Below are 57,671 nucleotides of genomic sequence, written 5' to 3' on the forward strand. Positions count from 1 at the left end.
CGATATCTTTGCGCTCCTCGATGTCCCGGATCTGGTCACGCGGCTCGGTGAGAATCGATTGTCGGGCTTGCCGCTGCGCTCGATGGTGCGCGCCGCCGGTACGTTCGCCGGCTTGGGGGCACTGGGTCTACCGCCATCACCTCCGTCGATCGAGATGCGTCGTAAGCGCGGCACGCGGCACAGCAAGGCACGGGATTCGGCTACCGTCTCCCATCACTATGACGTCGGGAATCGCTTCTACGAACTGTTTCTCGGGCCGAGCATGGTCTATTCGTGCGGGTACTGGCCGGAGGGGGTCGAATCCCTCGAAGCCGCTCAGTTCGCGAAGCTGGACCTGATTTGCCGCAAGCTCGATCTGAAGCCGGGAATGCGACTGCTCGACGTCGGCTGCGGTTGGGGATCGATGGCATTGCATGCTGCCCAGAACTACGGCGTCGACGTTGTCGGGGTGTCACTGAGTAACGAGCAGGTCGAGTACGCCAAGGGACGGGTTGCCGACGCGGGTCTGACCGATCGTATCGAGATTCGAGTGCAGGACTACCGCGACGTCGACGACGGACCGTACGACGCGATTTCGAGCATCGGCATGTCCGAGCATGTGGGCCTTGCCAATTTGCCGGTGTACACGGCAAAACTCCACGATCTGCTCGTGCCCGAGGGGCGTCTTCTCAATCACGCCATCGCGGCGGTGAAGTCGTTGTCGAACAAGGTCGATGACGGATCCAGTTTCATCGACCGGTACATCTTCCCGGACGGCGAGATACTTCCGCTGAGTAAAACCATTGATGCGCTGGAACTTTCAGGGTTCGAGACGCGTGACAGCGAAGCATTGCGCGAGCATTACGCCTTGACGCTGCGCGCATGGGTCGAGAACCTGCGCGAGAACTGGGACGCGGCAGTTCTTCAAGTCGGTGCTCCCCGGGTCCGAACCTGGTTGCTGTACCTCGCGGCCAGTGCGCTGGGTTTCGAGGAGCCGCACCGGCTTACGATTCATCAGGTTCTGGCCGTCAAAACAGGGGATCGGGGGGCCAGCGGCATGGCCCGCTCACGTGAGAGTTGGTACCGACCGATTGAAGTCCCGCAGATCGAAACCGGTCCGCGTATCGACTGAGGCCTATACGTTGGATGTCCATGAGCACCCGGAAGGTTGTCCTCGCGGCAGTGAAGATTTCTGCCGTTGCGGTATCGGCGCTTCTGCCGACGTCGCTGCTGTTCACACCGATGTCGAACGCCGAACCTGCGAACGATTTCTACGACGCGAGTCCGGGTGACGTCGGTGATCCGGGTTCGGTGATTCGGACGGAACCACTTCCGCTTGCCGGTGCAGTCGGCGGAGTGCCTGGTGTGGGGACTCGGATCCTGTATTCGAGTACCGACACCCACGGTTCCAAGGTTGCTGTGTCGGGCTCGTACCTGGAGCCGGCTGCCCCGTGGTCAGGAGTGGGCCCGCGCCCGACGGTTGTGATCGGTCCGGGCACGCAGGGCCAAGGTGATCAGTGCGCGCCGTCGAGGATGTTTCCCACTGCCGGTCAGCTCCGCCTGGCGGAACCCGGGAATCCGTCGAACTACGGTGCCGGTGTGGACAGTGTCGGTGTCAACTACGAGTCCGCTTTTGCATTTGCATTTCTTGCTCAGGGCGTTCGCGTGTTCGTCACCGACTACATCGGACTCGGAACACCCGGCGTCCATACCTACGTCAATCGCGCCGAGGAAGCGCATGCGATGTTGGACGGTGCACGCGCGGCCCGAGCCCTGGCGAAGGCAGGAGTGGACGATCCGATAGCGCTGTGGGGCCATTCACAGGGCGGCGGTGCCACTGCCGCTGCAACCGAACTCGCACCCGAATACGCGCCTGAGTTGAATCTGGTCGGGAGTTACGCGAGCGCGCCCCCGGCGGACCTGGCAAGCGTTCTACGTCATATCGACGGTACCGGTCTGATGGCTGCGATCGGCTACACGATCAACGGCGTTCTCGACCGATATCCCGCCGCCCGAGAGCCAATCGAGTCTCGACTCAACGACTACGGCCGAGCCGTGCTCGCCGACGTCGCCGGGCAATGCCTCATCGATTCCCGAACCAAGTACGGGAAGCAGTCGACGGCGTCGTGGACCACAGACGGCCGACCCCTTGCCGATGTTGTGGAATCGGTACCGGAGATCCAGCAGGTGATCGAGGAACAACGCATCGGGCGGCGAACCCCGGCGTCGCCGATCCTGGTCAACGGGGCGCTCAACGACGACTTCATCCCGTACGAGCAAACCCGGCGCCTGGTTCAGGACTGGTGCGCGCGCGGAGCCGAGGCGACGTTGTTCACCGACACCCTGCCTGCAGTGAATCCGGGGAGCGGTAACAACCACCTCGCGCCGGCGGTAGCGGATTTCGGTGTCGGATTGCAGTACGTGCTGGACAGATTCAACGGTAAGCCCTTGGTCGACACGTGCAACGCCTGAGACACCTGCATCTCGATTACCCTGCGGCGTAACCACCGTCTCACTGCGAACGGTGGTTGACTGACCCCGTGAACGATCGATCGCACGACCTTCCGATCAAACCCGTTCCTCGCAGCGCGCTAGGTGCTGGGCCCGCACTGAGAGTGTCGACGGGACTGCTGCTCGGTGTCGCGGCAGGTGTCGTGATGGCATGGGTCGGCTACCCGCGGTTCGCGTTCCTGATCGGCTGGGATGTCGCGGCGACGGTGTTCACGGTGTGGACGTGGATTCTGGTCTGGCCCTTCGATGCGACGCTCACCGCGAGCCACGCAACGCGGGAAGAACCGGCGCGCAACGTCGCACACCTGCTGATTCTCGGCGCTGCCGTCGCGAGCCTGGTCGGTATCGCGTTCCTGCTCTTGGCGGCACCCGACGGACATCACTACCAAGTCGTGGCGGCATCGGTTGCTGTCGGCAGCGTCGTGATCTCGTGGCTGGCGGTCCACACGCTCTTCGCCCTCGGATATGCGCGGCTGTACTACTCCGGCCCTGACGGCGGAATCGACTTCAATCAGGAAGAACCGCCGAGATACAGCGATTTCGCCTACGTGGCGTACACGGTCGGGATGAGCTTCGCGATTTCCGACACCAACTTGAAGTCGTCGGACATGCGCGCGATGGCGCTCGGCCACGCACTGCTGTCGTACCTCTTCGGTTCGGTGATCGTGGCGTCCGTCGTCAACTTGATTGCAGGCCTGTGAGCAATCAAGCCGTGTGAGCGATCAAGCCGCTGCGCGTCCGATGCTCGAGAGGAAGCCGGCGGCTCCGAAGAACAGGCCGGCGAACACTCGATTGGTGGTTCGTTGTTGTTTGGGGGAGCGCATCAAGGTAAGTACCCGTACGGCCAGCCCGGTGTATCCGGTCATCACGATCACGTCGACTGCGCACATCGTGGCGGCGATGATCAGATACTGCGGCAGCAGCGGTGCCGCAGGGTCCAGGAACTGTGGGAGCACTGCGAGCATGAAAACGACGGCCTTCGGGTTGCTCGCGTTCACGAGAAATGCGCGAAGCATCATCATCGGGCCGGAACTGCTCGCGGTTGCTTCGTCGGTCTCCACTTCGGTGGGCGCTGACCGCCACTGCCTGACTCCCAGATAGACGAGGTATGCGACACCGAACCACTTGATCAAGGAAAAGGCCACGGTCGAACTGGCGAGAATTGCACCGACCCCGGCCGCGACAATGCCGATCTGCAGCAACAATCCCAATTGCAACCCGAAGATGTTCCAGTAACCTCGCCGCAGGCCGTAGGCAAGCCCCGACGACATCGACGCAATGGCGCCGGCCCCCGGTGACAGGCTGATCACCCAACTTGCTCCGAAGAAGGCCAACCAGACGTGCCAACTCATGTCGAATGTCCTTTGATCGGGGAATACTCCCGACAACGAGCACGCGCGGGATCAGAAAAGTGTAGACGGACTGTCCTGCTCACTGCTCGCTGCAGTGCAATGATCGGGAGATGACGCCGTACCCCGTACTCGACCTGACACCCGACGAATTACTGACCACGACGCGCACGGTTCGAAAGCGTCTGGATCTGACCCGTCCCGTGCCGTTGGATCTGGTGAAGGAGTGCCTCCAGATCGCCTTGCAAGCACCCTCCGGTTCGAATCGTCAGGGGTGGCAATGGATGGTGGTGACCGATCCGGCACTGCGAGCGGCTGTCGGGCAGATCTACAAGGAAGTCACCGACGAGTACCTCGCTTCTCATGGTTCGGCGGCAAAACTCTTCGCCGACGATCCCGATCGTGCGCCGATCCAACAGCGCGTAGGAACCAGCGTCGCGTGGCTCGGTGAGCACATGGGCGAGGTACCGGTTCTTCTCATTCCATGTATCAAGGCAGGAAAGACACTGCCGGAGGGAAATCAGGCAGGGTTGTGGGGGTCGCTCCTTCCCGCCGCGTGGAGTTACGCCCTGGCCGCGCGGGCACGTGGACTCGGTACGGCGTGGACGACATTGCACCTGCAGCGTGAAGCGGAAGTTGCCGAGCTGCTGGGCATTCCGGCCGGATTCCATCAAGCGGCATTGATTCCCACGGCGTACTTCACCGGAGAGACGTTCAAACCAGCCGCCCGCGAACCGGTCGACAATGTGCTGCACGTGGACCGATGGTGAGCCTGATCTACTCGGCGATCTGTTCGATCGACGGGTATGTGGCTGATGAGCAGGGGAACTTCGACTGGGCGGTTCCCGACGCGCAGGTCCATTCGTTCGTCAACGAGCTCGAGCGGGGAGTCGGCACGTACCTACTCGGGCGCAAGATGTACGAGACCATGATTCCCTGGGAAGCAATGGCACACGGGGGCCTTCACGGCTCTTCGGTGTCGGGAGGTTCTTCGGTTCCGGAAGAGTTTGCCGGAATCGAGGCGGCGACTGTCGAGTTCGCCGAAATCTGGGGCGGTATCGACAAAGTCGTGTACTCCACGACGCTGACCGAGGTGTCGACGGCGCGCACAACAATTGTCCGAGACTTCGACGCCGACGCCGTTCGTGCGCTCCAGAGTGAAGCGGTGCAAGATATCTCGATCGGCGGTCCGACCGTTGCAGCATGTGCTTTCGCGGCGGGACTGGTCGACGAATGCAGGCTCTTCCTCTGCCCGGTGAGCGTCGGGGGCGGACTGCGCGCTCTCCCTGAAGGAAGGCTCGACCTGCAGTTGCTCGAGGAGCGGACATTCGACGGTGGCGTGATCTATCTGCGGTACGCCGTGCGCTAGGCAATCACCATCACCGTCGTGACGACACAGAGTAGAGCGATATAGGCGCAGGCATGAACGCGGTCCGGGATGACGCCGACAAATCGTCGGCTCAGCGCAATCGCCGGTAGAGAGCCGACGAGCAACGCACAGACCGCCAGAAGGTCGACGGCGCCGACTCTGCCCGCCGACAGATCCGAGGCCGTGATGCCCCCTGATGCGGCCGCGTACACCGCAGTCGCGACGACAGCGACAGGCAGGCTCAACGGGTTTGCGCTAGCGGCGGCGTCGGCCATCGGAACTCCGCCGCGTCGCATCATCGGAACCGTCATGACGCTGCCGCCTACGCCGAGGAAACTTGCGACAGCGCCGATTCCGATTCCGGCTGTGCGGAGACCGTGCGGGCCAAGATGGTCCCGAGGTACGTGAGGTGTCAGAAATCCTTGTCGCAGAAGACTGTCCAGGATCGTCACGACGAGGTAGAGCACGAACAGAATCCGGACGACGGCGTCGTCGACGTGGCCCGCCGCGACCGCTCCCAGGCCTGCTCCGACTGCGACGGGGCCGATCAGAGGCCGGATGTACTCCGTCCGAAGCCGTCCTGAGTTCCTGAATGCGACTGTGGCACTGAGTGAATTGACGACCATCACGGCCGCCGAGGATGCGACGGCAACATGCATCGGATCGACGACGTCCGGCCGAAGCGTGGATGCAGCGTAAACGACTGGGACGGTGACAAATCCGCCACCGAACCCGAAGAGAACGGTGGTGACTCCGGTCAAGGCGCCGAAAGTGAGCAGGATGAGGGCGTAGTGAAGCACTTGATGAACGGTAGCGATTTCGCCGCTGGCGCACATTCGAAGGTTCGCCACGTTCCATTGTGAATCAGACACGGACTCGGTAGGTTCCTCCGGTGCGCAACATCTCGATCAACGACGTCGATCACTCACCTCGCAGCGTTCTCGCAATCGGAACCGACTACCCGCCCGGTCACGTGCTGGCCGCCCACGAACATCGACGCGCCCAGTTCCTTTTCGCTGTGAACGGCGCGATGAACGTCGAAACCGAAGACGGTGAGTGGACGGTTCTGCCGTCCAATGCGGTCATGATTCCCGCCGGTGTCGCTCATGCGGTGACGATGGACGGCGTCAGCACGCGAAGCCTCTACATCGAACCGTCCGCGGCGCCGTGGTTCCCGGTCAGGTGTCGAGTCGTCGCGGTGTCGTCACTTCTGCGTGAACTGCTGGTCGCTGCAGTCGACATGGACGTCGAGTTGAACGTGGAGGACGACTTCCCCGCCCACGGGCGCGGCGCCGCGGTATTTCAGCTGATCCTGCACGAACTTCGTGATCTTGCGCCCCTGCCTGTGGAACTCCCGCTGCCGCGGCACCCGGGATTGCGGGCGTTGTGCACGAGGTATCTCACAGGCCCGTCGATCCACGACTCACCCACGCGGTGGGCCGAGCAACTCCATATCAGTGAACGAACACTGCACCGCTTGCTGATCTCGGAAACGGGGATCAGCGCGTCGTCGTGGATGCAGCGCGCCTGCATTCTTCATGCGCTTCCGAAACTCTCTGCCGGTGCCAGTGTGACAGCCGTTGCGTCTGAACTCGGATACTCGACGCCGGCCGCCTTCACCGCGATGTGCACCCGAGTCTCGGGTGCACCGCCCAGTAGCTATCGGGCGCGCGTCACGACACAGACACCGGAATGATGTCGGCGACGACGTCGTGGATGAGACCGTCACGGACTTCGAAGGTTTCACGAATCTCCACGGTCATCAGGCGCGTGCCACCGATTCCCGCGTCCAGCAGGTAGGTGGTCGAGACGATGTCCCCGGCTTCCGACATCTCGAGGTCGCGAACACCCTGGATGACGCGGTATTGGATGCCGTTTTCGAGGTCTGCGGACATCTGTGGTCCCGAGAAGCCGGTCTTGATTCCGGCTTCGACGCGCGTCGCATCCGGGGCGAAGTGGACATCGGAGACGTCATGGGAGACCAGGGCGTCGATGTAGGCACGTGCCTGCGCCTCGCGGGGTGAATCGGCCGGGTTGGGGGCTGCGGTCGCAGCGCCTCCGGCGACCAGGATCAGGGCAGCGGTGGCAGCGGCAGTTCCGGCGATATTTCGCAGTGTTCGCATGAGGCATCCTAACGACGGAGAGGGCAGGAAATTCGGAAAACGGCCTTCATCGAGTAGCCGTACAGCTGCGGGGAGGATCGACGAGCGAGCAGAAAGCCGGAGCCATGACGGGCACGTAGTCGGCGCCGACGCCGTTGTCGTGAATGATTCGGCGGTAGGTGTCGACGCCGTCGGTCGGGATTCGAACCGCAGTGGGATCGCCGAGAACATCGACCGTGTAGAGCCCGAATCGAGGTCGGTAAGAACCCCATTCGTAGTTGTCGGTAATCGACCAGTAGTTGTAGCCGATCACGTCGGCGCCGTCTTCTCGGGCGCGTTCCATCCAATAGATGTGATCGCGTAGATGATTCGAGCGTGTGTATCCGTCGGCGCGCGGCGCTCCGTTGTCAGTGGGCATGCCGTTCTCGACGATGTAGAGGGGGAGTTCTGGATACTTGCCGGAGTACCGCATCAATGCGTCGTACAGGCCTTCGGGTTGTGGCGTGACGTTGTAGAACTCGTCGAGTGCGGCGTACGCGGCAGTCGGATTGTTCAGGGCCACACCGTAGTAGTAGTCGATCCCGAGAAAGTCGAGCTTGTCGCGCACCCGATCCGTGAATACCGAATCGATCGCCTCGGACACGCCGGGAATGAAGGAGAAATTACTGCTCACGCGAGCACCGGGATCGAGAACATGGATGCGATCGTAGATCGCCCGGTGGACTCGGACCAATGAGTCGAACATCGACGGCGCCTGGGTGAGTGCGATTCCGCCGTAGGTCAATTCACGCTGAACGTACACAGTCGGCTCGTTGATCGTGATCCACAGCGCCCCGATTCCCGAGTACCGCTCGACTACCTTCTCTGCGTTGACCAGCCAATCGGCTTCCGTCTTCGGATTTGTCCAGCCGCCTTGATCGACAACCCATCCCGGATACACCCAGTGGTCGAGCGTGATCATCGGAGTCATGCCCCGCGCGCGGATGTGAGCCACCACGTCGTCGTAGTACGCGAATTCGGTCTCGTTCCAGCTCCCGGCGGCGGGCTGAACTCGCGCCCACTCGACGCCGAATCGGAAAACCTTCGATCCCAGATCGGCCGCCCGGTCGATGTCCTCGGCGTAGCGATGGCGAAAGTCGACCGAGTCACCGATCTTGTCGTGGGTTCGTCCGGAATCGGAGTATCGAGACCAGTTGCTGTCCGGTGACGAACCTTCCGATTGGAATCCGGAGGTGGCAACACCCCAGAGGAAGTCATCCGGTGCCTCCGCCGAGGCGCGAGCGGGAAGGGCCAGCGCCCCGAACAGACACGTCAGTGCCATCAGCGCAGGCGCAATAGACCGTGACAGGGCTCCCATGCCAGGGAGACTAAGTCATACAAGTGTCCAGTCGCAGGCGTTTCGTCCGATCCGCCTGCCACTGGACCGCGTCACTCAGTCACCCTGCCGCTCAGAAAACCATGGTCATCGATCCGGGGTTCCACGTCCCGGAGCGCTGAACGGTCGCTTCGTCGACCTGGGCAGGCACGGCACTCGGATCGATCGGTGTGTACTTCTCGATCGACCCCCAGTCGCGAGCCCAGTCGTTGTCGAGATACGACGGAATGGTCTGAGCGCTCAGAAGCAGGTCGATCCACCCCAACGGTCCGCCGCCGTAGTGGTCCTGCCATGCGCTGGTCACGAGTGCGCCGGAATGGTCGGGAAGGATCCGGTACTCGGGGACCTCGGCAATTCCGACCCGATGGTCGAAGGGGCGTTGGCACGGGAATGCCAGTCCGACAGCCCAATCCAGCATGACGGGCGCCTGCGAACCGACGACGTCGTTGAGCTTCTGGGTCTTCGGAACCCGTGGCGGCGTAACGGCCACCCATTGGTCGGCCTTGCTGTCGTAGTCGCTGACCACAAGTCGAATGCTGTTGGCTTCGACGGGAATCTGGTCCAGCGGCACTCTCAGGTTCCGCCATGACGGTGCCGGCCCGATGTCGAGGGGTGCGATCTTTCCGAGTGTTTCCACAGCGTCTGTTTCGGCATCGTCGACCCCGCGCGCTGTGCCGTACTCGACCTCGACGTTCTGGCCGTAGGTGACGATCCCGTCCTTGTCGACGGATCGAACACGACCCGCCGTGGCAATCGAGATGATGTCTCCGCGTGTGGCGTTCTCACCCACGTCGGGGAGTTGGTACCAGTCACTGGTCAGAGTGCCCGGGGAAGGCTGACCGTAACTGCCCATGACGGGTGTCGTCGCCGGGTCGAGGCCGAACGGCAACGCGACCGAACTGCCGTTGACGCCGGTCTGTCCGGCGCCACCGCCGGTTCCGGCCGAGTTGCCGGCGGTGTCCTCCGCGGTGTCGACGGTGTTCGCGCCACCGGTGGCGGTGGCCTCCTTGTCGGCTCGAAGGTCGGAGGCCACGCCATTGGGATCGAATCCCGTCGCCCCACCGGCGGAGAGAGCTGTGGCCACGTTGCCGGAGAGAGGGGTCAGCATCGACGCGTTCGGATCGGTCTCGATCAGGACGTCGTTGGCGAGTCCGCAATGTTGGCCGAGAACGGCGTCGACGTTCGCGCGGCCCACCGAATATGCCGGGTACTGGGTGATCGCGCCCTTGGCCATGGACAGCACCTCGAAGAGGACCACCGCGCCCGCGGCGATGGTCAGCGGCGAGATGGCAAGCAGTCGAGCGTGCCTCGCGGACAGTTCCTTTCCGGCGGTGTACGGCTCACGGAAGAAGTACCACGCAGCGACGCCGAGCATCAGCACGGTCAGCCCGAGGAGGACGGTGCTCGCGCCGAGTCCGCTGATCGACACCGGCTTGTCCCACCACGGAACGCTGTAGCTGGACACGTAGTAATAGCTGTTGCTGCCGGTGAATGCGACCGCCAGGAGGAACAGGACGGCTGCCGCGAAGAGGGCCCGATTGCGCGGCGAGCGCAGGAGTCTCGTTCCCACGGCGACGGCCGTCATCATCGCCAGAACTGCAGTGAGCCCGGCAAAGATCCCGAAGTGGTGCGTCCACTTGGTCGGCGAGAACATCAGCAGTGGCAGCGCGCCGATCGTCAGCCCCACGACGCGGCGTGACGGACCGGCGGCCAAACCGGGGATCCGGCCCCCCTTGCGCAGCATCATCGCGGTGCAGACGCCAAGGCACAGAACCATGACGAACACACCGAACCTGCGGGTCAGGGAACCGTCGACGGAGATGTTGAAGAGGTACTGATAGCGGAGATACTCGTCGAACCAGGGTTGATTCGGTGAGATCGAGTGGACACGCTGCATCTCGATGACGGCGGCCAGACTCTGATCACCGAACGCGGGGATGAGGATCGACAGTCCGGCAGCCAGCAGTGGCCCGACAGCCGCGACGTAACCGGTGGTGCGGGCACGTTCGATGATGATGCGCATGATCGGGCGTATTCCGGCGATGAGAGCGGCGAAGCAGATGAGTCCGGAAGGGCCGGCAGTCAAGGTGAATCCGGCGATCAATATCGCGATTGCGACCGGTAGAAGTCGTCTCGTCGCGACCGCGCGTTCGATCGAGCACCACGTCAGCAGGACACCGAGAGCAACGATCGGTTCGGGGCGCAGTCCGTTGTTGAACGGAAGCCAGAATGCGAGGAAGACGAGCGCGCCGGTCCAGAGGGCGAGTCGATTTCCGCGAATGGCGGCGCCCAGCCGAGGCGCAACCTCTCGGCTGATGACAAGCCAGGTGATGATGCCCGCCAACAGAGCAGGCAGACGGACCCACGGGCTTGCGGTGCTGACGTGGGCCAGGAGTCCGAGGATGTTGTAGTACGGCGTTCCGAACGGGGTTTCGGGAACCGCGAACCACCGGAAGTAGTTGGACATATAGCCCGATTGCTCCGAGGCCCTGGCCATCGTGAACTGGTAGCCGTCATCGGTGGTGGTAGCGCCGATGAAGTGCCAGAGCACCAGAGTTCCGACGACGACACCGTCGAGGACAGTGAACTTCCACCATCGAGCGGGCAGAAATTTGCGTGTTCCGCGGCCGTCGCGGTTGTCGAGGCGGTGCAGCGCGAAGAGGGACACGACCGCCGTGAGTGCCCCGAGAATCATGGCGAGGGTCTTGATCACCGACGGGCTCGACGTGAAGCGAGAGTCCGCCTCGATCGAGACGTTCAAACCGGCTGCCGCCGAATCGAGGTCGCTGAAGACACCGACCACCTGTGGCCGGCTGTCGCCCTCGATGACGCGCGGTTCGGAACCGGTGGCGCTGAAGGTGGTTCGAGTCGGCTCGGCGACGAGTGTGAGCGCGCAGCCAGTCTGCAGATCAGCGACGGGTGCCGAGAGCAACACTTGATCGCGCAGGACCGCCTCGACCCGAGCGGGGGCGTCGGCGGACTCGGGGGAGACCGTCGCGACGAATCCGTATCGCCGGGCGTCTGCGGCACCGGGGGGAGCAGTCGAGACGAGTGTTCCGCCGCCGGCGGTCAACTCGTTGATCGACGCGCACGGAATGGATGCCTCCATACGAAGCGGCGTGTACGAGACCAATGGTGCTTCGACGCTTGTCGTCGATCCGGCCTGCGGCCAGTTGACGGTGGCGGTGTCCTGCTCGATCGGCAGGAACGGCACTGATCCGCACAAAATGATGCCGAGGATCGATGCGACAATCGCAACGATCCGTGCTCGGTTCGGTCCGCTGGATCGCTGAGGGGTCGGCAAGGCCGGAGGTGCGGTCGTGGCCACGTCACTGTCTGTCACGACTTTGGACCCTAGCTGTGCGTGACGTGTTTGTTATAAAAGCGCGAGTAATGGGATGGTCGTGTTCCCGGTGCCGTTCCACTGCGCGGGGGTTGTCGGCGATCGAGGCGGGGGTGCGGTGCACGAGGTTCACGAGTCCATTCCGCTGAGCCCACTACTGCGGCGATCGACGGCTGCATTGTGCGTCGTCCTCGGAATTGTCATGGTGATTGTCTGTGGGTTCGCGGCGATCGTGGAACGTGACCCGGCGGGCTACGTCGGCGCCGTGTTGTCCGCGATCCTTTCCTTCGGGTTGGCCGCGTACATGTGGAAGGTGTGCGTGATCATCACCACAGACGCCGAACGAGTGACAATCGCACTGTCTCCGGGATTGCGTCAGGTTTTTCGGTGGGACGAGGTTGTGTCGGCAACTGCGGTCCATATCGGGATGGGCTCCGGAATCGGCTATCGGATGACCGGCCCAGGTATGCGGGTAATTCTCGCCTCACCCGGCGACGGGGTCCGCTTTCGTCTCCACGACGGCCGCGAAATCTCGGTGGCGACCGACCGAAGGGACGAGCTGATCGAACTTGCCCGGCGGCGAGCGCCGGACCTGCAGTGAGCGTCGCTGGTGGACCGGTGAAAAATGGGGTGCGCCTATCCTGGATAATTGACGTCAGTTCTGTGTTTCGGACCCGTTGATCGGGCCCGAAATGCCGGACCGGTTTGCTGCCGCTTGCACAGGCACCCCGTTTGCGTACGAGAGGAACTCTCATGCTTGCCCGCACCGACCTGCGTGGTCGTACCCCATCCACGGCCGAACTTCGCGCCGCGCTTCCCCGAGGTGGAGTGGATGTGGACGCGGTGCTGCATCAGGTTCGCCCGATGGTCGAAGCCGTTCGTGATCGTGGGGCCGAAGCCGCGCTCGAGTTCGGCGAGAAGTTCGACGGCGTTCGTCCGTCCTCGGTCCGGGTTCCAGCGGCGGAGCTCGAGCGCGCACTTCGTGAACTCGACCCGGCCGTCAAGGAAGCCCTCGAGGTTGCGATCGAGCGCACCCGCAAGGTGCACGCCGATCAGCGTCGCAAGGACACCGTCACCGAGGTGGTCCCGGGTGGCACGGTCACCGAGCGTTGGGTTCCCGTCGAGCGCGTCGGGCTGTACGTCCCCGGTGGCAACGCCGTGTACCCGTCGAGTGTTGTCATGAACGTCGTGCCGGCTCAGACGGCCGGCGTCGGATCGCTCGTAGTCGCCTCGCCTCCGCAAGCCGAGTTCGGCGGATTGCCGCACCCCACGATCCTTGCCGCCGCAGCCATGCTCGGTGTCGACGAGGTGTGGGCCGTCGGCGGCGGACAGGGCGTTGCCTTGCTGACGTACGGCGGAACCGACACCGACGGAACCGAACTTGTACCGGTCGACCTCATCACCGGCCCCGGCAACATCTACGTCACTGCGGCCAAGCGTCTGTGCCGCGGACTGGTTGGCATCGATGCGGAGGCCGGTCCCACCGAGATCGCGATCCTCGCCGACCACACCGCTGACCCGGTTCACGTTGCTGCCGACCTCATCAGTCAGGCCGAGCACGACGTGATGGCCGCCAGCGTCCTCGTCACGACCAGCGTCGAATTGGCCGACGCCGTCGATGCGGCTCTGGCCGCGCAGCTCGAGATCACCAAGCACCGCGAGCGCGTCACCACGGCGCTGACCGGCAGCCAGTCGGGCACCGTGCTGGTCTCCGATGTTTCCGCTGGTCTGCGCGTCGTCAACGCTTATGCGGCCGAGCACCTCGAGATTCAGACCGAGGACGCAACCGGTGTCGCAGCTCAGGTCACCAGCGCTGGTGCCGTGTTCGTCGGCCCATGGGCGCCGGTCAGCCTCGGCGACTACTGCGCCGGCTCCAACCATGTTCTGCCGACGGCCGGGTGTGCACGTCACTCCTCCGGTCTGAGCGTGCAGACCTTCCTGCGTGGGATCCACGTGATCGACTACTCCGAGTCGGCTCTGAAAGACGTTGCCGGACACGTCATCACGCTCGCCAATGCGGAGGACCTGCCCGCTCACGGCGAGGCTGTGCGTCTGCGATTCGAGGCTTTGCGATGAGTAGCGCTGCGATGAGCAGTGTTCCCGGAGGATCGATTTCGGTCGACGCCCTTCCGATTCGCGAGAACCTGCGTGGAAAGTCGGCGTACGGCGCCCCGCAGTTGACGGTTCCGGTTCAGCTCAACACGAACGAGAACCCGCATCCGCCGACGCAGGCGCTCATCGACGATGTTGCCGAATCCGTGCGCGAAGCCGCGAAGGAACTGCACCGCTATCCAGACCGTGACGCTGTGGCGTTGCGGACGGATCTGGCTGCGTACCTGTCGAAGCAGACCGGGGTGCCGGTCACCGTCGACAATCTCTGGGCGGCAAACGGATCGAACGAAATTCTGCAGCAGTTGTTGCAGGCGTTCGCAGGTCCGGGGCGCAGCGCGATGGGTTTTGTGCCCTCGTACTCGATGCACCCGATCATCGCCGACGGTACCGATACCGAGTGGGTCGAGGTCTTCCGTCGGGACGATTTCGCACTCGACGTGGATGCTGCCGTCATAGTGATCGAGGAGCGTCGACCGGACGTCGTGTTCGTGACCAGCCCCAACAACCCGACCGGACACAGCGTCGGTATTGCGGAACTGCGACGCATTCTCGACGTGGCGCCGGGCATCGTGATCGTCGACGAGGCGTACGCGGAGTTCTCCGCTGCCCCCAGCGCGATGACGCTGATCGACGAGTTCCCGGCCAAGCTGGTTGTCACCCGCACCATGAGCAAGGCGTTCGCGTTTGCCGGTGGCCGACTCGGCTACCTCGCCGCAGCTCCCGCATTCATCGACGCACTGTTGTTGGTGCGCTTGCCGTATCACCTCTCGGTGGTCACGCAAGCTGCGGCACGTGCCGCACTGCGTCACGCCGACGAGACCCTCGGCAGTGTCCATGCCTTGTCTGCCGAGCGTGATCGGGTGTCGAAGGCACTGGCGGACACCGGTTTCCGAGTGATTCCCAGTGACGCGAACTTCATCTTGTTCGGTCAGTTCACCGACAGTGCACAGGCGTGGAAGGAATACCTCGACCGCGGGGTTCTCATCCGCGACATCGGCATCCCCGGATACCTGCGGGCCACAGTGGGACTCGAAGCCGAGAACGACGCGTTCATCAAGGCCAGTGACGAAATCGCAGGCACCCAGCTGGTCGACACGAATTCAGGAGAGACGGCATGAGCGATCGCATCGCGCGGATCGAACGAACAACTCGGGAATCAAGCATCGTCGTCGAACTGAATCTGGACGGGACCGGCATCGTCGACGTCTCCACCGGCGTTCCGTTCTTCGACCACATGCTCAACGCCTTGGGTACCCACGCCAGCTTCGATCTCGGTGTCAAGGCGAAGGGTGACGTCGAGATCGACGCTCACCACACCGTCGAGGACACCGCGATCGTTTTCGGCCAGGCACTCGGCCAGGCACTCGGCGACAAGAAGGGCATCCGCCGTTTCGGCGACGCTTTCATACCGATGGACGAAACGCTGGCGCACGCGTCGGTCGACGTCTCCGGTCGCCCGTACTGCGTGCACACCGGTGAGCCCGACTACATGGTGCATTCCGTTATCGGCGGGTACCCGGGCGTTCCGTATCACGCGGTGATCAACCGCCACGTGTTCGAGTCGATCGCATTGAATGCACGTATCGCACTGCACGTTCGGGTTCTGTACGGCCGCGATCAGCACCACATCACCGAGGCCGAGTACAAGGCCGTTGCGCGTGCTTTGCGTGACGCGGTCGAGCTGGATCCGCGCGTGAGCGGCGTGCCGTCGACGAAGGGAACACTGTGAGCGTCCTCTTCACCTATCTGCTGTTCATCGGTGCGGGAATTGCCGTCGGCGGCGCTTACTCGATGTTCAAGGTCAACAAGCTGGCGTCGGGAATCCTTCTGGCGTTGGCGGTTCTGGCGGCGGTAGCGGGCGCACTGCGTCTGTGACGCGAAAGGTTACTGCGTCTGTGACGCGAAAAGTTACTGCGTCTGTGACGGGGAAAGAGGCGGGGCCGGGGTTGCTTCGTACTCCGGGCATGGTCGGTGTCCTGATCATGGCGGCAGCAGCTTTCGGCGGCTGGTCGTTGCTGTTGCCGGTGGTGCCGTTGCTGGTTGCGCAATCCGGCGGATCGGATGCGCTTGCCGGGTCGGTGACCGGTGTCTTCATGGCGGCCACGGTCGTGACGCAACTGCTCGTGCCTCGGCTGTTGCGGACGCAGGGCTACCGGCGCGTGTTGGCGGTCGGATGTCTGCTCCTCGGTCCACCGTCGTTGGTGCTGTTGAGCTCGGCCGACGCCGGCCCTGTCCTGGCGGTTTCCGCGGTGCGAGGTATCGGTTTCGGCATGCTGACGGTGGCCGGCAGCGCACTGGTGGCGGAGTTGGCGCCCAAGCGAATTCTGGGCCGTGCCACCGGCGCTCAGGGAATTGCGATCGCTGCGTCACAAATGGCGGGGCTTCCGCTGGGGCTTGCGATCATGGAACGGTGGTCGGCGACACCGGTGTTCGTCCTCGGTGCGCTGATCCCGGCGCTCGCGCTGGTGGCCATTGCCGGGTTGCCGAAGATTTTCGCCCAGCCGACCGGGGAATCCGCCCGGTTGAGTGTGTTCGCCGTCCTGGTTCCGGTGCTCGCTCTGGCGTGCGTGTCCGCGTCGTTCGGCGGATTGTCGTCGTTGCTGCCGATCGCCATTTCGGAGCGCGCGGCTGTTGCAGGTGTGGTGTTGGCGACTGCCAGTGGGTCGATGTTGGTCGGTCGATTCTCGGCGGGGCTGATCGCCGATCGTGTCGGCAGTGGCCGAACTCTCGCGCCGGCGCTGGCGTCGTCGACCATCGGATTGGTGCTCTTCGCTGTCAACGTCGACGGCGGTTCGACACCGGTCTTGTTCTGCGCGGCGGTCCTTTTCGGGCTCGGGTTCGGTGCAGTGCAGAACGAGTCCTTGGTCATGGCTTTCCAGGCTGCCGGCCCGAGGCAACTCGGATCCGCGAGCGCGATCTGGAACATCGGCTATGACGCCGGCACCGGGATCGGTGCACTGGCTCTGGGATTCGTGGCCACGACTGCCGGCTATGCGTGGGTGTTCGCGGTCTCCGCGGTCGTTGTCGCTCTACTCCCGGCACTGGCCGCAGGCGGCAAAGTGATCGGCAGCAGGGTTGCCCGATAGAGTTGGGGCATGAGCGCTTCCACGATTGCTGTACTCGATTACGGCTCCGGCAACCTGCATTCCGCTACTCGCGCACTGGCGCGCACCGGGGCGCAGGTGGAGGTGACCAACGATATGAAGGTTGCACTGGCGGCAGACGGTCTCGTGGTACCCGGTGTCGGCGCGTTCGCGGCCTGCATGGAAGGTCTGCGCGCAGTCCAGGGTGACCGCATCATCGGCAGACGCTTGGCCGGTGGCCGGCCGGTGCTGGGCATCTGCGTCGGCATGCAGATTCTGTTCGATCGGGGAGTCGAATTCGGTGTCGAGGCGGAGGGCTGCGGCGAATGGCCTGGCACCGTCGAGAGGCTGCAAGCTGAAGTTCTGCCGCACATGGGCTGGAACACCGTGGCGGCTCCGGAGTCCAGCACCCTGTTCAAGGGCATCGACGCCGACACCCGCTTCTACTTCGTCCACTCCTACGGTGTGCAGAGCTGGGAACTCGCGCCGTCCGAGCACATCGCACCTCCGAAGCTGACGTGGGCAGATCACGGCGGAAAGTTCCTCGCTGCCGTGGAGAACGGAGCGTTGTCCGCGACGCAGTTCCACCCCGAAAAATCCGGCGACGCAGGCGCCGAGTTGCTGAGCAACTGGGTGCAGAGTTTGTGACCGGGAGCTCCGGCCCGAACCGCGGCGACGACTTTTCCCTCGCTCGTCTGGCGTTGTTCTCGCTCGGCGCCGCTGTTGCTGCGTTGGCGGTCGCCACCGTCGTCATCGTCGTGCTCGAACCCTCGCCGGGTGTCGGTCTCGCGATCGGTCTCGTGGGGGTCGTCGCTGCGATCGCGGCAATGGGCGTCGTATCCAAGCGGATGACCCGAAAAGCGTTCGGTGACCCGGAAGACGGTTCGAGGTCCTGACCTACTAGGGTTACCGCACGTGAGCCTGGTCCTTTTGCCTGCTGTAGATGTCGTCAACGGTGAAGCTGTTCGCCTCGTGCAAGGAGAGGCGGGAAGTGAGACCGGTTACGGGTCGCCCCGCGATGCTGCTCTTGCGTGGCAGAACGACGGCGCCGAATGGGTGCATCTGGTCGACCTCGACGCCGCTTTCGGGCGTGGGTCCAACAGCGAACTGCTGGCCGGCGTCATCGGTGACCTGACGGTCAAGGTGGAACTCTCCGGAGGAATCCGCGACGACGCTTCCCTGGAAGCCGCACTGGCCACCGGCTGTGCTCGCGTGAATCTCGGTACCGCCGCTATCGAAGATCCCGAGTGGTGTGCGCGTGCATTGGCCAAGTACGGCGACAAGATCGCCGTCGGCCTCGACGTTCGTCTCGTCGACGGTCAGTACCGCACCCGTGGTCGCGGCTGGGTCACCGACGGCGGCGATCTGTGGGAGACCCTCGCGCGTCTGGATCGCGACGGCTGCACCCGTTACGTCGTCACCGACGTCTCCAAGGACGGCACCCTCACCGGTCCCAACCTCGAACTTCTCAGTCAGGTCTGCGCAGTCACGGACGCGCACGTCGTGGCCTCTGGTGGTGTGTCGACCATCGAGGATCTGCTCGCCATTTCCAGCCTGGTGGATCAGGGTGTCGAAGGCGCGATCGTGGGCAAGGCGCTCTATGCCGGACGCTTCACACTCCCCGAAGCACTGGCAGCAGTTTCCGGATAGATTTTCCAGATGACTCCGACGCGTGACCTCGACGAACTTCTCGCGATTGCGAGTCGGCTTCTCGACGGCGTCCACGATCAGTTCGTCTCCGGTGTCGGTGCCCCGAGCGCGGTCCGCAAGGGTTGGGGCGATTTTGCCACCGAGGTCGATCTCGCGCTCGAGAAGCGGTTGACCGCGGAGTTGTTCGAGCAGACCGGCATCGAGGTGCACGGCGAGGAATTCGGTGGCCCCGACGTCGGTTCGGGACTTGTCTGGGTTCTCGACCCCGTCGACGGAACTTTCAACTATTCGGCCGGATTGCCTACTGCCGGAACGTTGTTGGCGCTTCTCGACGACGGTGTCCCGGTGCTCGGATTGACCTGGCTTCCCTTGATCGGTCACACATACGCGACTCGTGCCGGCGGTCCGTTGCTGGTCAACGGAATCGCCGTACCTCCGCTGGAGCCAACCGATCTGGCGTCGTCGATCGTCGGCTTGGGTGCGCTCAACGTCAACAGTCGCGGCCGGATCCCCGGCAGTTTCCGGCTCGACCTCCTCGCCGAGATCAGCAAGGTGTCCTCGCGGATCCGGATACACGGCTCCACCGGAGTCGACCTGGCGTTCACCGCTGCGGGCATCCTGGGCGGTGCGATCGTCTACGGCCGCAATGCGTGGGACAACGCAGCCGGTGTCGCGCTCGTTCGCGGAGCGGGCGGGGTGGTCACCGATCTGGCCGGCAACCCGTGGACCGTAGAATCGGAGTCGGTGCTCGCCGCCGCCCCGGGCATCCACGGTGAGATTCTCGATATCCTCAACGCGCTCGGTGATCCGCGCGCTTCGTCCTCAGGAGGACCACAGTCATGACCCTCGCAGTTCGCGTGATTCCGTGCCTCGACGTCGACGCCGGACGAGTGGTCAAGGGTGTCAATTTCGAGAATCTTCGCGACGCCGGAGATCCCGTGGAACTCGCGGCGGCGTACGACGCTCAGGGCGCTGACGAACTGACCTTCCTCGACGTCACCGCGTCCACGTCGGATCGTGGCACGATGCTCGACGTCGTAAGTCGTACTGCCGAGCAGGTTTTCATTCCTCTGACTGTCGGCGGTGGAGTGCGCACGGTGGCGGACGTCGATCGTCTGCTGCGTGCCGGTGCCGACAAGGTCAGCGTCAACACCGCGGCAATCGCGCGCCCGGAGCTACTCAAGGAACTGAGTGAGCGTTTCGGCTCGCAGTGCATCGTCCTCTCGGTCGACGCCCGCACCGTTCCCCAGGGGCAGCCGGACACACCGTCAGGGTGGGAGGTCACCACTCACGGAGGCAAGCGCGGGACGGGTATCGACGCGGTCGAGTGGGCCGAGCGTGGCGCGGAGTTGGGAGTGGGGGAGATCCTGCTCAACTCGATGGATGCCGACGGCACCAAGGCCGGCTTCGACCTTCTGATGATCCGTGCTGTCCGGGCGGCGGTCCACGTACCGGTGATCGCCAGTGGCGGTGCCGGCCTGGTCGAACACTTCGCTCCTGCTGTGGAAGCGGGCGCGGATGCAGTTCTGGCAGCGAGTGTCTTCCACTTCGGCGATTTGAGCATCCCGCAGGTCAAGGATGCGATGCGCGCCGAGGGAATCGTCGTTCGCTAGGCGTTCTCGGCGCGGATTCCGTCGAACATGAGGCGACTGATGGCCTGGTTCAGTGCTGCGCAGTCGACGGACGAATCGGCTCGCAATCCGTGAATTGCACTTGCCAGCATCATGCCGTTGACGGCCTGCGCAGTGTTGTCGACGTCGAGGTCGGCGCGTAGATAGCCGCATTCGACTCCGTGATGCAGATACGCCGCGGTCAACGATGCCGACTGGTCGAGTAGATCGAGCATCCTGCCTGTGAGATCGGCGTCGACGCCGGTCGTTTCGAAGAGGAGAACCCGCGGAATACGCGGGTCGTCGAAGAAGATGCGGGGGAGTGCTTCGGCGATGCGACCGACCTGCGCGCGGTACTCGTCCAACGTGTTTGCTGCGTCAGGGGCATTCTCGACGGCGAGTGCGCTGATTATTTTTGCGATCAGATCGTCGATGACGTGGTCGATGATGTCGCGCTTGTTCTCGAAGTATCGGTAGAACGTGCCGTGACCGATTCCGAGAGTTGTTGCGATATCGGCAATTCCGGTCGCGTGGTAGCCGTGTTTCGCGAAGCACTCGAATGATGCGTCGATGATCTCGCGGCGCAGTTCCGCCTTTTTTCGTTCTGCTCTGGTCATGGCCTTCGTCACGTCAGGAATGATACCGTTCTCAATAACGGAATGACATGTCAGTTTCTGATGTGCAGTTCACGGGTGCGTGGTTCACAGATGCGCGGGTTCATGGTGTGCAGTTCACGAGAGGGATTCTCCGATGGCAGTGCAGTACGACGCAGTAGTGGTGGGGGCGGGCTTCGGTGGAATGGGTGCGGCCATTCAACTCAAGCGGATGGGCCTGGACAACCTGGCGATCCTCGAGCGTGAGGACGATCTGGGTGGAACCTGGCACGTCAATCGCTATCCCGGTTTGGCCGTCGACATCGCGTCGGTCACGTACTCGTACTCGTTCGAACCCAATCCGAACTGGTCCAGGCTCTTCGCACCTGGTGCCGAACTGAAGAAGTACGCCGATCATGTCGCGGACAAGTACGACCTGCGTAGGCACATGACGTTCGGTGCTGTGGTCAACGGAGCCCGCTGGGACGAGGATTCCTCGCACTGGGTCGTATCCGTCGAGGGATCTCTGGATATCACCGCAAAATACCTCCTGACCGCGACGGGCTTCCTCTCGCAGCCACATCGCCCGGACATCTCCGGCATCGACGAATTTGCGGGCAAGATCATCCACACCACCGCCTGGGACGATTCCTACGATTTGTCGGGCACCAAGACCGCAATCATCGGAACCGGTGCCACTGCCGTGCAGTTGATCCCCGAGGTGGCGCGGCAGGCCGCAGAGTTGACCGTCTACCAACGCACACCGATCTGGGTAGTTCCCAAGATCGACGTCCCCATTCCGAGCGCGGTGCAGAGGCTGTTCTCGCGCATTCCGCTCACCCAGCGAATCGCTCGCGCTGTCAGTTCGTCGATACTCGAAATGATCATGGTCAGTGCGGTCCTGCACTACAAGCAGGTCAAACTGTTGAACAAAGGCGCTGCAGCCGCATCGCGAGCGTTTCTGCGGTCGCAGGTCCGCGATGCCGGCCTTCGCAAGCAACTCACACCGGACTACGACTTCGGGTGCAAGCGACCCACGTTCTCCAACAGCTATTTCCGTACGTTCACCAAGGAGAACGTGCACCTTGAAACTACGCCGATCGACCATATCGCCGCCGACGGCATCGTCACCGCTGACGGACGCAAGACCGAGATCGACACCTTGGTGCTGGCAACCGGCTTCAACCTCTGGGACGTGAACTTTCCGGCTATCGAGGTTATCGGCCGTGAGGGCCGCAACCTCGGCAAGTGGTGGCGCGACAACCGTTTCCAGGCTTACGAGGGAGTTGCGGTTCCTTACTTTCCCAATTTCCTCACGCTCGCCAGTCCGTACTCGTACAGCGGTTTGTCCTACTTCACGACGATCGAATCGCAGATGCAGCACATGGATCGACTGTTCGGCGAGGTGAAACGGCGCGGCGCGGACACCTTCGAGGTCACCGAAACCGCCAACGCCAAGTTCCTGGACCGGATGACGGAGAACCTCGCGGACTCCGTCTTTTACGGCGGTAGTTGCCAGACTGCGCGGAGCTACTACTTCAATCAGCACGGCGAGGCTGCGATCCTGCGGCCCACCTCTACGCGCAACGCGTTTGTCGAAGCGAAACGCTTTCCGCTCGAAGACTATTCGATCATCTAGGCGCGCTTGTCCCGTGTTCGGCTAACGTGTCGAACCGACTCCGATCGGAACCGATATCACGGGATAACGGTTCTGCCGCTTCAGTCGGGACGTGACCGAACTGTGCATCAGTTTGCTCACCGCGGAGGCAGCACCTTTTCGCGGTGATCCGATCACGATGGTGAAGGCGTCGTACTTGTCGGCAGTCGCGAGAATGACACCGGCCGGGTCGCCGTAGGTGCAGTCGTACGTCCACGTATCGGTGTGTGAGGCGAGCGCCGAGGTCGTCTGCTCGCGTTGCGACACCATCTCGTCGTGCAGACGCGTGTCGAATTGTGGTGAGTCGATTTCGACAGGCAAGTCCTCGGAAGTGATGCAGTGAACGACGTGGAGGGCCGAATCTTCCTTGGCGGCAAGCATCAATCCGTAGCTGACGACATTCTTGCTGGTCAGGCCTGTGCCGATGCCGAGAACTATGTGGCGGGTAGGGACGCGATCGGTACTCGGGTTCGCGAGGTGGCAGGTGTACTCCGGGTGTGGACCGTCATGATGCTGATGGTTCATGTCGGATCCTCTTCCGCAGCGACGGCGACGTAACTCCCATTCTAGGGCGGCCACGCAGGGGAATTCCACGGAAGTCACAGGTGGAAGGTATAAACGTCATATGAGTCTTGATCCCGCAATCGCAGCGAAGCTGAAGCGTAACGACGCCGGACTGTTCAGCGCGGTTGCGCAGGAGAAGTCGACCGGTGATGTGCTGATGGTCGCGTGGATGGATGACGAAGCGCTCGCGCGAACACTGGAAACCCGTAAGGGGACGTACTATTCGCGCTCGCGGCAGCAGTACTGGGTCAAGGGTGAGACGTCGGGGCACACCCAGTACGTCCACGAAGTGCGACTCGACTGCGACGGCGATTCGGTCTTGCTGATCGTCGACCAGGAGGGCGCGGCGTGCCACACCGGCACTCACACGTGTTTCGACACCGACGTCCTACTCGCCGCTCAGCAGTGACGCGACATGGCCGCTGACAAGACTCCACAACCGCTCGATTACACCTTCACCGCTCCTATCGAGAAAGACGGGGCGTTCGCGACGTTTCTCACCGTGCCCGGTTCGGCGGAACTTCTGGGAACCAGACGCGCAGTCAAGGTGGTCGGGATCCTCGACGGCGAGCATCCCTTCGAGGCGACGCTGATGCCCTCCGGCGACGGACCTCATTGGCTTCCGCTCCGCGTGGCGTTCTGCAAGGCGATTGGCAAGAGCCTCGCTGGAGAAGAAGTATCGGTACGTCTACAGCAGCGATTGACCTGAAGTTTCCCGAACCGAGGAGAATTGTGGTCGACAGAGCCGTTGATTCGTTGCAGATGGTAGCGCGAGAGCTGAGTCCGTTCGGCGGTGACGAGGGGAAAACACGCACGCTGCGCATGTCGCGGACTCTCGCGGCACCCATAGGCACGGTCTGGGCGGCGATAACCGAGTTCGACCGCATTCCCCAATGGTTCATGCCGGTCGCGGGAGAAGCCATGATCGGAGGCCACTATCAGCTCGAGGGCAACGCCGGCGGCGAGATTTTGGCGTGCGATGCTCCTCGAACTCTTCGCATCACCTGGGAATATGCCGGCGATGTGAGCTATGTGACTGTGAATCTCGCCCAAAAAGGCAGTGGTGCAACGCTGTTCGACTTCGAACACGCTGCGGACGTGGAGCCTGATCGGTGGGCCGAGTACGGTCCAGGTGCCGTCGGCATCGGGTGGGACATGGGACTGCTCGGGCTGGCTCGACACGTGGAACTGGGGATCGCGACCCCACTCGAGACACCCGAGTGGTCGGCGAGCGACGAGGCCAAGGCGTTCATCGCGGGAAGCAGTGAACTGTGGGCCGAAGCTGCGATCGTATCGGGCGACGACCCGGATGCGGCTGCAGCCGCCGCTGCTCGCACGACGGCTGCATACACCGAGTAGATCGTCGCTGCGGGGACTAACATCGGAATAGTCTGGTTGTTGCGGGACTTCCGCGCCACGAGCGGAGACGACGATGGTGTATCGGCTCATCGAAGTAGTGACGGTGTTCGTTCACTTCGGATTTGTTCTCTATGTGGTGCTGGGTGGATTTGTCGCGTGGAAGTGGCGTCGTACCATCGCAATCCATCTTGCTGCGGTTGTCTGGGGAGCCGGTTCGATAGCGGTCGGATACGACTGCCCGCTGACCAATCTCGAGAACTGGGCCCGCCGGATGGCCGGAATCGCGGAGTTGCCGTCCACCGGATTCATCTCGCACTACATCACCGGCGTGTTCTATCCGGTGAGTATCGAAGGCCTGGTACAGGCGGTCGCGGCGACGGTGGTTGTCGGATCCTGGGTCGGATACGTGCTGCTCGCACGGCATTCGAAGGCTGAGGTCAAAGCGTCGTCAGTGTCGTGATTCTTCAGGGTCGTGATTCTTCAGGGTCGTGATTCTTCAGTGTCATGATTCCTTGGTGACGATCCCTGGCGTTTCTGGATGGAAACGGCAGGGAGGCGCTGTCAGGAATTACGCGCGAGTCAGTGCCACCACCGGAATTGTGCGGATCCCAGCTGTCTTCTCCGCATATTCGGCAAATCCCGGGTATCGACTGGCCTGCTCGTCGTAGATGCGGTCACGTTTCTCGCCGGTTACTTCGCTGACGGAGACCGGGTATGTTTCGGTGCCGACCTCGACCTCTGCCTGGTCGGTGGCAACGAGGTTGTAGTACCAGTCGGGGTTGGTCGGGGCGCCGGCCTTGGATGCAAAAACGTAGATGGTCTTAGGATCCCGCTCGTCTGCCAGATACATCATGGGACTGACGAAATCGCGCCCGGATTTACGTCCTGTGTGATGGACCAACACCATGGGCGCACCTTCGAAGGGGCCACCTACCTTGCCCTCGTTTTCCCGAAACTCCGAAATGATGCCTGCGTTCCAATCGTCGGTACTCATCGTTGTCTCCCGGTCTGCGAGTGGCGAAAGGCTCTGCTGCCAAGCTTTGCACAACTGGTGAATCGACGAGAGATCATCTTCGGCGTCCAGCATGATCTACTATCTACGTATGAACGCAGATAGTGGTGTTTGTCGCCGCAAGCTTCCCGATGATCAAGTCGACCTCGTAGTCGAGGTGTTCCGCATGCTCGCCGACGCAACTCGTGTGCAGGTGTTGTGGGCATTGGTCGACCGCGAGTGCTCGGTGAACGAGCTGGCAGAACGTGTCGGCAAGCCGGCGCCTTCTGTGTCACAGCACCTGGCGAAACTGCGTATGGCGAGGTTGGTGCGAACGCGCCGTGATGGTACGACGGTGTTCTATCGCCTGGAGAACGACCATGTGCGCCAACTGGTTACGGATGCGGTCTTCAATGCCGAGCATGCCGGACCCGGATTGCCGGGGCATCACCGTAGTGAAGGTGAGCTTCGGGAGATTCACCCGGAGCGCTCGGCGAAGGTCGATCGTACCGATCAAGAAGAAGGTGCGTCATGACACACGAGCCCAAGACGACCCACGGACACGGTCACAGTCATGGACGTGGTCACGGTCATGGCCACGGCCCGAAGGGATTTCGATCGGCAGTTCGCGAAGTGTTCTCCCCGCACAGTCACGACGCTGCCGACAGTGTCGACGACGCGTTGGAATCGAGCGTAATTGGCATCCGGGCGGTCAAGATCAGTCTTGTCGCGCTCGGGGTCACCGCAGTTGCTCAGGTTGCGATCGTGGCGATCTCGGGTTCGGTGGCGCTGCTGGCGGACACCATTCACAACTTCTCCGACGCGCTCACGGCAGTCCCACTCTGGATTGCCTTTGCGCTCGGCCGACGTGCGGCGACCAGGCGTTACACCTACGGGTTCGGCCGTGCGGAGGACCTGGCCGGATTGTTCGTGCTTGCGATGATCGCATTGTCGGCGGTGATTGCCGGTGTGGAGGCAGTTCGGCGTTTGATCAATCCGGTGGAGATCGAGCACCTCGGTTGGGTAGCGGCTGCAGGTTTGATCGGTTTCATCGGCAACGAACTCGTGGCGTTGTATCGGATCAGAGTGGGGCGGCAGATCGGTTCCGCAGCTCTGGTGGCCGATGGATTGCATGCTCGTACAGACGGATTCACTTCGCTCGCAGTCCTTCTGGGGGCGGGGGGAGTTGCGCTGGGTTTCCCGTTGGCAGACCCGATCATCGGCCTTGTCATCACCGTGGCCATCGTGGCAGTGCTGAGGACCGCAGCGCGAGACGTCTTCCGGCGGTTGATGGACGGCGTCGAACCGGAGTTGGTGGACGATGCCGAACATGCGCTGCAACACGAGCCTGGAGTTCTCGGCGTACGTGATCTGAAGATGCGATGGATCGGGCACCGGTTGCACGCCGATGCGGAACTCGACATCGATCCACGGGCAACTCTTGCCGAAGCTCACGCAATCGCGCACAGCGCCGAGCATTCGCTCACTCATGCGGTGCCCAAGCTCGCCACTGCCCTGGTGCATGCGTATCCGGCGCATGATGCGCCGAATTCGGAGGCGGCGGTCGGAGCGCAGGCCTGATCTGCAGAAACAGACCTCGCGGAATCCTTCAAATGTTCAGTTCGGAACTTGTTTTGCCATTTGACGAGATGGGAAGGTTATGCAACCCTATCTTTGATCAATCGGCGGACTGTGTCGAGTGGTAGCCGGTTCGGTCATCTCGCGCCGCAAGCCCACAGCAATCGATGCAGGCCGTCGGTACTTTTTTCGGCAGATGAGAGAACGACGCTGTGCATGCTGATCGACGTTTCGAGCCCTTTCCGCTGACCAACGCACAACGCGGAATCTGGTTTGCCCAGCTACTGCGTACCGATGTGCCGATCACGATCGCGCAGTATGTCGTGGTCGACGGATCTCTCGACGCTGCGGTTCTCGAAAGGGCCTGCGTCGCAGCAGCGCATGAGTTCGGCTCCGGAATGCTGAAACTCCTCGAGGTGGACGGCGAACCTTTTCAGCAGATCGATTCCGACCTCAGCCAGAGCGTCGAGGTCGTCGATCTGAGCTGCGAACTCGAGCCGGAGACGGCCGCACTCGAGTGGATGCGGAACGAGTACACCCGCCCTTTCGACCTACTCACTGATCGGTTGGTGAAATCTGCGGTCCTGAGCGTCGGCGCGAACCGTCATTACTGGTACTGCCGGATCCACCATCTGGTACTCGACGGCTACGGCGCCATGAACTTCATGACACGCATCGCCGAGTTGTACTCGGCGGAGGTTGCCGGTCTCGAAGTCCCGGAATCCTCGGCCCACGATCTTGGTGCCGTGTACGCGGCCGAGGCCGAATATCGCCGTTCGCCGCGATTCACCAGGGATCGGGACTACTGGGCAGCCAAGACGGCTGAGCTTCCCGCAGCCTCGAGCCTGGCCGGCAGGCGGATGGACGCCACAGCGGGTGCTGTCGTTGTCGGACGACCACTCGACGCTGCGAATGCGATGGTCAGCGCGGACGGATTCTCTTCTGTGGTGGCGGTAGCGGCCTTTGCGCTCTATTTCGCCCGTGTGACCGGCACCGAAGACGTGGTCCTGAGTTTGCCGGTGACTGCGCGAACGAACAAAGTTCTGCGTGGTTCGGGTGGAATGATCTCCAATGTCGTTCCGGTACGAGTCTCGGTGACTGCGAGGACCACCGTCGCCGAATTGAGGGCGGCAGTCCAACTGGAATTGACCGGTGCGCTCAGACATCAGCGATACCGCACCGAAGACATGCGACGCGATCGAGGCCTCGGCGCCGAGCGTGGATTCTTCGGTCCCGCGATCAACATCATGAACTTTCACCCCGAAGTGGTCCTGGGTTCGGTAACCGGTCGATTCCACGTGCTGTCGACGGGGCCGGTGGAAGACCTGTCGGTCAACATCTATCCGAGTGCGTCGGGCGATGCGCCGAGAATCGATTTCGAGGCCAATCCCGATCTGTACGACGCGGATACCCTCAGCGACCACGTTCGTCGGTACGTCGACCTGTTGATTCGCTACGGTGACGCGCTGCCGGACACCCGGGTTCTCGATCTCGAGATCCTGAGCGACGAGGAACGGATGGCACTCGTTCCGGCGCGCGGACCTGCCGCGCTGAAGCCGATGACATTGCCCTCGATTCTCTCGACCGGCGTCACGGCGTCGCCGGAGGGGATCGCACTGCAATGTGGAGCTCGGCAGCTCACCTACCGCGAACTCGATCGACGATCCAACGTTCTTGCTCGAATGCTCATCCGGCTCGGAGTAGGACCCGGTGCCGGTGTGGCGATCGCGCTGCCCCGATCGATCGATGCCGTCGTCGCGTGGTGGTCGGTTGCCAAGACCGGCGCCGCCTGTGTTCCGGTGGACCCCGCGTACCCGATCGAACGAATCGCTCACATGGTTCGGGACAGCAATGCTGTTGTGGGACTGACCGATTCGACTGTCCGACAGTTCTTGCCCGGCGATCCGGACTGGATCTCGATCGACGGATTCAGTTATGTCGGTGACGAGTCCGTTGTCGGCGACGCCGACCGCACGGCGCCGTTGCGAAGCGATCACACCGCGTATCTGATCTACACGTCCGGGTCCACCGGTACGCCGAAAGGTGTTGCCGTCACGCATAACGCGTTGGTCGATTTCACCGCCTGGGGTCGTCCTGAACTCGGCGTCGGAGTGCATTCGCGGGTACTGAGATTCTCGTCGGCAAGTTTCGACGCTTCAGTCTTCGAAATGGTCCAGGCGTTCAGTGCCGGTGCGACGATGGTCATCGCTCCGTCCGATGTCTTCGGCGGCGACGAGCTCACCGAACTACTGCGCAGCGAGCGCGTCACCCACATCATCAGTGCGCCGGCAATTCTGAGCACTGTGGACGCCACCGTTCTCCCGGATCTCGAAGCCGTCGTTGTCGGTGGCGACGTGTGTCCGCCGGATCTGGTTCGGCGCTTCGGCCCGATCTGCCGGTTCTACAACAGCTACGGCCCCACCGAATCGACGATCGTCATCACCACGACGTCTCCGCTGTCACTCGACGACGCCATCACGATCGGTTCACCCGTTCAAGGCGCATATCTGATGGTTCTGGACCGCTGGTTGCGGCCAGTGCCGGTCGGTGTGGCCGGTGAACTGTATCTCGGTGGCCCCGGGTTGGCTCAGGGCTACCACGCACGTTCGGCCCTGACCGCTGCGAGTTTTGTCGCTGACCCTCTGGGCGGCGGAACTCGGTTGTACCGCACCGGTGACATAGTGCGTTGGACTCCGGAGGTCTCGCTCGAGTATGTCGGCCGCTCCGATTTCCAGGTGCAGGTCAATGGACTTCGGATCGAACTCGGTGAGATCGACGCTGTTCTCGCACAGCATGAATCCATCGATGTCGTCGTGACGCTGGCTCGCGGCACCGTGTACTCGTACGTGAAGATCAAGGCCGGCTACAGTCTCGACGAAGAGGCTCTGACCGCACACGCATCTCGATTCCTGCCCGCCCACATGGTTCCGGCGCAGTTGGTGCCGCTTGTCGACGTGCCATTGACCCCGGCCGGAAAGATCGATCGCCAAGCGTTACCCGAACCGGAACTTCGGTCGGCCGACCAGAATTACCGGGCACCGAGCGGGCCGGTCGAGCGCATCATCGCCGACGCCGCTGCGTCAGTTCTCGGCATCGAGCGAGTCGGCGTCGACGATTCGTTCTTCGCACTGGGCGGAGACAGCATCGTTGCCATCTCACTCGTCTCGCGAGCGAAATCAGCCGGCGTCGTCTTCACCCCGCGCGATGTGTTCGAACGTAAGACCGTGGCTCGATTGGCCGAAATTGCGCGTCCGGTAGATGAATCCGTTGTGCTCGACGAATTGCCGGGTGGGGGAGTGGGGTTTGTCCCCCTGACCCCGATCGCTACCGAGATCCTGGGCACGGCCGGCAGCATCGATGCCTTCTATCAAGCCGTGTCAGTCAGTGTTCCTGCTGGAGTGAATCTTTCGCGTCTCGTCGCGACTCTGCAGGTGGTTGTCGATCGGCACGACGCGCTCCGTGCGCGCTTGCTGCCCGACCACTCCGGGCTCGACATTGCCCCGACCTGTGCCGTCGATACATGGGTTCGCCGAACGGTCACCGACGCGGCACCCGGAAACCCGGAGTTCGAGGACGCTCTCACCGAGGCGACCGCAGACGCCGCCTCGAGGCTCGATCCGTACCGCGGCGTCACAGTTCAGATGGTCTGGCTCGATTCGGTGCTCGGTTCGGGCCGCTTGGTCATCGTCATCCACCATCTTGTCGTAGACGGTGTCTCCTGGCGGATTCTGCTTCCCGACTTCGCCGCTGCGTGGCAACAGATCATTGACGGTGGCACACCGGTATTGATGCCCGTCGGTACGTCACTGCGGCGTTGGTCGCACGGACTCGCCGACGTGTCACCGTCGGCGGAACTCGAGTACTGGCGAGAGGTCGTCGACTCCGCCGCTGCACTCTGTGGTTCGCGTCCACTCGATGCGGAACGGGACCGAGGGTCGTCACTCCGTAGGGTGCGGATCGACATCGACCACGGCATGACGGATCACTTGTTGCGCTCCGTGCCGTCGCACTATCGGAGCGGTGTCAACGACGGATTGCTCAGCGCACTTGCCCTGGCAATACGCACCTGGAGCGGATCGCAGCGCGTGCTCGTCGCGCTCGAAGGTCACGGACGTGACGAAGACGTGCTGCCCGGCGCTGACCTGTCCCGGACCGTCGGTTGGTTCACAGCGGTGTACCCGGTCCGAATGGATCTCACCGGACTCGGAGCGGACGTACCTACGGTCGTGAAATCCGTCAAGGAACAGCTGCGAGCTACACCCGGGTCCGGCATCGGGTACGGGCTGCTACGCCGTGCCGGGATGCTGACCGGTCCGGAGCCACAGATCGGTTTCAACTACCTGGGCAAACTGTCCACCGCGGAGTTCAGCGACGAACTGCGTTCCGCCGGCTGGATTCCCGATGCCGGAATCGATCTCAACAACGGCAGTGGAAGCGATCTCGCTGTCAGCCGTGCGATCGACATCAACGCCGCGGTCGTGGACGGACCGCACGGCGAATACCTTTCGGCGACATTCGCCTTCCCCGAAGGTATCTTCGAACCCGGAGTAGTCGAGGAGCTTGCACAGTCGTGGCGCGATGCCCTGGAGACGATTGTCGCCTCCGTCGGTGATCATGCCGGTCTCACACCGTCCGACGTGCCTCTGGTCTCGACGTCACAGGACGAAATAGAACTGTGGGAGAAGCGGTTCGGCCACCTGGAGGACATCTGGTCGCTCTCGCCGCTGCAAGCCGGATTCCAGTTTCACGCCGGCCTCACTGCCGATACAGTCGACGTCTACACCGGCCAGATCGTTCTGTCGCTGGCTGGAATCGTCGACAGCGAGCGACTACACCGGTCGCTCTCGAGATTGTTCGAGCGTCACGCCGCGCTTCGGACCGCCTTCGTCTACGACTCGAACGGCGTTGCAGCACAGCTCGTTCTCGATTCCGTGACAACTCCGTGGCGGGAGGTGCTCGGGGGTGACCCGCACGCCATCGCGGAACGAGAGCGTACGACGCCCTTCGATCTCACAACCCCTCCGCTGCTTCGTGCAGTTCTGGTGCGCGAGGGTTCGGACTCCGCGCACCTGATCGTCACCAATCACCACATTCTCTTCGACGGTTGGTCCATGCCGTTGTTGGTGCGCGATCTACTTTCGCTCTACGCCGCCGACACATCGCTCTCGGCTCCTGCTCGGTCGTACCGCACGTATCTGGACTGGCTGGCCGAACAAGACAACGGCGAGGCATTGGAACGGTGGACCGGCGCGCTGGCGGGGGCGGACGAACCGATGCTGATCGCACCGCACCGCGCCGAATCCTCCGTGCACGCAGTTCCCGTGGACGTCGACGTCCCGCTGGAAGCCTCGTCGACCGAGGCCGTCGTCGCGTTGGCCAAGCGCACCGGGGTCACGGTCAACACCGTCGTCCAGACAGCATGGGGCCTGCTGCTGGGTGGAATGCTCGGGCGTGACGACGTCGTGTTCGGCGCCACCGTCTCCGGTCGACCCGCGTCGCTGACCGGGGTCGAAGACATTCTCGGCCTGTTCATCAACACCGTCCCCGTTCGCGTCCGCGTGGACCCGGACGGTTCGGTTTCCGAACTGCTCGAACAAGTTCAGTCCGAGCAGGTCCGGTTGCTCGACAGCCATCACGTCGGTCTTGCCGAGGTGCAGTCGGCGGTGGGCGCCGGCGCGGTGTTCGACACGTTGACGGTGTTCGAGTCGTATCCCGTGGATCGTTCGGCGCTCGAATCCGCGACGGACATCGCCGGGATGCGCATCACGGGTATCGAGGTCGCAGACGCGACTCATTACCCGCTGGCGCTGGTCACCGTCCTCGAACCGAGCCTCCGTCTCACCATCGAGTACGCACCCGACGCAATGGACCACGACGCCACGGTGCGTCTGGGCGGACGTCTCGCATCGATACTTGCTGCGATGACCGAGGAGAGTGTCCGCATCCGGGACATCGACTCTCTCGACGATGCCGAACGTCGGCTCGTGCTCGACGAGTGGAACAACACTTCCCACCCTGTGGTCGATGCGACGCTGCTCGATCTGATCTTCGCCGACGCTGACGTCGCCGACATGTCCGGTGCTGCAATGACCTTCGGAGACGCGACGGTCAGCTACCGTGAATTCCGTGCCCAGGTCAACTCTCTTGCTCGCCACCTCGTCGACTGTGGGGTCGGGCCCGAGTCTCTCGTTGCGATCGCGCTGCAACGAAGTGCGCATTACGTGGTCGCGGTCCACGCCGTCATCGCCGCAGGTGGAGCGTATCTTCCGATCGATCCGAAACACCCGGGTGAGCGGATCCGGCATGTGCTCGACATAGGAGCACCATCGGTAGTGCTGTCGATGACGGCCGATGCCGCATCTCTGCCTGCGGAGATCGAGCCGGTGCTTCTCGACGAGATCGATCTTTCGGGGTACTCCACCGACCGGATCGAGGACGTCGAGCGTTCCGGTCACGTATCTCCGGATCACGTTGCCTACGTGATGTTCACGTCCGGGTCCACCGGGAAACCCAAAGGTGTTGCAGTCTCGCATCGTGCGATAGTCAATCGCCTGCTGTGGATGCAACATCAATACCCGCTCTCGCCTCGGGATGTCGTGCTGCACAAGACGCCGGCCACCTTCGACGTTTCGGTGTGGGAGTTGTTCTGGCCGTTCGTCACCGGTTCGAGGCTGGTCGTAGCCGAACCCGACGGACACCGCGATGCGCGTTACCTGTCGGAGTTGATCGCTCGCGAAGGTGTCACCACCTTGCACTTCGTCCCGTCGATGCTCGACGTCTTTCTCGTCGACGGAGATCTCTCGCAACTCGAGTCCGTTCGAAGGGTGTTCGCAAGCGGTGAGGCACTTCCGCGTGCGACGGTGAGTCGCTTCCACGAACGAATCGGTGCAGATCTGCACAATCTCTACGGTCCCACCGAAGCTGCCGTGGACGTGACGTTCCACGAGACGGATTCCGCGGCAACGGGCCCGGTGCCGATCGGTGCTCCGGTCTGGAACACTCGAACCTACGTGCTGGATCAGCGCCTGACGCCCAGCCCGATAGGAGTTCCGGGAGAGCTGTATCTCGCGGGAGTGCAGCTCGCCCGTGGCTACGTGGATCGTCCTGATCTGACTGCAGATCGCTTTGTGGCCAACCCTTTCGGCACTGGGCGCTTGTACCGCACCGGTGACCTCGTCATGTGGAATGCCCGTGGTGAGATCGAGTATCTCGGGCGTACCGATTTTCAGGTGAAGCTTCGCGGACAGCGCTTGGAACTCGGCGAGATCGACGCCGTCCTGCTGGAACTCACGGGCATTCTCTCCGCCGTCACCGTCGTACACGAGGATCGCCTGGTCGCTTACGTCACTGCTGAATCGGCAACCGACACTGCGCTTCTCGCCGCTCATGCGCGGGCGAAGTTGCCCACCTACATGGTCCCCTCCGTCTTCGTGATCTTGTCGTCGATGCCGCTCGGTCCGAACGGTAAACTTGACAGGCGAGCTCTGCCGGAACCGGATGTGGCTGCAGGAGAATACGTCGCTCCGTCCTCCGAATCCGAAAAAGCCATTGCGGCAATCTTTTCCGAGCTCCTCGGAGTGGACCGTATCGGCGTCACCGCCGACTACTTTGTCCTCGGTGGCAACTCGCTCACGGCTACGCGGGCCGTGGCGCGGATAAATTCGGCGCTGGGATCCTCGCTGGGTGTTCGAGAACTGTTCGATGCTCCGACGGTCGGGGCGCTGGCTGAACTTGTCGCAGACGGTGATCGGCCCACGGGCACAGGGCTCGCTCCACGGCAACGACCGGAACAAATTCCGCTCTCACCGGCCCAGCAGAGAATGTGGTTCCTCAACCGTTTCGATCCGGAATCCGGGGCATACAACATTGCGGCAGCACTCTCGCTGTCGGGCGACCTGAACGTCCAGGTTCTGCACCAGGCGATCAGCGACGTCGTCAACCGGCACGAGGTGCTGCGAACTCTCTATCCTGATTCGGAGCAGGGGCCGTACCAGCGCATTCTCGACGAGGTGCCGGTCGATCTCGAACCGGTGGATGTCAGTGACCCAGTCGCGGTGATCAGCGAAGTGGTCGGCAGCGGGTTCGACGTCACCACTGAGGTCCCCGTGCGGGTCGCGCTTCTGCGGTCCTCTGGGCGGGAGCACGTTCTTGTTCTGGTCGTTCACCACATCAGCGGCGACGGGTGGTCGATGCAGCCACTGGCCGCGGACGTGATGACGGCATACGCATCGAGGTTGGCGGGCGAGGCGCCGCAGTGGACGCCGTTGAGTGTCCACTACGCGGACTACACGCTCTGGAAGATCGATTCTCTCGGCGACGAGGACGATCCGCGGTCGGAGGCGTCACGGCAGATCGACTACTGGCGCGGCGCATTGACGAACGTGCCGACTCGCCTCGATTTCCCCACGGACCGAACGCATCCGCCCGTCGCCTCGTATCGCGGAGGGACGGTGTCGTCGGCAGTTTCCGCTCAGACCTACAGCGCCGTGGAAACCCTGGCTCGCAGCACTCGATCCACACCGTTCATGGTCCTGCACTCCGCATTGTCGGTTCTGCTGTCCCGGATGGCGGGGGAGACCGACATCGCGATCGGCACCCCGGTCAGCGGACGCGGCGATCGGACCCTCGACAATCTCGTCGGCATGTTCGTCGGGACCGTGGTTCTTCGGACACAAGTGGATCCGGCCGCAACTTTCCGCGCACTGCTCGAGACGACCCGCAACGCCGACCTCTCGGCATTTGCCCACGCCGACATTCCCTTCGAGCGTCTGGTGGAGGTGCTCGACCCGCCTCGTTCGTCGGCGCACCATCCCCTCTTCCAGGTAGTACTCGCCACCGGCGATATTCCGACTCCATCCGTGCAGCTTCCCGGCCTTACCGTCTCTCAGGTCGCGTTGGATGCGAGGATCTCGAAATTCGATCTCCAACTGGATGTGTCGTCTCCGGGCCCGGACGGGTCGGTGACCACGACGTGGACCTATGCAGTCGACATCTTCGACGAACCGACCGTGCGCGAGATCGCGGCTCGGTTTGCCGCCGTTCTCGACACTGTCGTCGCTGAACCGGAATCAGTGGTCGGTGACCTCGATCTGCGGACGTTGCCAGAGATCGAACGCCAGGAAGCTGCAGATACGGTCGCTCTGGCAGAACTGACGCTGCCGGAGATACTTGCTGCCGGCGTCAGCAGGTCGAACGGCGGTTCGGCGTTGCTGTGCGGCGACCTCGAACTCTCGTACGACGACGTAGACCGGCGCACCAATCGGTGGGCGCGGGCACTCGTCGCGCAAGGAATCGGTCCCGAATCGGTAGTGGCGATTGCCATTCCACGATCTGCGACGTCCGTCCTCGCGACCTGGGCCGTCGCCAAGACCGGAGCCGCTTTCGTACCCGTCGACCCGAGTTACCCGGCCGAGCGTATCGAGCACATGCTCACCGATTCGGGTGCAGTCCTGACGCTGACCGACGACGTGGCGGTGTCATTGGATCGCGCCGATGTCGGCGACGCTCGACTCGTCGACTCCGAACGCACGTCACCGATTCGGATGGATAACACCGCGTACGTCATCTACACGTCGGGATCGACCGGCGTTCCCAAGGGCGTCGCCGTCTCGCATGCGGGGCTGGCGGCGTTGGTCGGCGAACAGGTTCGACGATACGGACTCGACAACCGCAGTCGCACCATGCATTTCGCCTCACCGAGCTTCGATGCTTCGGTGCTCGAACTGGCCATGGCCGTTGGTGCGGGCGCCGCGATGCTTGTTGTTCCCACCGGAGTTTACGGCGGTGCCGAGCTGGCAGATCTCATGCGCGCGTCGAAGATCACCCATGCGTTCGTGACCCCGGCAGCTCTGGCCACGGTCGAACCGGCGGACGTTCCCGATCTGGGTGTCGTGATCGTCGGGGGTGAAGCGTGCGACGCTGCGTTGGCCGCGCTGTGGGCACCGACACGAAAGATGTTCAACGCGTACGGTCCCACCGAGTCCACCGTCATGGCTACCCTCGCGGGACCCATGTCGGCGACCGATCGGATCACCATCGGTAGTCCCGTTGTCGGGACCGTCGCACATGTTCTCGACTCTCGCCTCCGTCCCGTTCCGGACGGTGTGACAGGTGAGCTGTATCTGAGCGGGCGTGGACTGGCCCGCGGTTACCACCGTCGCGGCGACCTGACGGCAGCTCGATTCGTTGCCGATCCCGCACGCTCGGGCCTGCGGATGTACCGCACCGGCGACCTCGTGCGACGTCGTGGAACGGAACTCGAGTATCTCGGCCGTAGCGATTCACAGGTCAAGATTCGTGGGTTCCGCATCGAACTCGGTGAGATCGACGCAGTGCTCGCCGTGCACGCGGGCGTGCGAACTGCGGTGACGACCGCACACCAGACCGACGGGCTGCACTCGTACGTCGTTGGTGAGTATCTGGACCCGGAGGAAGTACGCACCTTCGTCTCCAGTCTGCTACCCGCACATATGATTCCGGACTCCGTGATCGTCGTCGAGGAGATTTCGCTGACACCGGCCGGCAAAGTCGATTACCGAGCACTACCCGCGCCCACGATGCACCGGAACGCGTTCGTCGCACCGGTTACGAAGACGGAGACGTTGATCAGCCGGATCTTCGGCGACGTTCTGGATGTCGACCAGGTGAGCGTGGTGGACGACTTCTTCGACCTCGGTGGAAACTCGCTGAGCGCTACCCGAGTGATGGGACGAGTCGGCACCGAACTCTCGGTTGCCCTCCCGGTTCGGGTCCTCTTCGACGCCAGGACAGTCGCGGCGCTCGCTGCGGCAGTCGACGGAGCGCACCGCAGTACCCGCCTCACTCTGACGGCCGGGCCCAGGCCGGATCGGATCCCGCTCTCGCCCGCGCAATCACGAATGTGGATTCTCAATCGATACGATCCCACCTCACCCGCATACAACATCCCGCTCGTCCTTCGCCTGCGCGGGCAGCTCGATTCCTCAGCTTTGCGAGAAGCGCTGTCGGACATCCTTCTTCGTCACGAATCCCTGCGAACCATCTTCCCCGAAGACGCAGCTGGGCCCTATCAGTCCGTTCTCGGAGATGCCGACATACCCTTCCGTCACACGGTGGTTTCTCCCGAACAGGCTGCCGACCTGATTGTCGACGCTCTGAGCGAGGGCTTCGACGTCACCCGGGAAATCCCGTTGCGGGTGAATCTGTTCGAACTCTCGGCCGACGAACACATCCTGGCCGCCGTGGTTCACCACATCGCCGCGGACGGTGCGTCAGTGGCGCCGCTCGCTCGGGATCTGGTTCTCGCCTACTCGGCACGCCGTTCGGGAGCAGAGCCGTCGCTGACGCCCCTGGTAGTTCAGTATCCCGACTACAGCGTGTGGCAGCACCAGGTCCTCGGTTCGGAAAGTGACCGGACCAGTGTTGCTTCGAGGCAGGCCGAGTACTGGCGTGACCAGTTGGCCGGAGCGCCGGAGCTTCTCGAACTGCCCACCGATTTCCCGCGGCCGGCGATTGCGTCGTTGCGCGGAGCGAGCACCGAACTGGTGCTGACGTCCGAGATGGCCGGCGCTGTGAAGCAGGTGGGTCGCGCGCACGGAGCCACGCCATTCATGGTGCTTCATGCGGCCCTCGCGGTTCTTCTGTCCAACCTCGCCGCGACCGATGACGTGGTGATCGGGACACCGATTTCCGGACGCGGCGAACCGGCGCTGGACGACGTGGTCGGAATGTTCGTCGGCACGGTGGCCCTGCGTAGCCGTCTCACGCCGGCGATGTCGTTCCTGGATTTGTTGGCCCAGGTGCGAGCCACCGACCTCGCTGCATTCGAGAATGCGGACCTACCGTTCGAGCGGCTGATCGACATTCTGCAACCCCCTCGATCCCAGGCCCACGCGCCGATATTCCAGGTGGCACTCTCGCAAGAGCAGGAGGGAACCGCGGCATTCGCGCTGCCCGGCCTCGAGATCGAGGCCGTGGAGAACGCAGTCGTGCCCTCGAAGTTCGACATCCAGGTCACGATGGTCGAGCACGCTGATTCGATGAATCTCACCTGGACCTACGCCACAGATCTCTTCGCCGGCGAGTCCGTGGACGGATTTGCGGAGCGGTTCCACCGGATTCTCGCGCAGATTGTGGAGGCTCCCGACACGGCCGTCGCTGATATCGACGTACTGGCCGAGGACGAATACACCAGGCTCACGTCCGTATTCGGTCCGCCTGCGCCAACAGTTCGCACCCTGGCGGATCTTCTGACCCTGCATTCGGAATCCGAGAGTGTGGCTATCGTCTCCGAGTCGTGTGTCGAGATGACGTACAGCGAGCTGGATTTGCGATCCTCGCAGCTGGCTCGTCTCCTCATCGAGCGCGGAGCAGGCCCCGAAACGACTGTCGCAGTTTCCCTTCCGCGATCGGCTGAATCCATTCTCGCGCTGTGGGCCGTGGCCAAGACGGGCGCAACGTACGTTCCGGTGGATCCGACATACCCCGACGAGCGCATCGCTCACATGCTGAGAGACTCCGGTGCGCGGGCCGTCGTCACCGACTCCGTGACGGCGCCGACACTTCCGAACGGAATCGACACGATCGAGGTCGACGATCTCGATCTCGATCGATATTTCGCAGGGAAGGTCACCGATGTCGATCGGATCCGTCCACTGCACGTCGATCAGGTTGCCTACCTGATCTACACGTCAGGCTCGACCGGTCTCCCCAAGGGGGTCGCCGTCACTCACCGCGGACTGTCCGTGTTCTCCGCCCGCACCCGCACCGATCTGGCGGTATCGCGAGACTCTCGGGTATTACGACTGTCTTCCGCGAGTTTCGACGCCTCGATGTTCGAGATGATCCTCGCGTTCACTGCCGGTGCGACGATGGTGGTCGCTCCGCCGACGGTCATCGCCGGTGACGAACTCACCGACGTGATCCGGCGTCACCACATCACTCACGTGGTGACAGCGCCGGCGGCGATGACGACCGTCGATGCGACTACGCTCGCCGACCTCGAAACTGTGGTGCTCGGTGGCGACGTTTTCCCACCACAACTGCTCGACCGTTTTCACGACACGACACGACTCTTCAACAGCTACGGACCGACTGAGAGCACCATCGTCATCACCAAGACCGGGGCTCTCCCCGAGACTGCGGCGCTGTTCGGTGACGGTGTACAAGGAGGTGACCGTTCACTCGCGTCCGTCACGATCGGCACACCGCTCGAAGGCGTCCACGTTCTGGTCCTCGATTCCACCCTCAATCCCGTCCCCGTCGGGGTCAGGGGTGAGCTGTATCTGTCGGGCCCAGGGCTGGCTCGCGGGTATCACCGACGCGAGGGGTTGACCGCAGAACGCTTCGTCGCGAACCCGTTCGGGGCACCGGGCGCGCGTATGTACCGGACCGGTGACGTGGTCACCTGGACCGGCCAGGGCGAACTGGCCTACTTCGGACGATCCGACGCCCAGGTTCAGCTTCGCGGGCTCCGCATCGAACTGGGAGAGATCGAATCGGCTCTCGCCTCCGTCCGCGGAGTGATCGCCTCCGCTGCCACCGTTCACCGGCATGACTCTCTCGGCGATCAACTCGTCGGTTATGTCACCGTCACAGATGCGGTGTCGGCGGAGCAGATCCTCGACGTCGTCGCAGCGGTGTTGCCCCGAGCCTCGGTGCCCACTACTGTCGTCCTGCTGGATTCGCTACCCCTGACTCCGGCCGGGAAGCTCGATCGCGCAGCACTTCCCGTTCCGGAGTTCATCGCCTCGGCGACGTTCCGGGCGCCGACGACACTCGCGGAGATCCGTGTCGCGAGTGCTTTCGCCGACGTTCTCGGTACCGACACCGTCGGAGCAGAAGACAGTTTCTTCGAGCTGGGTGGAAACTCGCTCAGTGCCACACGGGCGATTGCCCGCGTCAACGCTTCGTTCGGGGTCAAACTCGGTGTTCGTGCGCTGTTCGAGGCACCCTCTGTCGCAGAACTGGCTCTGCTGGCGGGCTCGGCGGAACGCGATGACCAGCCTCGATTGGAAGCGCGACCGCGACCCGAACGTATTCCGCTCTCGCCGGCGCAGACTCGGATGTGGTTCCTCAATCGATTCGACGCCGCGGCTGCCACGGACAACCTACCGCTCGCGCTTCGTCTGAGCGGCACCCTGGACGCGTCTGTACTGGCGCTTGCGCTTCGTGACGTCGTCGAACGTCACGAGTCGTTGCGTACCTACTATCCCGACACCGCGGACGGACCCCGTCAGGAGATCCTGTCCGCGTCGTCGGTGGATCTCGATCTGGTTCAGCACGACGTCACCGACGCCGAAGCGCTGGAACGGCTCTTCGCTCTGGCCGGCGCCGGATTCGACGTGACGACTGCTGTACCGCTGCGGACCGCTTTGTATCGAATCTCCGAGACCGAGCATGTGCTCGCCGTCGTGATGCATCACATCGCATCGGACGGATCGTCACTCGGGCCCCTGGCAGCCGACGTCATGGGCGCCTATGTCTCGCGTTCTACGGGTGACGCTCCGCAGTGGGAGCCGTTGCCCGTTCAGTACGCGGATTACGCTCTCTGGCAACACGATCTGCTCGGAACCGAATCCGAACCTTCAGGTGTTGCTCAGGCGCAAATACAGTTCTGGACGTCCACGCTCGTCGGAATTCCGGACCAGTTGAATCTGCCGACGGACCGGCAGCGTCCTGCCCGTCAGAGCTATCGGGGCAAGGAGATTCACTTCACGATCGGCTCGGACACCGCCGATCGACTGCGTGATCTCGCCGCCGGATCAGGCTCGAGCCTGTTCATGGTCGTCCACGCCGCGTTCGCAGTACTACTTGCAAGGCTGGGAGACAGCGCCGACATCACTATCGGTTCGCCCATAGCGGGACGTGGACACGAGTCGCTCGACGCGCTCGTGGGGATGTTCGTGAACACCTTGGCACTTCGAACCCAGGTGAACACGGCGGCGCCGTTCACGGAACTGCTCGACCACACCCGCGATCAGGATCTCGCCGCCTTCGCGCATGCGGACCTGCCGTTCGAGAAGCTCGTCGAGATCATCGATCCCGTCAGATCGACGGCACGCCATCCGTTGTTCCAGGTGGCACTGTCCTTCCAGAACCTCACGCCGACGATGTTCGCGCTACCCGGACTGCAGATTGCGGCAGTTGGCGCCCCAGTCGAGACGGCGAAGTTCGATCTCCACCTGACAGTCACCCCGGGGGAGTCGGGTGCGATGTCGGCGTCGTTCACCTACGCGACGGATCTGTTCGACCAATCCACGGTGGCGACATTCGCCAATCGCCTCCTGCGCGTGCTCGATTCGATCGGTCATGACCCGAACGTCACGGTAGGCGACATCGCTCTGCTCGGCGACGAAGAGATCGCGGCCACCGTCAAGACGTGGAACGACACCGACACCGTCGTTCCGGAGACAACCCTCGCGGATCTGTTCGACGCCCAGGTGCACAGAACACCGAACGCCGAAGCACTGGTTTTCGGTGACCGTCGCCTGACCTATGCCGAGTTCGACGCCGAAAGCAATCGCCTGGCGCGATATCTGATCGGAATCGGTGTCGGCCCGGAAGTGACTGTTGCGCTCAATCTTCGGCGTTCCGTCGAACTGGTCGTGTGCATGTACGCGGTGGTGAAGGCGGGCGGAGCCTACGTTCCTCTCGACCCGGATCAGGCGGCAGAACGCACGGCGCACATACTCGAATCCGCCGAGACCGCCGTTGTTCTGAACACTTCTCACGATTCAGTCGACGGGCCGTACCACGTCGTGGACGTCGACACACTCGAGCTGGACGGTATCGACGGGTCGCCCGTTCGGGACACAGAACGCCTCGCACCCCTGCACACGGACAACATCGCGTATGCGATTTACACCTCCGGATCCACCGGAAAGCCCAAGGGCGTAGCGATCTCCCATCGAGCGATCACCAATCAACTCTTGTGGAAGCAGGATCAGTTCCCTCTCGATGTCGATGACCGTGTGCTCGTCAAAACCGCAGCCACCTTCGACCTGTCGGTCTGGGAGTACTGGTGGGCGTTGCAGACCGGTGCCTGCCTGATTCTCGCCGAGTCGGGAGCCCAGCAGGACGGTGACTACCTCACGTTGCTCATGGAGCGCGAACAGGTGACTACGCTGCATGCCGTTCCCTCGATGTTGTCACTGCTCAGTGCCTCCGCGCGTCGGCTGCCGAGTTCTCTGACCCGGATCCTGTGCATCGGTGAGGCACTGCCCGTACAGACCGCCAAGGATGTGCGAGATCAGAGTTCGGCGCAGGTCTACAACCTGTACGGCCCCACGGAGGCCGCGGTCAGCGTCACGGCACACCGAACGAGCGATGTCGACGTGGCGACTGTTCCGATCGGAACTCCCGCATGGAACACACGATTGCATGTACTCGACGACCGCCTTCATCCGGTTCCGGTCGGTGTTGCAGGTGAGCTCTATCTCGCCGGAGTTCAGCTGGCCCGTGGGTACATCGGGGATCCGGGGCAGAACGCGACTCGTTTCGTCGCCGATCCGAATGAAACGGGAGAGCGCCTCTATCGAACCGGCGATCTCGTTCGGTGGAATGCCGCGGGCAGTCTCGAATACCTCGAGCGTGCAGATTTCCAGGTCAAGGTTCGAGGCTTCCGCATAGAACTCGGTGAGATCGAAACAGCGTTGCGCGCCGAGCCGTCGATTCAGGATGCGGTAGTCACGGTCACGACGTCAGCCACCGGCGAGCAACACCTGGTCGGTTACGTTACCGCGGTCGAGGGTTCGACAGTCGAGAAGTCGGTGATCCTGACCCGACTGCGTGCCACCCTGCCCGGCTACATGGTGCCGACTGTCCTGATGACACTCCACGCCCTCCCCCTGGGGAGTACAGGCAAGGTGGATCGACAGGCGCTCCCGGAACCGATCTTCGAGGCACGTCGATTCCGCGCACCCACCACGCCTGCCGAACTGTCGGTAGCCACCGCTTTTGCCGAGATCCTCGGTGACGGGAAGACCGACGAAGTGGGAGTCGACGACGACTTCTTCGAACGCGGCGGCAATTCGCTCAGTGCGACTCGGTTGCTCGGACGGATCAACGCCGCGGTGGGCACCGACCTGCCCGTGCGTGTGGTCTTCGAGTCGCCCACCGTCGCAGCGTTGGCTGCAGTAGTGGAAACTGCCGAGCTTTCGCGGCGACCCGCGCTGGGTTCGCAGCCGAGACCGGTGAGGATTCCGCTCTCACCGGCGCAGACTCGTATGTGGTTCCTCAACCGGTTCGATCCCGGTTCGTCGGCGTACAGCATCCCGGTGGTTCTTCGATTCGTAGGTCCGCTGGATGTCGAGGCGCTGCGCGTGAGTGTCGCCGACGTGATCGCCCGTCACGAGATCTTGAGAACTGTGTACCCGGAGTACGACGGGATGGGATACCAAGAGATTGTCGAGGCACCTCAGGTTCCCGAGATCCTCGATGTCATTGCCATTGAAGAGAATTCGCTCCACGACCTGCTGGTCGAGGTGCTCGGTGCGTCGTTCGACATCACGTCCGAAATTCCCGTGCGAGCTCATCTGTTCCAGCTCGACGAGTTCGAGTTCGTGCTGGCGATGTCGGTGCATCACATTGCGGGTGACGGTTTCTCGATGGGGCCGTTGACGCGTGATGTGATGGTTGCGTACGAGGCGCGGACCCGAGGGGTGGAGCCGTCGTGGTCGCCGCTCGAGGTGCAGTACGCGGATTACGCGTTGTGGCAGCTCGAGATGTTGGGTTCGGAAGAATCGTCGACCTCACTGATCTCGCGCCAGCTCGCGTTCTGGTCGGACACGCTCGACGGCTTGCCCTCCGTCCTCGAACTCCCGTTGGATCGGCCCCGCCCCGCGGTGGCTTCCGGTCGTGGATCGGTTCTGAACGCTCATCTCGAACCTGTCCTGCAACAGGCGATTTCCGATTTGGCTCGACGGCATCGCGCGACGCCTTTCATGGTGCTGCACGCGGCTCTGGCTGTTGTACTGTCGCGGTTCACCGGCAGTTACGACTTCGCCGTCGGGACGCCGACGGCCGGGCGCGGAGAACGCATGCTCGACGATGTGGTCGGCATGTTCGTCGGGACCGTGGTGTTGCGCACCAGCGTCGATCCAGATGAGCAGTTCCTCGACCTGCTGTCCCGCCTCCGCGACGCCGACCTCCAGGCTTTCGCTCACAGTGACGTGCCGTTCGAGCGTCTGGTGGAGTTGCTCGATCCGGTTCGCTCGCAGTCGTATTCACCGCTCTTCCAGGTCGGTCTCGCGCTGCAGAACCATCTCGATTTACGATTGACTCTCGACGGGCTGCATATCGAGAGCATCGAACCTACGGTGGTGAGCACCCAGGTCGACCTCGATTTTGTCGCGGCGGAACAGTTCGACAACGACGGTCGACCTTCCGGGCTCGTCGTTCAGCTGACGTACGCCACGGATCTCTTCGAGGAATCCACTGCCTCACGCCTGATGCACGCGTTCGAGTCGGTCTTGACTACTGCTGTAGCAGAACCGGATCGGCGAGTGGAACTTTTCGCCGTGGAGTCTGTGGTTGAGCGTGGGTTGGTGTTGGGGGGTGTGAACGTTACGGATCGTTGGGTTGAGGATGTGACGTTGGCGGATCTGGTGGCGGCTTCGGTTGAGGTGTCGTCGGCTGTGATTGTTGCGGGAGCTCGTACCCCGATGGGTCGACTCCTCGGATCGTTGAAAGACCTCTCCGGGTCCGACCTCGGCGGCATCGCCATCAAAGGCGCCCTCGACAAGTCCGGAGTCGCCCCCGAACACGTCGACTACGTCATCATGGGACAGGTCCTCACCGCCGGCGCCGGCCAGATGCCCGCCCGCCAAGCCGCCGTCGCCGCCGGCATCCCCATGAACGTGCCCGCCCTGACCATCAACAAAGTGTGCCTGTCCGGCATCGACGCCATCGCCCTCGCCGACCAACTCATCCGCGCCGGAGAATTCGACATCGTCGTCGCCGGCGGGCAGGAATCGATGTCCCGAGCACCACACATGCTCGAAAAAAGCCGCGAAGGCTTCAAATACGGCGACGTCACCCTGCGCGACCACATGGCCTACGACGGCCTCCACGACATCTTCACCGACCAGGCCATGGGCCTGCTCACCGAACAAGTCAACCAACAAGACTCCGCCCACATCACCCGCGAAGAACAGGACGCCTTCGCCGCCGCCTCACACCAGAACGCGGCCCGCGCCTGGAAAGACGGCTACTTCGACAACGAAGTCGTCCCCGTCTCCATCCCCCAACGCAAGGGCGAGCCGATCGTCTTCGCGCAGGACGAAGGCATCCGCGCCGACACCACCACCGAATCGCTCGGCAAGTTGCGTCCCGCGTTCAGCAAGGACGGCACCATCACCGCCGGCTCCGCCTCCCCGATCTCCGACGGCGCCGCCGCCGTGATCGTGATGAGCAAAACCAAAGCCGAAGACCTCGGCCTGACCTGGATCGCGGAAATCGGCGCCCACGGCGTCGTCGCCGGACCCGACTCCACCCTCCAGTCCCAACCCGCCCGCGCCATCGCCAAGGCCTGCGCCAAGGAAGGCATCGACCCCACCGACCTCGACCTCGTCGAAATCAACGAAGCATTCGCCGCCGTCGGGATCGCCTCCACCCGCGAACTCGGCCTCGACCCCGCCAAGGTCAACGTCAACGGCGGCGCCATCGCCGTCGGACACCCCCTCGGCATGTCCGGCGCCCGCATCGCCCTGCACCTCGCCCTCGAACTGCAACGCCGCGGCGGCGGCATCGGCGCAGCCGCACTCTGCGGCGGCGGCGGACAAGGCGACGCACTCATCATCCGCGTCCCCAAGGTGTAATCAGTTCCTGCTGACCAGACAGGTCGCCGAGCCCTCATCGTGCTCGGCGACCTGTCTGCTTCACGCCGGAGTCACGTCGGATCGAGTGTCGTCGAGCGGTTACGCAACAACTTCTCGATCTCCGACCGTCGGTATCTCCGATGTCCGCCAAGCGTTCTCAGCGTTCCGACTTTGCCCTCCCTCGCCCATCTCGATACCGTCGTCCGGTCGACGTGGAACAGTGCCGCAACCTGTTTGGTCGTCAGCCACTCGTCGACTGGCGCTGTGTGCTCTTCTTCTCGGCTCATTGACAGGCATTCGTAGCCGCAGCCCGGATGGACGGGTCCGATAACGAATTGGCTACCCCAGGTGCGCTGTGAAAGACTGGCTGCAAAACTTTACTATTCCTTGGGGAAACTATGTCGAAGTCGGTAACTCTGATCCGTTCCACATCACTCTCTTTGGTCGCTGAATATGCTTATGCAGCAACGGCTCCCACCGAAGCCAGACTGATCTTCCTCGCAGGATCTTGCCCGTTGAACGAGGACGGCTCTACTGCCGCCGTCGGCGATTACGCGGGACAAGCAACCAAGGCCGTCGACAACCTGAGAACCGCTCTCTCGGACGCCGGCGCGTCGATCACCGATGTGATCAGCACCCGCGTTCTGGTGGCGTCGAGCAGTCAAGAAGACCTCGTTTCGGCGTGGGAGGTAGTCCGCGACGCGTTCGGCGATCATGACGCCCCGAGCACTCTGATGGGCGTGACCGTTCTCGGCTACGACGATCAGTTGGTCGAGATCGAGGCCATCGCGGCCGTCGTCGACTGAGCTCGAACCGAACCGGACGTTCCTACCGGGGATCTTCGTGAGCCAGCGCCTGGTAGCCCTTTGCCCCCGCACGATCGACTGCGGCTCGCACAACAGCGAATATGGCCCCCTGTAGGGCTGCGGCGATCAGGACTTCCTTGCTCGACCTGCTCAAGTCTTTCGGCTCGGGCGCATTCTTGTCGTCACCGATGCGCTTCCACACCTGCTGGAAGACGGCGCCGGCCAAAATGCCGCCGAGGACGCTCGTCGCCAGTGAGAGTGGCTTGTACATCGCTTTCGATACTGCGCTCATTGCGCGGATCCTCCATGGTTCGATTTCGTACCGCCTGAGCGGGCTGACCGACTCTCACTACCCCGCAGGCGAACTGTCGAAACATTGCACCGGCGCGCCGCGAAGTCGACTGTCGCACGTTATGTTCCACGGGTTTGCCACTTCGCGGGCCGGGTAGGATCGTCTTAGCGAAAGAAGGTTGTGTAAGTCATGGAAAACTACAGAATCGAACTACCGGACGGTACAACGGTGATGGAAGATTTCGTCTCGGATCGCGCCGCAATCGCATATGCGGTCGATCTGAATCACGGGTGCAGCGAGAAAGTATCGGTATTCCGTATCACCGACGAAGGGGAAACCATCCCGACTCGGATGTGCCCCAAGCCGAATCCTGGTTCGCGGCGTCGCGCGCGAAGCGCCCGATAGAGGCCGGTCAAGAAGCGTCGAGGCGGGGGAAGAGCGTTTCTCTTGCGAGTAGCAGCAGGGCCGCAGCAACCGGAATCGCCAGCAACGCACCGACAATACCGAGCAGCGCTCCGCCCAACAGAACCGCGACAACGGTCACCAGTGCCGGGACCGCCACTGTCTTCCCGATGATCTTCGGAACAAGCAGGTAGTCCTCGAGCAGGCGTAACGCGATGAAGAACGCAACTGTCGCCAATGCCGTTGGGACAGAGACTGTCAGGGAGACCAAGGCGACGATGACCCCTGCGATCGTGGAACCGACTATCGGGATCAGATCGAGCAGGGCGACCAGCAGCGCCAGTATCAACGGGTACGGCACGTCGAAGATCAACAACCATGCGAAGGTACATCCTGCGGTGATCACGGAGATCAGAACATTGCCGAGGACGTACCCACCCACGCCTGCCAGTATCTGATCACCGATGGCGATTGCTCGTGGCCGCCGCGAATGTGGCACCAACCGATACAGATTCGTGCGGATTCGTGGATAGTCGATCAAGAAGTACGTGGTCAGTACAGCAACGATTCCGGCGTCGGCGACTGCGCTGAACACCGCCCGCCCGGCACCGAGCAAACCCGTTGCGAGCGCAGAACCCGAACCGTCCAGTTGCGTGGTGAGGTGCTGCTCGAGGTGATACTTCTCGTCGAGGTCGCTGACGATGGGATACCGGTCCCGAATGTGCGTCAGAAGTTCTGGAGCGTGCGATGCGAACTGACGCCCCTGCTCGACCAGCGGGGTGATCGCAGCAACGAGAAACAGCGCCAACATCACGGCAATCCCGAACAGCACCACGGTGACCGCGATCCAGCGTCGGAAATTTCTCCGCTCCAGCCAGACGATCACCGGTTCTATGCCCACCGCGAGAAACAGGGCCACCACGATCAGGATCAGCATGCCTCGCGCCGCAAGCAGCACTTCGATCACCGCGTAAGTCACGGCAACTCCGGCAGCGGCGGTCAGACCGATGAAGAACGGTGAACGACGATCGAACCTCGGTCCGGGTTCACCCAGCGGCCGGACGGGCGTCGCCAATGCGGCGGCTTCGCGTTCGGCCACCGCCATCGGATCCGGAGCTTGGACTTCGCTTTCGGGGTCGGGTGACGTGTCCGCGGAATTGGGATCCATCCAAGCCACCTCACGATCCGCGCGACTTCCCGGCTCGAGGGTGAGTACCCGTGCCGTAGTCGGATCAACCTCGAGGCTTCTCCGCTCCACTTCGTGTCAGCGCGAGCCCGGTTCCCACAACTCCGATGATCGACACAGCGATGGCGATGCTCGGCCAGCCGTCACTCTGCCAGTAGACGTCGTCGAGAGTGATCAGTAACGCGGCCTCGTCGACGATGAGTCCGAGCGCAATGCCCAACGCGATGCCCATCCATGTTCGTGCGCGAGGGCTTCGGTCGACGAGTCCGAAGATCGCCACCCCCGCCAACAGGAGAATTCCCCACAAGTAGTGGTGCAGATGAGTGCCGCCGGCACTGATGTCGCCGACATCCCTGGTGTCGATCTGGATCAACCACGTCACCAGACGTGCTCCGCCGAACGTCAGCGTGAAGGCCACCCACGCCAACACCAAACCGCGACGTGATTCGTCAACTTGATTCCATCTGCGAGGGAATCTGAATCTCTCGGCAGATTTCTCTTCGTCATGATCTCGAGAAAGCATGCTTCATGTTTACCCGACGCCGATCAGAGTGATGATATCGGGTAGAGACACCGAAAAGCTATTGAAGAACGAAAAAGCGGTACTCGATCTCCGAAGAGACCAAGTACCGCCTTCTCAGCTACTCGCCCAGTATCGATCAATACCAGACTTTTCGTCCGCCCACTGCACGCCCGGTAGCACCGAGGATGGACAAAACTGCACCTACGACGACCAAGATGATGCCGACGGTGGTCAGAATACTCAACCCCGTGAAGAAGCCGATCAACGCCAGAATAATGCCGAGAACAATCATGTGAGAACCTCATCCGGTATGCGTATAAAAATGATCTACTCAACTGACGCTACTACAAAAACGTCACATTCTATAAATCCGATAATTGACGTCGTAAATACTGAACTCGTATCACTACCCAATAGTCTCGACGTTAAAACATCAGCGTTTTCCTCTGCTCACCCGCTACCTTTTCGCCGGGCAGTGCTAGGTGAAAATTCGAAGATTCGAAACAGGGTGCGGCGGCCTGGTTCTCTGCACAGTTCAGCAGGGAACTCAGCGCTGGGTTGCAGGACAGGAAGCCGTTTCAGTTCTCCTCGTGAGTGACTTTATCGGCGATGCGTTCGGCGACAGCACGGCGCAATTCCGGGGTCAGCCGCTCGGCGGTCAGGGACTCGTAGAGCCACAGTCCGTCAGCTGCGAGACGGGCGATGAACTGGTCTATCGCTCCCGAATCGTCGAGGTCTGTGGTGGGGGGTAAAGCCCACCGCTCCAGCACTGCGTCCCACGGCGCCGCATGCTCGGAATTTGTCGAACCTTCGAGCATGAAGAGAAGCTCGGCCCGTGTGGCACTGTGGGCCGCGACGCGGGTGTAGGCAGTGAGCCGCTCGACGGGAGTGGCCTGGGAAGCGGCCTTTCCTGCCGCTGCGGACAAACCCGCTTCCCACTCGTCGGCGAGGTGCTGATGGATCGCCTGGACGAGATCTTCACGGGATGCGAAGTGGTAGAGAAGTCCACCTTTGGTCAGGCCGGCTTCGGCCGCGACGGAATCGAAGGTGACGCTCTTGACGCCTTCGCGCTCCACGACTCGAGTTGCCGCTTCGAGGATCTGGGTTCGTTTACTGGTTCGCACGGGATTTCCTGGGTCGAAGTGTCAGTGGCGATTGGAAGTGTCAGTGGTGAGTAGTAGCAGACAAGGTCGATCCGGGTCCGTGGCGCCGTAGCAGAAAACCGGTCACGGTCGCGCCGACTGCCATGACGGCAGTGACCACGATCATCACGACGAAGTAGGCGCTGTCGAACGCTTCCGATGCGGCGGCGATCAGCGACGAATTACCATCACCGGCCAGCCCGAGCGCCGCGTCGAGGCTATCGCGCGCGGAGTCAGGCGCGCCGGCAGGCAACGAGATTGTCGCAGTGTAGATCGCGGTCAGGAGACTTCCAAGCAATGCGACTGCTATGAGACTGCCGAATTCGTAGGACACTTCTTCAACGGAGGACGCCATTCCTGCCCGACGAGCAGGTACGTTGCCCATGATCGCGCTGGAGGCAACGGCCATGGCTGCGCCTAACCCGGCGCCGGTGACGAGTAGTCCGGTAACGAGCAAGCCCATGCTGGTGTCGAAGGTCGTCAGTACCAGCATCGAGCCCACCGTACTGAGGGCGAGACCACCAGCGATGATCGGAAGAAGGCCTACCTTGTGCAGAGTCGCACCGGCAACCATGGCCGTCGGCAACGCCCCCAGAGCGACAGCGGCGACCAGGAGGCCGGCGTGCAGCGGCGAGAATCCTTCTACAAGTTGGAATCGCTGAGTGGTGATCAGTTGAATACCCGCGATCGCGAACATCGAGAATCCGGCGGCCAGGACACCTGCCAGAAAGGCTCGATTGCGAAAAATGGCGAAGTCCAACAGGGGGTAGCGCAGGCGGCGCTGCCGTCGCCCGAAGGTCCACCCGCCGACGACAGTGGCGAGCAAAGCGATGGAAATGACGAGGGACGAGGAGTCGGTTTTTGCTGTTTCTTTGATCGCGATCACGAGACCGACCAAAGCCACGAGTGCGAGCAGCGAGGAGAGAAAATCCCATCGTTTTGAAGGGTCCGCATCGTTGGGTGGCGCAACGATCATTGTGGCGATGAATGCCACGATGACAACTGGGACGTTGACCAGAAACACCGACCCCCACCAAAACCAGTGGAGCAGAAGGCCGCCGATGATCGGACCGAGCGCGCTGCCCACAATGGCCAGGCTTCCCCAGACCGCAATGGCGACGTTGCGCTCACGCTCGTCCTCGAAGGTGACGCGGATCAGGGCGAGCGTGGCAGGCATCATCGCAGCAGCACCGACGGCTAGGAGCGCACGCGCCGCGATCAGGGCTTCGGGCGTTGTGGAGAACGCGGCAGCGAGTGAGGCGATCCCGAAGAACACGAGGCCGATCAAGAACATACGTCGATGCCCGACTCGGTCGCCGAGAGTGCCACTGCCGAGAAGTAGTCCGGCCATCACCACCGGGTAGGCATTGATGATCCACAGTCCCTCAGAACTACTGGCACCGAGGTCCTCCACCAGCGTCGGCAGCGCGGTATAGAGGATTGAGTTGTCGAGGGTGATGAGTAGAAGTCCTGCGCTCACCACGGTCAGCAGCAGCCAGCGGCGCCGTGTATCCGTAACCATTCCGAAGCCTCTCCAAAAGTTCCGAGACTCATAACTGTACCTTACGGAAGGTACAGTTATGAGTCCCGGTACCCGAAGGCAACATTGACGGACCTTTATGGTGACGTGCGTTCAATCGAATACGGAAGCACGGCGGCGAAGACACACCCTTGAGAACATTCTCGAAATACATAGTTGCACAAGGCTTTCGACCCTCCTTCACGTTCCAATGTCCTCGACCTTCGCCTCGACCGCCGGCGTGATGTGGCTCAACACGCAGCGCCAGCGACCTTCTCGCCGGACGAACACGTCGGTGGTCCACTCGTCGGCGTCGTACTGCCTGCCGTCGTGGTGCGCAGTATTGGTGATCCGTGTGGTGAACAGTGCAACATCACCGAAGAAGCGCACGCGAGCGTTCCCGACACGGTCCATCGCCGAATGAGTCAGGTCGCCTGAGGCCACGAAGCCCAGAAACTCCACTTTGGTCGAGACCCCCGATTCCGAAACGATGACCCAGTCGTCGGCCATGAAGTCGCCGATCCGTTCGGCGTCGTTCGAGCACATCGCGACGTTCCATTCGTCTGCGGTCGCCGTCAACGCCGCTTTCTCCTGATCCGACATGTCCACTCCCTCCCCGCCGTCACCCCTTGCGGGTGATGCCGCGACGACAGGGTTCCCGCAAGGTGGACCTCGAACCGACGTGAACGACGAGAGGGCAGCGATGACCAGCACCACCCGCACCGAGCTTGCAGCTCAGGCGTACATCTACGGCTTTCCCCTCGTTTTCAATCTCGACCAGGTCAATCGGTACGTTCACGACGGTGTCGGGGCAAACCCGGCCGCACCTTTCAACACCTTCAGCCACGCCCGCACACTTGCCGGCCCGGCCGACACCTTCGTCACGATCAACAACGACACCGTGTATTCGATGGCACAGATCGACCTCTCGGTCGGCCCTGTCGCGCTGCACGTCCCCGATACCGATGGCCGTTACTACGTCCTCCAATTCGTCGACACCTGGACGAACAACTTCGCTTACGTCGGGCACCGTGCCACCGGCACCAAGAGCGGAGACTTCCTTCTCGTCCCGCCCACCTGGACCGGAACCCCGGCGGCCCAGACCACGGTGATCAGATTTCCCACGACTGTTGCATCGATCGTCGGCCGGTGGGCGTGCGGTGGCGACGACGACCTCCCCGCCGTGCACGCCTTGCAGGACGCCACCACCCTGACCGTCGTCGACTCCGCCGGGGCTCCGGCAGGTCTCCCGGTCCCCGACTCCGAAGTCAGCCAGGACCTCCTGTTCCTCGAGAAACTCCGCATCTGGTCGCAGGCCTTTCCGCCTGCCCCGCGCGACCGAGAGCTGCAGGATTCGTTCTCGGTGATCGGAATCGACGAGCGCGGGCCCTCGCCCTACTCCTCACCGTCTGCCGACTCGCTGTCTGACGACGAGGCAGCCGCACTCGCCGACGGATTGAGGATCGGTGAGAAGAACTTGCTCGAGGCCCTCACCAAAGGCTCCAGCCCCGAAGTCAACGGATGGAAGCTCACCTTCCACGCTTTCGACTACAACCTCGATTACTTCGAGGTCGGCGCAATCGACGATCCACAATTCAAAATCGCCGATCCCAGGTTGCGCATCGTCGAACGTGCCGCGGCGGCCAAGGGCGGGCTCTGGGGCAACCACCCCTACGAAGCGGCGTACATCATGACCTACGTCGACGATCAGGGAACGCAATTGAACGGAAACCGCACCTACACGATCAGACTCGACCCCACTCCGCCGGTGAGCGCCTTCTGGTCGCTGACGATGTACTCGGTGCCGGACTTCTTCCTCGTGGCGAACCCCATCGACCGATACTCGATCGGCGACCGCACTCCCGGCATCGTCCACGACGCCGACGGTGCGTTGACGATCACGATCAGCCACGAGGAGCCGAAAGATGCCACGGCGAAGGCGAACTGGCTCCCCTCCCCGCCCGGAGACTTCCGACCGGTCCTGAGAATGTACGAGCCTTCGCCCGCCGTACTCGATCAGTCCTACGTCGTCCCCGCTATCACTCGCTCGCGAGAATGACGGCTCGCGTCTGACGGCCTGCCCTGGGGCAGGCCGTCAGACGGACGCAGAATCAGGCGTGTGTGCCGCCGTCGACCCGGATCTCCGTGCCGGTGATGAAAGCACCATCCTCGGAAGCCAGCATCGCGATAACTCCCGCAACACTTTCCGGCCCCGCCATGGGGGCGCCGCCGGACTCCAGATCAGTGCTCAGAATCGGCGACAGCTTGCCGAAGAGCGACCAGTCGGTGTCCTCCGGCAGATACGACGCCGTTGTGTCGGTGATCCCGCTCTTCACACTGCCCGGAGCTACCGCGACGGCGCGCAGACCCTGCTTGCCGTATTCGAGAGCCAGTGCGTGAGTGAAGGACTGGATTCCTCCCTTACTCGCCGCATACGCGGCCATGTACGGGTGCGCGAAGGCTGCGGAGGTGGAGCTGAAATTCACCACTACTGCGTTGCCCGTGGCCAGGAGAGCTGGCAGTGCCTGACGAGTGACGAGGAAGGTGCCGGTCAAGTTCACGGAGATCACCTGATTCCACAAGTCCAGTGAGGTCTCGTGGGTGTGCCCGCCTCGCAGTATCCCGGCGGCGTTGACCAGTACATCCAATCCGCCGAGGTTCGAAATCGCCTGACCCACAACATCGATCACGGAATTCTCGTCTCCGATATCGACGACGACGGTGTCGAGACGACCCGCCGTCGAGGCATGTTCAGCCGACTTCCGGGTGTCTGCCAGACCCTTCTCGGAGATGTCGACAGCGACCACGCGGCCACCTTCGGCGAGCAACCGCAGCGCGGTGGCCTGCCCGATTCCCGATCCTGCGCCGGTGACAAGAATACGACGACCTTCGAAACGATTCATTGCTGTGTACCTTTCACGAAAACGAGTTGGCTGGTAATCCAGGCTCGGCGGCGCCGACACTCGCAACTCACCCGCGAGAAACTTCAGGTACGGGAAATGCGCAGCACTGCAACAGGTGTGGCACTGCGAAATCTCGGCGAGGCAAAGCTCGCCGAAGTGGCGAATGTCAGACGGATCCGGCCGGTGCGGCCGAGGCTCTTTCGATCCAGACAAGACCAGAGGGGCGGCGGTCGATCGCCTTACGCCCCCGGCGGAATGTCGCTACGCCGAATCGGGCCGTGCGCAGTGCACGGCCGGAAGCGAGAGTACAGCGGCGTATGGACATCACAGGCACCGTATCAGCGCGAGCACAAGTCGCTCAAACGCGTTGTCCGCGACGCAGGTTTGATTTAGGTAATCAGATGTCACTTCTGGACAACTTTGCCGACTTAGGCAGCACTAACCTGATGGCATCTCGAAAACCCGATCCAGGAGCACAGTCCATGACACATACAGACGCCACGAGCACAACAACTCCCCCGACGACCGTCCTACGAACCGCTGACCACAATCGCGGACTCAACGACGTTCGCGCCGTCGTCGAAGCAATGGAGCGACCGAGCGACCACCTGCTGCGGATCACGGCTCATTTGACGGAGTCGACCGACGATCCGACCTGGTCACGCCCGAACGTCACCGTACGTATGAATCTCGGGCCCAATTTCGACGACGCTTCGCGTGTGTACACGGTGCGTTCCTACGATTCCGCCACCGGATCGATCGTCATCGACGTGGTCCTGCACGGACAGACCAGCCCGATGATGAGGTGGGCAGCGGCGTTGACCATCGGTGATACCTTCGGTCTCACCGGTCCGCGACCACACTTCTTGGTCCCCGAAGTTCCCGGTCGACGGATCGCACTTTTTCTGGACGGCACCGCAATACCTGCGCTGTACTCGATCATCGAGCAGCTGCCAACCGACGTCGTCGGAATCGGCTGGGTCACAACAGATGACGAGGTCGCATTCGACGAACTTCCCACCCTCCCCGGCCTGGAACTTCATCGCGTGAGCGCCGATCCCGCCGAGTCCGACGACCCTCTGACAGCACGAGCACGCGAGCTCGCCGATCCCGAGAGTTACGTCGTGTGGGGAGCCGGTGAACGCAACGAGATGCGCTCAATCCGGAAGCACTTTCGATCGACCGTCGGACTCGACAAAGACGACGTCGCGATATTCGGATACTGGAAGCACGGCGTCAGCAACACCGAAATCGACCTCCGCCGGCGCGAGAACTACGAGCGCATCCTCGCCGACGGTGGAACCCTGACCGACATCGACGACCTGGCGATCGAGATCTGATCGCCCTCACCGGCCGACCTGACCGGCTGTGCACTGCGGTGATAAGTTCCTCTGTGCCAGCAGACCTCCACACAGGGGGTCAGGGAATCCGGTGTGAATCCGGAACTGACGCGCAGCGGTGAGGGTGACCGCCCGGGCTTACGCCACTGGATGAGAATCTGGGAAGGCGCTCGGGTGGAGTGATCTCGAGTCCGAATACCGGCTGGCAGCAGGGGCCAACAGGCGCCTGTTCACACGGTAACGGGCTCCGCGAACGAGCCCCTGCGAGAACGAGATTCCATGCGTCTGTCCACACTTCGCCTATCCGCCGCTGCCGTCGCGGCCCTGTTGGGTGCATCGTTGGTTGCCTGTTCCTCCGAAGACAGTGCTGCCGAACAATCCAACTCTTCCGAACGATCCGGCGCCACTGTTCAGAACTGTGGCCGAGACGTCACGGTGGAGCGACCGATCGAACGAGCGATCGCGGTAAATCAGCCTGCCGCCGAGATGCTGTTCGCGCTGGGGGTGCAGGACCGGATGGCCGGCTACGCCATGAGC

Annotated in this window: 47 protein-coding genes and 1 riboswitch (2 of these 48 cut by a window edge); of the genes, 30 read left to right on the forward strand and 17 right to left on the reverse strand. The window is 62.6% G+C overall.

Going from position 1 to position 57,671, the window contains the following annotated elements; translation table 11 throughout:
* From I7X09_RS20765 to I7X09_RS20775, 3 genes are all read left to right on the forward strand, one after another.
* On the forward strand, positions 1–1,111 hold the 3' portion of the coding sequence (locus I7X09_RS20765; protein WP_200313430.1) for an SAM-dependent methyltransferase. 221 nt of this gene lie to the left of the window's left edge; 1,111 of the gene's 1,332 nt are visible here — the last part of the coding sequence; its start codon lies beyond the left edge, outside the window; its stop codon occupies positions 1,109–1,111.
* Positions 1,112–1,131: 20 nt separating this feature from the next.
* Positions 1,132–2,451 carry a lipase family protein gene (locus I7X09_RS20770; RefSeq protein WP_200313431.1) on the forward strand — a complete coding sequence of 440 codons (1,320 nt, stop codon included), beginning with the start codon at positions 1,132–1,134 and terminating at the stop codon, positions 2,449–2,451.
* 68 nt (positions 2,452–2,519) lie between these two features.
* The gene (locus I7X09_RS20775) at positions 2,520–3,191 is read left to right on the forward strand and encodes a DUF1345 domain-containing protein (protein ID WP_095969949.1); all 672 of its coding nucleotides are present in this window, start codon (positions 2,520–2,522) and stop codon (positions 3,189–3,191) included.
* 21 nt (positions 3,192–3,212) lie between these two features.
* Here the strand turns inward: I7X09_RS20775 and I7X09_RS20780 are convergent, their stop codons facing one another.
* A complete protein-coding gene (locus I7X09_RS20780; protein ID WP_200313433.1) occupies positions 3,213–3,842 on the reverse strand; it encodes a LysE family transporter in 630 nt (209 codons plus the stop codon).
* Positions 3,843–3,952: 110 nt separating this feature from the next.
* Between I7X09_RS20780 and I7X09_RS20785 the strand changes: the two genes are divergently transcribed.
* Both I7X09_RS20785 and I7X09_RS20790 read left to right on the forward strand, forming a co-directional pair.
* The gene (locus I7X09_RS20785) at positions 3,953–4,609 is read left to right on the forward strand and encodes a nitroreductase family protein (RefSeq protein WP_124569410.1); all 657 of its coding nucleotides are present in this window, start codon (positions 3,953–3,955) and stop codon (positions 4,607–4,609) included.
* A complete protein-coding gene (locus I7X09_RS20790; protein ID WP_200313434.1) occupies positions 4,603–5,208 on the forward strand; it encodes a dihydrofolate reductase family protein in 606 nt (201 codons plus the stop codon). Before I7X09_RS20785 ends, I7X09_RS20790 begins: the two co-directional genes overlap by 7 nt.
* Here the strand turns inward: I7X09_RS20790 and I7X09_RS20795 are convergent.
* On the reverse strand, positions 5,205–6,080 hold the full coding sequence (locus tag I7X09_RS20795; RefSeq protein WP_442800576.1) for a sulfite exporter TauE/SafE family protein: 876 nt from the start codon (positions 6,078–6,080) through the stop codon (positions 5,205–5,207). The genes I7X09_RS20790 and I7X09_RS20795 overlap by 4 nt on opposite strands.
* A 20-nt stretch (positions 6,081–6,100) precedes the next feature.
* Between I7X09_RS20795 and I7X09_RS20800 the strand changes: the two genes are divergently transcribed.
* Complete coding sequence (locus I7X09_RS20800) at positions 6,101–6,904, forward strand: AraC family transcriptional regulator (protein WP_200313436.1); 804 nt, start codon at positions 6,101–6,103, stop codon at positions 6,902–6,904.
* Here the strand turns inward: I7X09_RS20800 and I7X09_RS20805 are convergent.
* From I7X09_RS20805 to I7X09_RS20815, 3 genes are all read right to left on the reverse strand, one after another.
* Positions 6,882–7,331: a hypothetical protein gene (locus I7X09_RS20805; RefSeq protein ID WP_200313438.1), complete on the reverse strand. Its 450-nt coding sequence runs from the start codon at positions 7,329–7,331 to the stop codon at positions 6,882–6,884. The genes I7X09_RS20800 and I7X09_RS20805 overlap by 23 nt on opposite strands.
* Before the next feature lie 46 nt (positions 7,332–7,377).
* On the reverse strand, positions 7,378–8,631 hold the full coding sequence (locus tag I7X09_RS20810; RefSeq protein ID WP_124569448.1) for a glycoside hydrolase family 1 protein: 1,254 nt from the start codon (positions 8,629–8,631) through the stop codon (positions 7,378–7,380).
* Between the two features lie 127 nt (positions 8,632–8,758).
* The gene (locus tag I7X09_RS20815) at positions 8,759–12,013 is read right to left on the reverse strand and encodes an arabinosyltransferase domain-containing protein (protein WP_200317958.1); all 3,255 of its coding nucleotides are present in this window, start codon (positions 12,011–12,013) and stop codon (positions 8,759–8,761) included.
* Between the two features lie 70 nt (positions 12,014–12,083).
* Here I7X09_RS20815 and I7X09_RS20820 point away from each other — a divergent pair, with 70 nt between their 5' ends.
* The 11 genes from I7X09_RS20820 to hisF all read left to right on the forward strand — a co-directional run bounded on the left by I7X09_RS20820 (position 12,084) and on the right by hisF (position 20,486).
* The gene (locus I7X09_RS20820; protein WP_200313440.1) at positions 12,084–12,629 is read left to right on the forward strand and encodes a hypothetical protein; all 546 of its coding nucleotides are present in this window, start codon (positions 12,084–12,086) and stop codon (positions 12,627–12,629) included.
* Between the two features lie 152 nt (positions 12,630–12,781).
* The gene (gene hisD, locus I7X09_RS20825; protein WP_095969958.1) at positions 12,782–14,104 is read left to right on the forward strand and encodes a histidinol dehydrogenase; all 1,323 of its coding nucleotides are present in this window, start codon (positions 12,782–12,784) and stop codon (positions 14,102–14,104) included.
* Between the two features lie 11 nt (positions 14,105–14,115).
* A complete protein-coding gene (locus I7X09_RS20830; RefSeq protein ID WP_200317960.1) occupies positions 14,116–15,258 on the forward strand; it encodes a histidinol-phosphate transaminase in 1,143 nt (380 codons plus the stop codon).
* Positions 15,255–15,869, forward strand: coding sequence for an imidazoleglycerol-phosphate dehydratase HisB (hisB, locus tag I7X09_RS20835; RefSeq protein WP_200313442.1), 615 nt, complete (start codon positions 15,255–15,257; stop codon positions 15,867–15,869). The genes I7X09_RS20830 and hisB overlap by 4 nt, the downstream gene beginning before the upstream one ends.
* On the forward strand, positions 15,866–16,015 hold the full coding sequence (locus tag I7X09_RS20840; protein ID WP_007732248.1) for a hypothetical protein: 150 nt from the start codon (positions 15,866–15,868) through the stop codon (positions 16,013–16,015). The genes hisB and I7X09_RS20840 overlap by 4 nt, the downstream gene beginning before the upstream one ends.
* A gap of 89 nt (positions 16,016–16,104) precedes the next feature.
* Complete coding sequence (locus tag I7X09_RS20845) at positions 16,105–17,226, forward strand: MFS transporter (RefSeq protein ID WP_200317962.1); 1,122 nt, start codon at positions 16,105–16,107, stop codon at positions 17,224–17,226.
* A gap of 9 nt (positions 17,227–17,235) precedes the next feature.
* Positions 17,236–17,871, forward strand: coding sequence for an imidazole glycerol phosphate synthase subunit HisH (hisH, locus tag I7X09_RS20850; RefSeq protein WP_200313444.1), 636 nt, complete (start codon positions 17,236–17,238; stop codon positions 17,869–17,871).
* The gene (locus tag I7X09_RS20855; protein WP_095969963.1) at positions 17,868–18,119 is read left to right on the forward strand and encodes a hypothetical protein; all 252 of its coding nucleotides are present in this window, start codon (positions 17,868–17,870) and stop codon (positions 18,117–18,119) included. Before hisH ends, I7X09_RS20855 begins: the two co-directional genes overlap by 4 nt.
* Positions 18,120–18,138: 19 nt before the next feature.
* Positions 18,139–18,873: a bifunctional 1-(5-phosphoribosyl)-5-((5-phosphoribosylamino)methylideneamino)imidazole-4-carboxamide isomerase/phosphoribosylanthranilate isomerase PriA gene (gene priA / locus I7X09_RS20860; protein WP_003942371.1), complete on the forward strand. Its 735-nt coding sequence runs from the start codon at positions 18,139–18,141 to the stop codon at positions 18,871–18,873.
* 9 nt (positions 18,874–18,882) lie between these two features.
* Complete coding sequence (locus I7X09_RS20865) at positions 18,883–19,716, forward strand: inositol monophosphatase family protein (RefSeq protein ID WP_095969964.1); 834 nt, start codon at positions 18,883–18,885, stop codon at positions 19,714–19,716.
* Positions 19,713–20,486, forward strand: a complete 774-nt coding sequence (hisF, locus tag I7X09_RS20870) for an imidazole glycerol phosphate synthase subunit HisF (RefSeq protein WP_095969965.1) — start codon at positions 19,713–19,715, stop codon at positions 20,484–20,486. Before I7X09_RS20865 ends, hisF begins: the two co-directional genes overlap by 4 nt.
* Here the strand turns inward: hisF and I7X09_RS20875 are convergent.
* On the reverse strand, positions 20,483–21,100 hold the full coding sequence (locus tag I7X09_RS20875) for a TetR/AcrR family transcriptional regulator (protein WP_442800602.1): 618 nt from the start codon (positions 21,098–21,100) through the stop codon (positions 20,483–20,485). The two genes, hisF and I7X09_RS20875, sit on opposite strands and share 4 nt — an antisense overlap.
* A 133-nt stretch (positions 21,101–21,233) precedes the next feature.
* On the opposite strand from I7X09_RS20875, the gene I7X09_RS20880 reads away from it, so the two are divergent.
* A complete protein-coding gene (locus I7X09_RS20880) occupies positions 21,234–22,715 on the forward strand; it encodes a flavin-containing monooxygenase (protein ID WP_200313448.1) in 1,482 nt (493 codons plus the stop codon).
* A 21-nt stretch (positions 22,716–22,736) separates the two neighbouring features.
* Here I7X09_RS20880 and I7X09_RS20885 read toward each other — a convergent pair whose 3' ends face one another.
* Entirely contained in the window at positions 22,737–23,258 is a 522-nt protein-coding gene (locus tag I7X09_RS20885; RefSeq protein ID WP_200313450.1) for a universal stress protein, read from the reverse strand.
* Positions 23,259–23,358: 100 nt separating this feature from the next.
* On the opposite strand from I7X09_RS20885, the gene hisI reads away from it, so the two are divergent.
* The 4 genes from hisI to I7X09_RS20905 all read left to right on the forward strand — a co-directional run bounded on the left by hisI (position 23,359) and on the right by I7X09_RS20905 (position 25,116).
* Positions 23,359–23,706: a phosphoribosyl-AMP cyclohydrolase gene (gene hisI / locus I7X09_RS20890; RefSeq protein ID WP_050655350.1), complete on the forward strand. Its 348-nt coding sequence runs from the start codon at positions 23,359–23,361 to the stop codon at positions 23,704–23,706.
* A 6-nt stretch (positions 23,707–23,712) separates the two neighbouring features.
* On the forward strand, positions 23,713–24,006 hold the full coding sequence (locus I7X09_RS20895) for a DUF1905 domain-containing protein (RefSeq protein ID WP_200313452.1): 294 nt from the start codon (positions 23,713–23,715) through the stop codon (positions 24,004–24,006).
* A gap of 23 nt (positions 24,007–24,029) precedes the next feature.
* Positions 24,030–24,656 carry an SRPBCC family protein gene (locus I7X09_RS20900; protein WP_200313454.1) on the forward strand — a complete coding sequence of 209 codons (627 nt, stop codon included), beginning with the start codon at positions 24,030–24,032 and terminating at the stop codon, positions 24,654–24,656.
* 73 nt (positions 24,657–24,729) lie between these two features.
* Entirely contained in the window at positions 24,730–25,116 is a 387-nt protein-coding gene (locus tag I7X09_RS20905) for a DUF2784 domain-containing protein (protein WP_200313456.1), read from the forward strand.
* A gap of 108 nt (positions 25,117–25,224) precedes the next feature.
* On the opposite strand, the gene I7X09_RS20910 is transcribed toward I7X09_RS20905, so the two are convergent.
* Positions 25,225–25,650, reverse strand: a complete 426-nt coding sequence (locus I7X09_RS20910) for a nitroreductase/quinone reductase family protein (protein WP_095969972.1) — start codon at positions 25,648–25,650, stop codon at positions 25,225–25,227.
* Between the two features lie 109 nt (positions 25,651–25,759).
* On the opposite strand from I7X09_RS20910, the gene I7X09_RS20915 reads away from it, so the two are divergent.
* The 3 genes from I7X09_RS20915 to I7X09_RS20925 all read left to right on the forward strand — a co-directional run bounded on the left by I7X09_RS20915 (position 25,760) and on the right by I7X09_RS20925 (position 47,021).
* On the forward strand, positions 25,760–26,182 hold the full coding sequence (locus tag I7X09_RS20915) for an ArsR/SmtB family transcription factor (RefSeq protein ID WP_200313458.1): 423 nt from the start codon (positions 25,760–25,762) through the stop codon (positions 26,180–26,182).
* Positions 26,179–27,228: a cation diffusion facilitator family transporter gene (locus I7X09_RS20920; protein WP_124569419.1), complete on the forward strand. Its 1,050-nt coding sequence runs from the start codon at positions 26,179–26,181 to the stop codon at positions 27,226–27,228. The genes I7X09_RS20915 and I7X09_RS20920 overlap by 4 nt, the downstream gene beginning before the upstream one ends.
* A gap of 209 nt (positions 27,229–27,437) precedes the next feature.
* Entirely contained in the window at positions 27,438–47,021 is a 19,584-nt protein-coding gene (locus I7X09_RS20925; RefSeq protein WP_200313460.1) for a non-ribosomal peptide synthase/polyketide synthase, read from the forward strand.
* Between the two features lie 71 nt (positions 47,022–47,092).
* On the opposite strand, the gene I7X09_RS20930 is transcribed toward I7X09_RS20925, so the two are convergent.
* The gene (locus tag I7X09_RS20930) at positions 47,093–47,308 is read right to left on the reverse strand and encodes a BldC family transcriptional regulator (protein WP_095971307.1); all 216 of its coding nucleotides are present in this window, start codon (positions 47,306–47,308) and stop codon (positions 47,093–47,095) included.
* A 111-nt stretch (positions 47,309–47,419) separates the two neighbouring features.
* Here I7X09_RS20930 and I7X09_RS20935 point away from each other — a divergent pair, with 111 nt between their 5' ends.
* On the forward strand, positions 47,420–47,827 hold the full coding sequence (locus I7X09_RS20935; protein ID WP_200313462.1) for a RidA family protein: 408 nt from the start codon (positions 47,420–47,422) through the stop codon (positions 47,825–47,827).
* A 22-nt stretch (positions 47,828–47,849) separates the two neighbouring features.
* Here the strand turns inward: I7X09_RS20935 and I7X09_RS20940 are convergent, their stop codons facing one another.
* The gene (locus tag I7X09_RS20940; protein ID WP_007734706.1) at positions 47,850–48,119 is read right to left on the reverse strand and encodes a DUF4235 domain-containing protein; all 270 of its coding nucleotides are present in this window, start codon (positions 48,117–48,119) and stop codon (positions 47,850–47,852) included.
* 189 nt (positions 48,120–48,308) lie between these two features.
* On the opposite strand from I7X09_RS20940, the gene I7X09_RS20945 reads away from it, so the two are divergent.
* Positions 48,309–48,524, forward strand: a complete 216-nt coding sequence (locus I7X09_RS20945; protein WP_095971309.1) for a hypothetical protein — start codon at positions 48,309–48,311, stop codon at positions 48,522–48,524.
* Between the two features lie 7 nt (positions 48,525–48,531).
* Here the strand turns inward: I7X09_RS20945 and I7X09_RS20950 are convergent, their stop codons facing one another.
* The 6 genes from I7X09_RS20950 to I7X09_RS20975 form a co-directional block, all read right to left on the reverse strand.
* The gene (locus tag I7X09_RS20950) at positions 48,532–49,689 is read right to left on the reverse strand and encodes an AI-2E family transporter (protein WP_095971466.1); all 1,158 of its coding nucleotides are present in this window, start codon (positions 49,687–49,689) and stop codon (positions 48,532–48,534) included.
* Positions 49,690–49,753: 64 nt separating this feature from the next.
* Positions 49,754–50,230: a hypothetical protein gene (locus tag I7X09_RS20955; RefSeq protein ID WP_003945539.1), complete on the reverse strand. Its 477-nt coding sequence runs from the start codon at positions 50,228–50,230 to the stop codon at positions 49,754–49,756.
* A gap of 136 nt (positions 50,231–50,366) precedes the next feature.
* Positions 50,367–50,522, reverse strand: coding sequence for a DUF6131 family protein (locus tag I7X09_RS20960; RefSeq protein ID WP_003945564.1), 156 nt, complete (start codon positions 50,520–50,522; stop codon positions 50,367–50,369).
* 286 nt (positions 50,523–50,808) lie between these two features.
* The gene (locus tag I7X09_RS20965; protein ID WP_151531765.1) at positions 50,809–51,354 is read right to left on the reverse strand and encodes a TetR/AcrR family transcriptional regulator; all 546 of its coding nucleotides are present in this window, start codon (positions 51,352–51,354) and stop codon (positions 50,809–50,811) included.
* Positions 51,355–51,394: 40 nt separating this feature from the next.
* Positions 51,395–52,894, reverse strand: a complete 1,500-nt coding sequence (locus I7X09_RS20970) for an MFS transporter (protein WP_200313464.1) — start codon at positions 52,892–52,894, stop codon at positions 51,395–51,397.
* A gap of 198 nt (positions 52,895–53,092) precedes the next feature.
* Positions 53,093–53,494 (reverse strand): nuclear transport factor 2 family protein, encoded by a 402-nt coding sequence (locus I7X09_RS20975; RefSeq protein WP_200313466.1) that lies wholly within the window; start codon positions 53,492–53,494, stop codon positions 53,093–53,095.
* 100 nt (positions 53,495–53,594) lie between these two features.
* Between I7X09_RS20975 and I7X09_RS20980 the strand changes: the two genes are divergently transcribed.
* Positions 53,595–54,950, forward strand: a complete 1,356-nt coding sequence (locus I7X09_RS20980; RefSeq protein ID WP_200317964.1) for a DUF1254 domain-containing protein — start codon at positions 53,595–53,597, stop codon at positions 54,948–54,950.
* Between the two features lie 52 nt (positions 54,951–55,002).
* Here the strand turns inward: I7X09_RS20980 and I7X09_RS20985 are convergent, their stop codons facing one another.
* Entirely contained in the window at positions 55,003–55,794 is a 792-nt protein-coding gene (locus I7X09_RS20985) for an SDR family NAD(P)-dependent oxidoreductase (RefSeq protein WP_200313468.1), read from the reverse strand.
* A 482-nt stretch (positions 55,795–56,276) separates the two neighbouring features.
* Here I7X09_RS20985 and I7X09_RS20990 point away from each other — a divergent pair, with 482 nt between their 5' ends.
* Both I7X09_RS20990 and I7X09_RS20995 read left to right on the forward strand, forming a co-directional pair.
* Entirely contained in the window at positions 56,277–57,134 is an 858-nt protein-coding gene (locus I7X09_RS20990) for a siderophore-interacting protein (protein ID WP_200313469.1), read from the forward strand.
* A gap of 40 nt (positions 57,135–57,174) precedes the next feature.
* Positions 57,175–57,355, forward strand: a riboswitch (cobalamin riboswitch).
* Between the two features lie 58 nt (positions 57,356–57,413).
* Positions 57,414–57,671, forward strand: partial view of an ABC transporter substrate-binding protein gene (locus I7X09_RS20995; protein WP_200313470.1) — the 5' end (the start) only. 756 nt of this gene lie beyond the right edge of the window; the window shows 258 of its 1,014 coding nt (coding positions 1–258); it begins with the start codon at positions 57,414–57,416; its stop codon lies off the right edge, out of view.

It is taken from the genome of Rhodococcus sp. P-2 (assembly GCF_016598535.1).
In the GTDB taxonomy this organism is placed as follows: Bacteria; Actinomycetota; Actinomycetes; order Mycobacteriales; family Mycobacteriaceae; genus Rhodococcus_F; species Rhodococcus_F baikonurensis.

Bases quoted from the DNA above. Each gene is read 5' to 3' on its own strand.
- I7X09_RS20770 (WP_200313431.1), top strand. From the start codon at position 1,132: ATGAGCACCCGGAAGGTTGTCCTCGCGGCAGTGAAGATTTCTGCCGTT.
- I7X09_RS20780 (WP_200313433.1), bottom strand. From the start codon at position 3,842: ATGAGTTGGCACGTCTGGTTGGCCTTCTTCGGAGCAAGTTGGGTGATC.
- I7X09_RS20785 (WP_124569410.1), top strand. From the start codon at position 3,953: ATGACGCCGTACCCCGTACTCGACCTGACACCCGACGAATTACTGACC.
- I7X09_RS20790 (WP_200313434.1), top strand. From the start codon at position 4,603: ATGGTGAGCCTGATCTACTCGGCGATCTGTTCGATCGACGGGTATGTG.
- I7X09_RS20805 (WP_200313438.1), bottom strand. From the start codon at position 7,331: ATGCGAACACTGCGAAATATCGCCGGAACTGCCGCTGCCACCGCTGCC.
- I7X09_RS20810 (WP_124569448.1), bottom strand. From the start codon at position 8,631: ATGGCACTGACGTGTCTGTTCGGGGCGCTGGCCCTTCCCGCTCGCGCC.
- I7X09_RS20820 (WP_200313440.1), top strand. From the start codon at position 12,084: ATGGTCGTGTTCCCGGTGCCGTTCCACTGCGCGGGGGTTGTCGGCGAT.
- hisD (WP_095969958.1), top strand. From the start codon at position 12,782: ATGCTTGCCCGCACCGACCTGCGTGGTCGTACCCCATCCACGGCCGAA.
- I7X09_RS20830 (WP_200317960.1), top strand. From the start codon at position 14,116: ATGAGCAGTGTTCCCGGAGGATCGATTTCGGTCGACGCCCTTCCGATT.
- hisB (WP_200313442.1), top strand. From the start codon at position 15,255: ATGAGCGATCGCATCGCGCGGATCGAACGAACAACTCGGGAATCAAGC.
- I7X09_RS20845 (WP_200317962.1), top strand. From the start codon at position 16,105: ATGGTCGGTGTCCTGATCATGGCGGCAGCAGCTTTCGGCGGCTGGTCG.
- hisH (WP_200313444.1), top strand. From the start codon at position 17,236: ATGAGCGCTTCCACGATTGCTGTACTCGATTACGGCTCCGGCAACCTG.
- I7X09_RS20865 (WP_095969964.1), top strand. From the start codon at position 18,883: ATGACTCCGACGCGTGACCTCGACGAACTTCTCGCGATTGCGAGTCGG.
- hisF (WP_095969965.1), top strand. From the start codon at position 19,713: ATGACCCTCGCAGTTCGCGTGATTCCGTGCCTCGACGTCGACGCCGGA.
- I7X09_RS20875 (WP_442800602.1), bottom strand. From the start codon at position 21,100: ATGACCAGAGCAGAACGAAAAAAGGCGGAACTGCGCCGCGAGATCATC.
- I7X09_RS20880 (WP_200313448.1), top strand. From the start codon at position 21,234: ATGGCAGTGCAGTACGACGCAGTAGTGGTGGGGGCGGGCTTCGGTGGA.
- I7X09_RS20885 (WP_200313450.1), bottom strand. From the start codon at position 23,258: ATGAACCATCAGCATCATGACGGTCCACACCCGGAGTACACCTGCCAC.
- hisI (WP_050655350.1), top strand. From the start codon at position 23,359: ATGAGTCTTGATCCCGCAATCGCAGCGAAGCTGAAGCGTAACGACGCC.
- I7X09_RS20895 (WP_200313452.1), top strand. From the start codon at position 23,713: ATGGCCGCTGACAAGACTCCACAACCGCTCGATTACACCTTCACCGCT.
- I7X09_RS20905 (WP_200313456.1), top strand. From the start codon at position 24,730: ATGGTGTATCGGCTCATCGAAGTAGTGACGGTGTTCGTTCACTTCGGA.
- I7X09_RS20910 (WP_095969972.1), bottom strand. From the start codon at position 25,650: ATGAGTACCGACGATTGGAACGCAGGCATCATTTCGGAGTTTCGGGAA.
- I7X09_RS20915 (WP_200313458.1), top strand. From the start codon at position 25,760: ATGAACGCAGATAGTGGTGTTTGTCGCCGCAAGCTTCCCGATGATCAA.
- I7X09_RS20920 (WP_124569419.1), top strand. From the start codon at position 26,179: ATGACACACGAGCCCAAGACGACCCACGGACACGGTCACAGTCATGGA.
- I7X09_RS20930 (WP_095971307.1), bottom strand. From the start codon at position 47,308: ATGAGCCGAGAAGAAGAGCACACAGCGCCAGTCGACGAGTGGCTGACG.
- I7X09_RS20935 (WP_200313462.1), top strand. From the start codon at position 47,420: ATGTCGAAGTCGGTAACTCTGATCCGTTCCACATCACTCTCTTTGGTC.
- I7X09_RS20940 (WP_007734706.1), bottom strand. From the start codon at position 48,119: ATGAGCGCAGTATCGAAAGCGATGTACAAGCCACTCTCACTGGCGACG.
- I7X09_RS20945 (WP_095971309.1), top strand. From the start codon at position 48,309: ATGGAAAACTACAGAATCGAACTACCGGACGGTACAACGGTGATGGAA.
- I7X09_RS20950 (WP_095971466.1), bottom strand. From the start codon at position 49,689: ATGGATCCCAATTCCGCGGACACGTCACCCGACCCCGAAAGCGAAGTC.
- I7X09_RS20955 (WP_003945539.1), bottom strand. From the start codon at position 50,230: ATGCTTTCTCGAGATCATGACGAAGAGAAATCTGCCGAGAGATTCAGA.
- I7X09_RS20960 (WP_003945564.1), bottom strand. From the start codon at position 50,522: ATGATTGTTCTCGGCATTATTCTGGCGTTGATCGGCTTCTTCACGGGG.
- I7X09_RS20970 (WP_200313464.1), bottom strand. From the start codon at position 52,894: ATGGTTACGGATACACGGCGCCGCTGGCTGCTGCTGACCGTGGTGAGC.
- I7X09_RS20975 (WP_200313466.1), bottom strand. From the start codon at position 53,494: ATGTCGGATCAGGAGAAAGCGGCGTTGACGGCGACCGCAGACGAATGG.
- I7X09_RS20980 (WP_200317964.1), top strand. From the start codon at position 53,595: ATGACCAGCACCACCCGCACCGAGCTTGCAGCTCAGGCGTACATCTAC.
- I7X09_RS20985 (WP_200313468.1), bottom strand. From the start codon at position 55,794: ATGAATCGTTTCGAAGGTCGTCGTATTCTTGTCACCGGCGCAGGATCG.
- I7X09_RS20990 (WP_200313469.1), top strand. From the start codon at position 56,277: ATGACACATACAGACGCCACGAGCACAACAACTCCCCCGACGACCGTC.